Raw genomic sequence first — 55292 nt, forward strand, 5'->3', positions numbered from 1 at the left:
CCATCATCTAAGGCCCCCAAGTTCTGGCTAAGTGGGAAACGATGTGGGTTTGCTTTGACAACCAGGATGTTGGCTTAGAAGCAGCCATCATTTAAAGAAAGCGTAACAGCTCACTGGTCAAGCGAACCTGCGCGGAAAATGTAACGGGGCTCAAGCCAGACGCCGAAGGTATGGGTGTGCAGTTTACTGCACGCGGTAGCGGAGCGTTCCGTAAGCCGTTGAAGGTCAGGCGTGAGCCTGGCTGGAGGTATCGGAAGTGAGAATGCTGACATGAGTAGCGATAAAGAGTGTGAGAGACACTCTCGCCGAAAGCCCAAGGGTTCCTGCGTAAAGCTAATCTGCGCAGGGTTAGTCGGCCCCTAAGGCGAGGCCGAAAGGCGTAGTCGATGGGAATCAGGTGAATATTCCTGAACCAGTTGGAAGTGACGGATCTGGTAAATTGTCTAGGCTTATTGGATTGCTCTGGGCAGTGAACAGGTCCCTGGAAATAACTCCAACGGAGACCGTACCCGAAACCGACACAGGTGGGCAGGTAGAGTATACCAAGGCGCTTGAGAGAACCATGCTGAAGGAACTCGGCAAATTGCACGCGTAACTTCGGGATAAGCGTGACTCTGCTTTGGGCAACCAGAGTAGAGTGGCACAGGCCAGGGGGTAGCGACTGTTTATCAAAAACACAGGGCTCTGCGAAGCCGTAAGGCGACGTATAGGGTCTGACGCCTGCCCGGTGCCTGAAGGTTAAAGGGAGTTGTGCAAGCAGCGAACTGAAGCCCAGGTAAACGGCGGCCGTAACTATAACGGTCCTAAGGTAGCGAAATTCCTTGTCGGGTAAGTTCCGACCTGCACGAATGGCGTAACGACTTCCCCACTGTCTCCAGCATGGGCTCAGCGAAATTGAATTCCCCGTGAAGATGCGGGGTTCCCGCGGTCAGACGGAAAGACCCTATGAACCTTTACTGCAGCTTCGCCTTGGCGTTAGCAACAACATGTGTAGGATAGGTGGGAGGCTATGAAACTCGGGCGCCAGTTCGAGTGGAGCCATCCTTGAAATACCACCCTTATTGTTGTTGACGTCTAACCGCGGCCCGTTATCCGGGTCCGGGACATGGCGTGGCGGGCAGTTTGACTGGGGCGGTCGCCTCCCAAAGTGTAACGGAGGCGCGCGATGGTGGGCTCAGACCGGTCGGAAATCGGTCGTCGAGTGCAATGGCATAAGCCCGCCTGACTGCGAGACTGACAAGTCGAGCAGAGACGAAAGTCGGCCATAGTGATCCGGTGGTCCTGCGTGGAAGGGCCATCGCTCAACGAATAAAAGGTACTCTAGGGATAACAGGCTGATTTTGCCCAAGAGTCCATATCGACGGCAAAGTTTGGCACCTCGATGTCGGCTCATCACATCCTGGGGCTGGAGCAGGTCCCAAGGGTTCGGCTGTTCGCCGATTAAAGTGGTACGTGAGCTGGGTTCAGAACGTCGTGAGACAGTTTGGTCCCTATCTGCCGTGGGTGTACGAGACTTGAGAGGATCTGTCCCTAGTACGAGAGGACCGGGATGGACACACCTCTGGTGGACCTGTCATGGCGCCAGCTGTGCAGCAGGGTAGCTAAGTGTGGACTAGATAACCGCTGAAAGCATCTAAGCGGGAAACTAACCTCAAAACAAGGTCTCGCTGAGAGCCGTGGAAGACCACCACGTTGATAGGCCAGGTGTGGAAGCGCTGTGAGGCGTGTAGCTTACTGGTACTAATAGCTCGATAGGCTTGATCGTTCTTCAGCCAAACCTATGCAAATGCTCTTTGTAGCAATCAGACATACGATGTCTTCTTCGACTTGATAACCAGAACGCCTCAGAACGTTCTGCACGCATCCTTTTTGCTGACCTGGTGGCTATGCCGGGGGTTCCCCACCCGATCCCATTCCGAACTCGGTCGTTAAGTCCCCCTGGGCCAATGGTACTTCGTCTCAAGGCGCGGGAGAGTAGGTCGCCGCCAGGTCCGCTAAAAGGATACGTCTTCAAGTCCCTTCAAAGTCCAACCCTACCAACACAATCCTCACTCTGCCGCGGGGTGGAGCAGCCCGGTAGCTCGTCAGGCTCATAACCTGAAGGTCACAGGTTCAAATCCTGTCCCCGCACCCAAGATCTGAAACGGCCTCCTTCGGGAGGCCGTTTTTGTTTGTGCGCAGAGCCAGTAAAATCGGGCCAAACAGAAACGGCGCGCACCTTCCGATGCGCGCCGCTCCATGTCTTTCCAGGAGGTCTTTCCAGGTTTCAAAGCGTCTGAGCTACAGCGCCGCCTCGAAGGCCGCCTCGGTCTTGGCCGTGATCTCCTCGACCGTGACGCCTGGGGCCAGTTCGATCAGCCGGACCGGGGTCTTGCCGCGATTGATCTCGAAGACGCCCAGCTCGGTGATCAGCAGATCGACCACGCCGGCGCCGGTCAGCGGTAGCGAACAGGCCTTCAGCAGCTTGGGCGCGCCCGACTTCTCGCAATGGTCCATGACCACCACCACGCGCTTGACGCCGGCGACCAGATCCATCGCCCCGCCCATGCCCTTGACCATCTTGCCGGGCACCATCCAGTTGGCCAGGTCGCCGGTCTCCGACACCTGCATGCCGCCCAGGATCGACAGGGCGATATGGCCGCCGCGGATCATGGCGAAGCTGTCGGCGCTCGAGAAATAGGAACTGCTGTCCAGTTCGGTGATCGTCTGCTTGCCGGCATTGATCAGGTCGGCGTCCTCTTCGCCCGCGAACGGGAAGGGCCCCATGCCCAGCATGCCGTTCTCGCTTTGCAGCGTCACGCTGATGCCGTCGGGGATGTGGTTGGCCACCAGGGTCGGGATGCCGATGCCCAGGTTCACATAGAAGCCGTCCTTCAGCTCCCTGGCCGCGCGGGCGGCGACGTCGTCGCGGGTCCAGGCCATCAGACGCTCTCCTTCTGACGGGTCGTGACCCGCTCGATGCGCTTTTCGAACTTGGCGCCCTTCAGCACCCGGTCGACATAGATGCCCGGGGTGTGGATGCTGTCCTTGTCGAGGTCGCCGATCGCGACGATCTCCTCGACCTCGACGACGCAGGCCTTGCCGGCCGTGGCCATCATCGGATTGAAGTTCCGGGCGGTCTTGCGATAGATCAGATTGCCCTCGGCGTCGGCCTTCCAGGCCTTGACGATCGACAGGTCGGCGGTGAGGCCACGCTCCATCACATAGAGCTCGCCGTCGAAATCGCGGACTTCCTTGCCCTCGGCCACCAGGGTGCCGACCCCGGTCTTGGTGAAGAAGGCGGGAATGCCCGCGCCGCCGGCGCGGATACGTTCGGCCAGGGTGCCCTGCGGATTGAACTCCAGTTCCAGCTCACCGCTGAGGTAGAGCTGTTCGAACAGCTTGTTCTCCCCCACATAGGAGCTGACCATCTTCTTGATCTGGCGGTTCTCCAGCAGGATCCCCAGGCCGAAGCCATCGACGCCGCAATTGTTGGAGACGACCGTGAGGTCCTTGACGCCCGTCTCGCGGATCGCCGCGATCAGGTTTTCCGGAATGCCGCAGAGGCCAAAGCCTCCGGCCATGATGGTCATGCCGTCGAACAGCAGCCCCGACAGGGCTGAAGCGGCGTCCTTGCTTATCTTGTCGACCATGGGTCCTCCGCATCCGGTTATTGGCGATCCGGTGTTTGGCGAAGGATCTCGCCCGGTCGCTCAAGAAATTCAACCCTTGATGAATAAATTTCCGCCACTCGGAGACATCGCGTGACGACAGAGGCTAACACCGGCGCCCTGACGCCCGCCACCTCCGGCGTGCTGCTGGTCCTGGCGCACCCGGCGCTTGAACGCTCTCGCGCCAATCGGGCCCTGGCCAAGGCCGCCAAAGGCCTTTCCTGTGTCACGTTCCGCGACCTCTATGAGACCTATCCGGACTTCGCGATCGATATCGAGGCCGAGCAGGCGTCTCTGGTGGCGCACGACGTCATCGCCCTGCAGTTTCCGCTCTACTGGTATTCGACCCCGGCCCTGATGAAGGAGTGGCTGGACCTGGTCTGGCTGCACGGCTTCGCCTATGGCCATGACGGCGTCGCCCTGCAGGGCAAACGGCTGTTTGTCGCCTGCACCACCGGCGCCAGCGCCAAGGCCTATCACGCCCAGGGCTACAATCGCTTCACGATGGACGAGTTCCTGCGGCCCCTGGAACAGACCGCGCATCTGTGTGGCATGGTCTGGGAGACGCCCTTCGTCGTGCACGGCGCGGCGGTCAAGGACGACGAGGCGCTGAAGGCCGAGGCCGACCGTTACAAGGCGCGGGTCGCCTCACTGCTCCCCACGAAGACGGAGGCCTGACCGGTGCAATCCCTCCTCACCCAGACCCTGGTCTATCTGGGCGCCGCCGTGGTTTCCGTGCCGATCGCCAAGCGGCTCGGCCTGGGCTCGGTGCTGGGCTATCTGATCGCCGGCGTGTTGATCGGGCCCTACGCCCTGTCCCTGGTCGGCGCCCAGGCCGACGTCATGAAATTCGCCGAGTTCGGCGTGGTCATCCTGTTGTTCCTGATCGGTCTGGAGGTGCGACCCTCCGCCTTGTGGCAGATGCGCAAGGCGATCTTCGGGTTTGGCGGCGCCCAGGTGGTGGGCACATCCCTGGCCATCGCCGGCGTGTCGATGCTGTTGGGGCTTCCGTGGCAGACCGCGCTGGCGGTGGGCCTGGTGCTGGCCATGTCGTCGACCGCGATCGTGCTGCAGACCCTCGACGAAAAGGGCCTGCGCCAGGGGCCCGTCGGGCGCGCGGCTTTCGGCATCCTTCTGCTGCAGGACCTGGCGGTCATTCCGATGTTCGCCCTGCTGCCGCTGCTGGCCACGGTCGCCCCGACCGCAGTCGCCGACGCAGAGGGGCACGGCGCGAGCCTGGTGGCCCATCTGCCGATCTGGGCTCAGGGCCTGTCGGTGCTGGCCGCCGTCGCCGCCGTGGTCGGCGGAGGCCGCTATCTGGTGCGGCCGCTATTCCGGTTCATCGCCGAATCGCGGCTGCGCGAGATCTTCACCGCAGCGGCCCTGCTGATCGTGGTCGGGGTCGCCAGCCTGATGCAGACGGTGGGGCTGTCGCCGGCCCTGGGCGCCTTCCTGGCGGGGGTGGTGCTGGCCGAAAGCGAGTTTCGCCGGGAGCTGGAGACCGACATCGAGCCCTTCCGGGGTCTGTTGCTGGGCCTGTTTTTCATCACCGTCGGAGCCGGGGTTGATCTGCCGCTGATCGCCCAGCGGCCCCTGACCCTGATCGGCCTGGTTCTGGGTCTGATGAGTCTGAAGTTCCTGGTCATGCTGGGCCTGGCCCGGCTGTTCGGCGCGCCCATGCGCGGCGCCGCGGCGGTGGCCACGGCCCTGGCGCAGGGCGGAGAGTTCGCCTTCGTGCTGCTGACCTTCACGGTCGGGGCGGGCGTGATCGGCGCCACCCTGGCGGCCCTGCTGACCGCGGCGGTCGCGGTGTCGATGGCCCTGACGCCCCTGGCGATGATCCTCTATGAGCGGATCGCGGCGGCCGTGGACGCCGCCATTCCGGACGTGGTTCCCGCCACCGAAGATTTCGAGGACGGCGAGCCGGAGATCATCATCGCCGGGTTTGGCCGGTTTGGTCAGATCACCGGCCGCCTGCTGACCGCCAATGGTTTCCGCTCGACGGTCCTGGACAGCGACATCGAGCAGATCGACCTGCTGCGGCGCTTTGGTCGCCGGGTCCACTATGGCGACGCCACGCGGATGGACTTGCTGCGGGCGGCCGGCATCGAGCGGGCCCGGATGCTGATCGTCGCGCTGGATGACCGGGAAAAGACCGTGGAGCTGGTCGAGACGGCCCGCGAGGCCTTCCCCGACCTGGTGATCCTGGCCCGGGCCTGGGATCGCCGCCATGCCTATGATCTGCTGGCGCATGGCGCTGACGCTGTGGAGCGCGAGACGTTCGAGTCCGCCCTGGCTCTTGGCGCGACAGCCTTGCAGAAGCTGGGGTTCCGCGCCCATCGGGCGCACCGCGCCGCCGCCTTCTTCCGCCGTCACGACCGCCGAACCTTCGAGGACCTGCGGCCGGTGTGGGGGCAGGAGGAGGCCTATATCCTCGCCTCGCGCGACGCCGCCCAGACGATGGATCGCCTGCTAGCCGCCGACCTGTCGCGAATGCGTCCTGGCGAGGGCGGCGGCGCGTGGGACACCGCCAGCCTTGAGCAGGAACTGCGCGAACGGGCCGACAGGGAAGGGGCCGAGTAGACGCCAAGCGCCCTCCCCCATTCCCGGGGAAGGGCGCTCGTCAGGCTGGCTGAGACTACTGGGTCAGCGGGCGCAGGATGATTTCCACCCGGCGGTTCTGGCTGCGGCCTTCGGCCGTGCCGTTGTCGGCGATCGGCTGGCGCTCGCCCATGCCGGCGACATAGATGCGGTCGCCCAGCACGCGGCCGGGGCCGGTCAGATAGCCGGCCACCGAACTGGCGCGGCGCTCCGACAGGGTCTGATTGTAGGCGTCAGGGCCGCTGGAGTCGGCATGGCCGACGACGTCGATCGTGGTCTGGGGATAGGCGTTGAGGGTGCGGGCCACATCGTCGAGCACGCGGGTGAACTGCGGCTGCACGTCCGACTGATCGACGGCGAAGGTCACGTCGCTGGGCATCACCAGCACGATCTGGTCGCCGTTGCGGCGGATCATCACGCCGGAGCCTTCGAGGCTGCGGCGGAAGTCAGCCTGCTGACGGTCCATATAGTTGCCGACCGCGCCGCCGGCCAGGGCGCCGATGCCCGCGCCGATCAGGGCGTTCTTGCGGCCCTGCTCGCCCGAGCTGGTGTTGGTCAGATAGCCGAGCACCGCGCCGACGCCGGCGCCGCTCAGAACGCCGGTCCCGGTGTTGTTGCGCACGGGCATGCCGGTATAGGGATCGGTGGTGGTGCAGGCGGTGAGGGCGGCGGCGCCCATCAGCAGGGCTGCGACCGCGAGGGGCGCGCGCGTCCTGGCGGCTTTCGCAACAGTCTTGTTCATCATGGCCATCGTCTTCCGTGCTCTTGGGGCGTGTTGCCGGGGCGTGTCGCCACGCTTGATCATTGACAGGGCAAACGCCCGGCCCACGGTCAAGTTCCATCATCCAACCTGACCCGGCGATGAACGGCTCTTCGCTCGGCGTCCTTCCCAGTGTAGTAAGCTGTGACTTACTAATGTCCCGACTGACTCTTGAAGGCTCTGTTCCTGTGACCACGTCCGCGATCGAACCGGTTTCATTCACGCTCTACAGCAAGGATTTCGAGGGCTTCGCCCAAGCCTTGGGGGCTTCGTTCGAACGCTACGGTTTCGCGGTGTTGTCGGAATACGACCTGGATCAGGCCCGCATCGACGCGGCCATTTCCGACACCAAGGCCTTCTTCGCCCTGCCAGAGGACATGAAGAAGCACTATGCCGGGACCAAGGGCGGCGCGCGCGGCTACATCCCCTTCGGCGTCGAGACCGCCAAGGGCGCGACCCACTATGACCTGAAGGAATTCTGGCACATGGGCCGCGACCTGCCGCCCGGCCACCGCTTCCGCGCCACGATGGCCGACAATGTCTGGCCCGCCGAAATCCCGGCCTTCAAGCACGATGTCAGCTGGCTTTACAACGCGCTGGACAGCATGGGCGGCAAGGTGCTGGAGGCGATCGCCACCTATCTGAAGCTGGATCGCAACTTCTTCGAGCCCACCGTCGAGAACGGCAACAGCGTGCTGCGTCTGCTGCACTATCCGCCCATCCCGCAGGATGCGACCGGCGTGCGGGCCGGAGCCCATGGCGACATCAACACCATCACCCTGCTGCTGGGCGCCGAAGAGGGCGGGCTGGAGGTTCTGGACCGCGACGGGCAGTGGCTGCCGATCAACCCGCCGCCGGGCTGCTTGGTGATCAATATCGGCGACATGCTGGAGCGCCTGACCAACCACGTCCTGCCCTCGACCCAGCATCGCGTGGTCAATCCGCCGCCGGAACGTCGCGGCGTGCCCCGCTATTCAACGCCGTTCTTCCTGCATTTCGCGTCGGACTACGAGATCAAGACCCTGCCCAACTGCATCACGGCCGAGAATCCGGATCGCTATCCGGAGTCGATCACGGCGGATGAATTTCTTCAGCAGCGTCTGCGCGAGATCAAGCTGGTCTGAGCCCTACCGACGTCCGAACGATCACAGGCCCCGCCGGTCCAACCGGCGGGGCCTTGGCTATTTGGAGATCCGCAGGGACGAGATGTTTTGGGCGATCGCCTTGAAGGCGACCTTCAGCTCCGCCCCGGTGGTGGGGTAGTAGGCGTGATCAGAGTCGGTGGCGCAGTCGTCGAGGAAAGCCTTGGCCGTCGCGTCGCTGCCGACGGTGAAACCGACCGTATAGAGTATGGTTTCGTTGTTCTTGTTTTTGATCGCGTCGCAAATCTTCTTAGCCTGTGAGAAGGCGTCGCCATTGGTGGCGTTGCAATTGATGTGATCTGAGTTCGACCCACTGCCTGAGCCGGCATCCTTGGCGATCACGCCGGTGCAAAACGGCGTGTTGAACGCGCCATCGGTCATCAGGATGACGACCTTCATCAGGTCCTTGGTCTTGTAGGCCGCCGGCTTCTGGCTGGCGTTGGGCCACAGATAGGCGAAGTTTGGCGAAATCATGTACCAGCCCCAGGCAAGGCCGATCTGGCCCGCCGTGGAGCCGTCGGCCGCCAGCCCCGTGATCTTGGCCTTCAGCGCCGTGCGGTCGCTGGAAAGCGGCATGATGGTTGCGTCGGGACAGGGATTGCTGGAGGCGGGGTAGGACCGCCCGACCAGAGCGGTGCTCGGGGCCGCATCGGTATAGGCCTCGGTTCCGATCCGCTCGGTGGCGCAGGTGCTCAGACCGAAGGTCACCGTGCTGTAGCTTGCGGACGTGAAGGTGAAATTGTCGCAGCCGGAATTGGTGCTGGTGTCGCATCTTGCCGTGCCGCCCGACGTGTAGGTCGCCGATCCTGGCCCCGTATCGCCCGTGTCGAATGTGGCCGGCGTCAGATAGGTGATGGACCGTTTTTGACCATTCAGCGAGGTTAGGCCTTTCATTCCGGCGAACGCGATCAGGTCGCCCGTGATAAAGCCGTGCTCCTCCGAAGTTGAGATCACCAGCGTACAGTCGTTGGTTGTGCAGCGCGTTACGGTGCCACCTGTTCCTTTACTGTAGGAATTGCTGTTGAAGCCACTGAGCTTGAAGGTGTTTGTAGCTTTGTTTGCGACGGTGAATATCCGTCCGTTCACCTGGCTCATCCCCGAGACGCCGGAAATATAGACCCGGTCGCCATTGGAGAAGCCGTGATTGTTTGATGTGACCACGGCGGTGCTGGCTTTGGAGATGGAGCTGATGGACTTGGCCGAACTCGAGGCCCACCCAGCGTCGATGATGGTCCGGACCGGAACCGCGCCGCGCACTGCATCGGCATAGGTGTCGACATTGACGCCGGCCGCATACGGCACGATCGCGATCTTGGAATAATAGGGCGTCTGGTCGTCCTTGACGATGATGTCGACCAGATCCGCAGCCGCTGTCTTAAGGTCCGTAAGCCGACTTCCCTTCATCGATCCGGTGATGTCGAGCACCAGGGCGACTTCCAGATCCTTGGACGAGCGCACGACCTCGGACGTCGCGGTGATCACGATGTCATTCTTGGTCCACAGATTGGCGATGATGGGTTTGATCGTGGCGTTGGCCGTGCCGACGATCTGGTTCTGGGCGCCGAGCTTGAAGGTGGCGTTGCTGGCGGTGACCCCCAGGTTCAGGCCCGCGACCTCCGCGAGGAAGGCCGCGTCGCCGGTGGTGTCGAGGGCGGCGTCCGTGGTGGCGGTGGACCGGGCGGCGATCAGGGTGGCGGCGTCCAGGGCGTCCTGAAGTTGACGCCGCTGGACGCTGATCCGGTTCATGTCGAGCAGGCCAAAGGCCAGGATGGCGATCGGCAGGGCCAGGAAGGCGAACTGCACCGCCACCGCGCCGCGATCGTCGCCGCGCAGGCGTCCGATCGCGCCGGTCAGGCCGGCGAAAGGGCGTCGAAGACGGCGGCTCAAGGCGATCATGGTCCGTTCCTGGCGGGTTTTGCAGCGTCACCTTCGCTCAGGAGGGTGAACAAGCCGCCAACGGGGCGGGGTGAAACGACCTTGAGCGGCTTCGACAATCGCGCCTGCTGAGGCTAAACAGCGCTCATGCCGTTCACCGCCACTGTCATGACCATGTTTCCCGAGGCCTTCCCCGGCCCCCTGGGCGTCTCGATGATCGGGACCGCCTGGAAGGAAGAAGACCTGTGGCGATTGGAAACACTGGACATTCGGGCCTTTTCCAAGGATAAGCGCGGCTTCCTCGACGACACCCCTGCGGGTGGCGGCGCGGGAGCGGTACTCAAAGCGGACGTCATCGCCGCCGCGCTGGACAGCGTGGAGGTCGGTGGGCGGCCGCTTTTGTACATGAGCGCCCGGGGTCGGCCCCTGACCCAGGCGCGTGTTCGGCAGTGGAGCGCGACGCCCGGGATCATCGTCCTGTGCGGCCGTTTCGAGGGGGTGGACCAGCGGGTGCTCGACGCCCGGGGGTTCGAGGAGGTCTCGGTCGGAGACGCGGTGCTCGCCGGTGGCGAGGCGGCGGCGATGGTCGTGATCGAGGCGTGCGTTCGACTTGCCCCGGGGGTTCTGGGGAACATCGAGAGCACGCTGGAAGAAAGCTTCGAGGACGGTCTCCTCGAGCATCCGCAATATACGCGACCGCGGACGTTCGAAGGACTGGATATCCCCGAGGTGCTGCTGTCGGGCGACCACAAGCGGGTCGCGCAATGGCGGTCCAGTATGCGTGAAGAGACCACTCGCGAGCGGCGGCCCGATCTTTGGGACGCGCATCTCGCCAATCAACAGGCAAAAGGCGGCCCGAAAACGGGTAAGCCCAAAGGAGACTGAGACATGGCGATCAACATCATCAAGCAACTCGAGCAGGAAGAATCCGCGCGTCTGCTGGCCGTCCGGGCGATCCCCGACTTCCAGGCCGGCGACACCCTGCGCGTCAACGTGAAGATCAAGGAAGGCGAGCGCGAACGCGTTCAGGCCTACGAGGGCGTCTGCATCGCCCGCGCCGGCGCCGGCATCCATGAGAGCTTCACGGTCCGCAAGATCTCGTTCGGCGAAGGCGTGGAACGTCTGTTCCCGCTGCTGTCGCCGAACATCGAAAGCATCGAAGTCAAGCGTCGCGGCGTCGTCCGTCGCGCCAAGCTCTACTATCTGCGCGATCGTCGCGGTAAGTCGGCCCGGATCGCCGAACGCCAGACCGTCCGCAAGGAAAAGGGCCCGGCAGCCTAGGCTGCGGCTTCTTTCCAGATTGGATCAAGGCCCCGGTGGAAACGCCGGGGCCTTTTTCTTGGTCCAAAGGGGTTCGGGATCAGCGGAGCGTCAGGAAGCGTCGGCCGGGTTTGGCGGCGTTGGGCGCCCTGAGGGCGGCGATGATTTCCTGCAGCATAAGCACCCAGCCAAAGGGAACCTCCTTATGGGTCTTGAAGGCTTCGTCCATCATCTCGATCTCCCGTCTCTGGCCAATGGCCCGGAAAATCGAGCTTTTGGGGCCGGGTGACAAACGGGGTCTCCTTGGGTATGCATAAAGCTGCCTTATGTCAGACATCCTCGCCACCCTGCCGCTGACGGCCCTGCGCGTGTTCGAGGCGGCCGCGCGCCTGCGCAGCTTCACCCGCGCGGCCGATGAGCTGGGCGTCACCCAGGCGGCGGTCAGCTGGCAGGTGAAGGCGCTTGAGGCGCGCCTGGGCCAGCCCCTGTTTCTGCGCCTGCCCCGCGAGGTGGCCCCCACGCCGGCGGGCGAGCGGCTGTCGCGCGCCGCCACCGAGGCGATGTCGATCCTCCGCTCGGCCGTCTCCGATCTGGTCGAGACCGAAGAGGGTGTTCTCGCCATCACCACGGTCCAGAGTCTGGGCGGGCAGTGGCTGGCGCCGCGTCTGGGCGGCTTCCAGATCGCCCATCCCCAGACCGCCGTACGGTTGGACGCCTCCAGCCGGGTCTCAGACCTTATGCGCGAGCCGGTCGACCTGGCCCTACGCGGCGGGCTGGGCCAGTGGCCGGGTCTGACCGCGCATTTCCTGATCCCCGCCGTCCAGGCCCCGCTTTGCGCGCCCAGCCTTCTGGCCCGGCTGGGCGGCCTGAAATCGCCGCAAGACCTGATCGCGGCGCCGCGCATCGGCGTCGAGCACGAGTGGCGCGAATGGTTCGGGGCCGCGGGGGTCGAGGTGGGGGCGGCGCGCGCCGTTCCGCGTCTGGCCGCCGACGCCCAGGCGCTGGAGGTGGCCAGCGCCCTGGCCGGCGATGGCGTGGCGCTGGGCTCGCCGATCTTCTTCGCCCAGGAGATCGCCCAGGGGCGGCTGGTCATGCCGTTCGATATCGTCGCCCGCTATGCTGGAGGCTACTGGCTGGCCTATCCCACGGAGCGGGCTCGGGTGCGCAAGATCGTCGCCTTCCGTGACTGGGTGCTGGCTCAGGCCGCAAAGGATCCCCTGATCGCCCGCTATGCCGCCCTGGACCCGCGCCCCCAGGCCGATAGCGCCTCGCCGCTGGAGCGCGCCAAGACCTGAAGCGCTTCTGCAACGCATCCGGGTGCAGTTGCACGCATATTGACAGGCCGGGGGTTTGGGAGGAGCATCCTCCTGCCCCCGCCGCTTTGCGACGGGCTACCAGACCGCTCCCTCTCAGGGTGTGGCCCGCTTCAGCTGGCGTTCCGCGTCACTGAGCAAAAGCGATACCAGGGCGCGCCTCGTCATTCCTGCGGGAAGAGGCGCGCCCTTTATCGGCTGGGCTACGCGCCAAGCGGACACACCCGGCAAGAATTTGTCTCCGGCCCGGTCGAAGACTGGATTTCCACGCACGATCCGCCCTATATCCCCGCCATGTCCGGCCATACCTCCCCCCAAACCTCCCCCCCAGCCTCCAGCAGGACCTTGTACGACAAGATCTGGGACACCCATGTCGTCAGCGAAGCGGGCGGAGAGGCGATCCTCTATATCGACCTGCACCTGATCCATGAGGTCACCACGCCCCAGGCCTTCGCCGGCCTGCGCGCCGCGGGCCGCAAGGTGCGTCGTCCTGATCGCACCCTGGCGGTGGCTGACCACAACATCCCGACCGAGGGGCAGGCGCTGGGCGTCGACGCTGTCGCGGACGAGGAGGCCCGTCTGCAGCTGCAGACCCTGGCCCGCAACGTCAAGGACAACGGCATCGAGTTCTTCCCGATGGGCGATATCCGCAACGGCATCGTCCACGTCGTGGGTCCCGAGCAGGGCCGCACCCAGCCGGGCATGACCATTGTCTGCGGCGACAGCCACACCTCCACCCACGGCGCCTTCGGGGCCCTGGCCCACGGCATCGGCACCTCCGAGGTCGAGCACGTCCTGGCCACCCAGACCCTGCGTCAGGAAAAGGCCCGCAACATGCTGGTCCGCGTCGACGGCCAGCTGGGGCCCGGCGTCACCGCCAAGGACGTGGCCCTGGCCGTGATCGGCGCGATCGGCACCGCCGGTGGCACCGGCTATGTCATCGAGTTCGCCGGCGAGGTCATCTCGGCCCTGTCGATGGAAGGCCGCATGACCCTGTGCAACCTGACCATCGAGGGCGGGGCCAAGGCCGGCCTGATCGCGCCGGACGACAAGACCTTCGCCTATATCCAGGGCAAGCCCGCCGCCCCCAAGGGCGCGGCCTGGGAGATGGCGCAAAACCACTGGAAGAGCTTCTTCTCCGACGAGGGCGCGGTGTTCGACCGCACCGTGGTGATCGACGGCTCGGCCCTGGTCCCGATGGTCACCTGGGGCACCAGCCCCGAGGATGTCATTCCGGTGACCGGCAATGTCCCCGATCCGGAAAGCTTCTCAACCCCCGACAAGCGCGCCGCCGCGCACCGGGCCCTGGATTATATGGGTCTGAGCGCCGGCCAGCCGATCTCGGAGGCGCGCATCGATCGCGTCTTCATCGGCTCGTGCACCAACAGCCGGATCGAGGACATGCGCGCCGCCGCGGCCGTGGTGCAGGAAGCCTTCCTGCACGGCCGTCTGGTGGCCGACCACGTCAAGGCCATGGTCGTGCCGGGCTCGGGCCTCGTGAAGGAACAGGCCGAGGAAGAAGGTCTGGACGCCATCTTCAAGGCTTCCGGCTTTGACTGGCGCGAGCCGGGCTGCTCGATGTGCCTGGCCATGAACCCCGACAAGCTGGCGCCGCACGAGCGCTGCGCCTCGACCAGCAACCGCAATTTCGAAGGCCGGCAGGGCCGCGCCGGCCGCACCCACCTGGTCTCGCCGGCCATGGCCGCGGCGGCGGCGATCGCCGGCCATCTGGTCGATGTGCGGACCTTCCTTGAGGAGACTGTCTGATGCAGGCCTTCACCCGCCTCGACGGCCGCGCCGTCCCCCTGTCGCTGGCTAATATCGACACCGACCAGATCATCCCCAAGCAGTTCCTGAAAACCGTGGACCGCGAGGGGCTGGCCAAGGGCCTGTTCTACGATTTCCGCTTCGACGGCGAAGGGAACGAGATCAAGGACTTCGTGCTCAATCGGCCGGAGTACAAGGGCTCGTCGGTCCTGATCGCCGGCGACAATTTCGGCTGCGGTTCTTCGCGCGAGCACGCCCCGTGGGCCCTGATGGATTTCGGGATCCTGTGCGTGATCTCGACCGGCTTCGCCGACATCTTCAACAACAACTGCTTCAACAACGGCCTGCTGCCGGTGGTGCTGAAGCCCGAAGAAGTCGCCGTCCTGATGGACGAGGCCAAGGGCGGCAACCACATGGTCAGCATCGACCTTGAAGCCCAGACGGTGATCTCGCCGTCGGGCCAGAGCTTCCATTTCGACATCGACCCGGTGCGCAAGGACAAGATGCTGCGCGGCCTGGACTTCATCGGCGAAACCCTGATGCACGGCGCCGATATCGACCTGTTCGAAAGCAAGCGGGCTATCGGCCAGCCCTGGCTGGAGCTGTGATCGCCGTGCGCCCTTCGAGGCCCGCTGCGCGTGCGCCTCAGGATGAGGATATCCGCAAAACCTCCCTCATCCTGAGGTGCGAGGCGAAGCCGAGCCTCGAAGGACGCACGACCTCGCCACTTTGGGACGAACGCTCATGACTATCATCCTCGCCGGCACCGTCCGCCTGCCGCCCGAACGGCTGGCCGATCTGCGGCCCCACCTGCGCGCCCAGGTCGAGGGCAGCCGCGCCGAGCCCGGTTGCCTGGACTACGCCCTGACCGAGGATCCGCTCGATCCGGGCCTGATCCGGGTCTATGAGCATTTCGTCGACGAAGACGCCCTGGCCTTCCACCGCGCCAGCCCGCACATGGCCGCCTGGCGCGCCTGCTGGCCGGCGCTTGGCGTGGGCGAGCGCCGCATGTCGTCGTTCGACGTTTCTGATTACCGCGAAATCTAAGAGAGCTTCCCGATGTCCACGCTTCTGCTTCTGCCCGGCGACGGGATCGGTCCCGAGGTCTGCGCTCAGGTGCGTCGCGTGGCCGCCGCGCTGACGCCGGACCTGATCGTCGAGGACGCCATCTATGGCGGCGCCAGCTATGACGCCCACGGAACGCCGCTGACTGACGAGGTCCGTGACCGCGCCCTGGCCAGCGACGCCGTGCTGATGGGCGCTGTCGGTGGTCCGCAATGGGCCAGCGCCCCGCGCCACCTGCGACCGGAAGCGGGCCTGCTGGCCCTGCGCAAGGCGATGGACGTCTATGCCAACCTGCGTCCGGCCTATTGTTTCGAAGCCCTGGCCGACGCCTCCAGCCTCAAGCGCGAGCTGGTCTCGGGCCTGGACATCATGTTCGTGCGTGAGCTGACGGGCGGCGTCTATTTCGGCGAGCCGCGCGGCATCACCGATCTGGGCGACGGCCAAAAGCGCGGCGTCGACACCCAGGTCTATACGACCGCCGAGATCGAGCGCGTCGCCCGCGTCGCCTTCGAGCTGGCTCGCGGCCGCTCCAACCGCGTCGCCTCGGCCGAGAAGTCCAACGTGATGGAAAGCGGTCTGCTGTGGCGGCAGGTGGTCACCGACCTGCACGCCCGCGACTATGCCGATGTTGAGCTGGAGCACATCCTGGCCGACAACTGCGCCATGCAGCTGGTCCGCGCGCCCAAGCAGTTCGACGTCATCGTCACCGACAACCTGTTTGGCGACATCCTCTCTGACGCCGCCGCCATGCTGACCGGCTCGCTGGGCATGCTGCCCTCGGCGGCCCTGGGCGCGGCGGGCAAGCCGGGCCTGTATGAGCCCATCCACGGCTCGGCCCCCGACATCGCCGGCAAGGGCTTGGCCAATCCCCTGGCCGCCATCCTGTCGTTCGAGATGGCCCTGCGCTGGTCGTTGGGTCAGACCGAGGCGGCCGACACCCTGCTGGGCGCGGTCAAGGCGGCGCTGGACGGCGGCGCCCGCACCCGTGATCTGGGCGGGTCGCTGACGACCGTCGAGATGGGCGATGCGGTCCTGAAGGCGCTCTAGGTTTTTTTCGCATCGGTTTTGCGGAAAATCGGCGTCCACTTTTCCGCACGAAGCTTTAGACGCCCCAAGCGGCTGGAGACCGGAGGCTCAGGCCTTTGGCGGGCGGCGACGACGCGGAACCCGGACGGTGGCCTCGCCGCCCATGATCAGGTCGTCGCCGACAAAGGCCTCGCAGCTCAGAACCACGCGCGCGCTGGCTTCATCGATCGCCGCGACGGTGACGCGGGCCACCACCACGTCGCCGATCCGCACCGGCTTGTGGAAGGCCAGGGTCTGGCCCAGATAGATCGCGCCCGCGCCCGGCAGGATGGTGCCGACCACGGCGGAGCCGAACGAGGCCGACAGCAGGCCGTGGGCGATCCGGCCGCGATAGGCGGTGCGCGACGCGAAGGCCTCGTCCATGTGCACGGGGTTGAAGTCGTCAGAGGCCTCGGCAAATCGCTGGATGCGCTCTTCGGTGACGGTGACGCGCTTTTCCGCGACCATCCCGACGACAAGCTCTTCCAGAATATAGCCGCCCGAGAGATGTGGTTCGATCATAGGGGGCGGTTACCGGTCGGGCGGCGCGGTGGCTAGTGAAAATGCACGGACCGGGTGCGCGGAGGCCGGCTTTGATGTCAATGCGAGGCCTTCCAGCGGCGTTCGCATCGCCGTGAGATGTAAGGATGGCTCTCTCCGGTGCGGAGTTGCGCTTCCCCGACCGACGCCGCAGGCCCCCTCCTGACCTGCTTCGCAGGTCGTCCTCCCCCGGAGGGGGAAGATGAGATCCGCGCCCTTCATCTTCCCCCGCCGGGGGAAGACGGCTGCCCCCGGGTCGCGCGAAGCGCGCCCGAGGACAAGCTCCGCAGCCCGTAGGGGGCAAGTATGGGGATTGGGCGCAGTTTATCCCCGTCGAAGTCCGCGAAAACCTCAACCGAATCAACGCTCTAAAAATAAAGCGAGCGCGCCAATCCCCGGCGTTCAAACCGCCCGCATAATCAATCTCACCTGACAGCACGGGAAGGGCGCACGTACGGCGACCGTTGCGGCTGTCAGGGGTGGTCGAGCGGGTTGAGAGGGCGGGGGACGTAAATCCGCCTATCGGAGGAAAGCCAAAGCCTCCGCCCGTCCGAAGGTAAGTTCCGGGTCCTCCGGAATCGGCGCGGCCTGCAGCTTCAGGGCTGGGTCCGTCGCGAGGAGAGACAAGCCCGGATGGGGGTGAAGGGTTGAACGAGACCCGCGCGCCCCAGCCAGAGGGATAACGATCACGCGGAGCGTTCGTCTTCGTCGAAACGGTAACTAACAAACTCACATCCGGGCGAGGCCCGGACGCTCCGCAGCCCTTCCCATCCCTTCAGCGGGTTTCCGCGTGAGGCGGCGAAGCCGTGTGGTCTTCAGACCCGGAGCGTGCTCTTGACCCTAGTAGGGCAGTTGATCGGCCGGCGGCGGTCCGGCCTGGGCCGGGATTTCGGCCGCAGGACCTTCGGTCCCGGTCGAGGGATTGAGCAGGTCGCCGATCGGATCGATACCGGCGATGGGCGGGGGTTCGATGACGCCGCCGGGGATCGGGGTCGACTTCAGGCGCGGCAGGGCGGCGGTCATGAAGTTGCGCCAGATCTCGGCGGGCACCCCGCCGCCGGTCACCTTCTTCATCGGCGTGTTGTCGTCGCGACCGGTCCAGACGGCGGCGACGAAGCCGCCGCTGTAACCGACGAACCAGGCGTCGCGATAGTCCGACGTGGTGCCGGTCTTGCCGGCGATGTCGTAGCCGGCGACCTTGGCCCGGGCGCCGGTGCCCGAGGCCACGACCTGGCGCATCATCTGGTTCATGTACTGCAGGGCCGGCGAGCCGATCACGGCGGGCCGTTCAGCCTTTTCGACGCCGTGGTCATACAGCACCTTGCCGCTGGCGGTGCGGATCCGCTCGATGCCGTAACCCTTGGCCAGGAAGCCGCCGTTCGAGAAAGGCGCATAGGACTGGGCCATTTCCAGCGGGCTGACCTCGACGGCGCCCAGGGCCATGGACGGGTCCAGCTGGATCTTGCTGGCGATGCCCAGGCGGCGGGCGGTGGCGGCGACATTGGCGGTGCCGACCTCATTGGCCAGGCGCGCGGCCACGGTGTTGATGGACTGGGCCAGGGCGGTCTGCATCGTGATCGACCCCAGATATTTGTTGGTGTAGTTGCGCGGCTCCCAGTTCCCGATCTTCACCGGCTCGTCGACCACCATCACATTGGGCGCGCGACCCTGTTCCATGGCGGTCAGATAGACGAACGGCTTGAAGGCCGATCCCGCCTGGCGACGGGCGGTGGTGGCGCGGTCGAACTGGCTCTCGCCATAGTCGGCGCCGCCGACATAGGCGCGGATGCGGCCCTCGCCGTCGATCGCCACCAGGGCCGCCTGCTCGGCGCCCTGCTTGATATGGCCCTCGACGCCCAGCTTCACCGAGCGTTCGGCGGCGACCTGGATCGGCAGGTCCAGGGTGGTTTCGACCACCAGGTCTTCGGTCGGTTCGCCGACCAGGGCCCGCACCTGGGCGTCGACATAGTCGGTGAAATATTGCGCCCGCTGGTTGGCCAGGGTGGCCGAGACGCGGACGGGCTCCTTGATCGCCTCTTCCATCTCCTCGCGGGTGATGGCCTTGGTGCGCACCATCTCGTCCAGCACGACGGTGGCGCGGCGGGCGGCCCGCTCGCTGGCCGAGACCGGCGAATAGCGGGCGGGGGCCTTCATCAGGCCGGCCAGGAGCGCCGCTTCCCCGATGGTCAGTTGCGAGGCCGGCTTGTTGAAATAGCGCTGCGAGGCGGCTTCGATGCCATAGGCGCCGGCCCCGAAATAGACCCGGTTCATATAGAGGGCCAGGATCTGTTTCTTGGAGAACTTCATCTCCAGCCACATGGCCAGGATCAGCTCCTGGCCCTTGCGGCGATAGGTCTGGGCCGGGCTGAGGAACAGGTTCTTGGCCAGTTGCTGGGTGATGGTCGAGCCGCCGCGCTGCGGGCCGTCATGGCTCATGTTCCAGGCCACCGAGCGCATGATGCCCCAGGGATTGAAGCCGAAATGGTGATAGAACTGGCGGTCCTCGATGGCCACGAAGGCGGCCGGAACATATTTGGGCAGGGCGTCGATATCGACCGGCGGCGCATACTGGCTGCCGCGCACCGCCAGCAGGGCGCCCGAGCGATCCAGATAGTTGATCGAGGGCTGACGCTTGACGTCATAGAGCTTGGAGGTGTCGGGCAGGTCGGTGGCGAACACCGCGAAAAAGGCGACGATGAAGATCAGGCCCCACACGCCGACAACCGCGCCCCAATAGAGCGTGGCCTGCAGCGGCGTGCGTTGCGGCTGAGCCGGCCTGTTCCCGCCGAAGGGTCCGTTCGCCATGTTGTCCTTATCCCAGGCTGTCTATCAGGTCGCGCGCCGACGATCCGTTTAGCGGATGCCCACCAAACGCGCGACAAGATTGACGAGGGATGAACGTGGAACACGGCGCTCGTGTGACCCGCCGGCGTATTGTCCGGCATTGCTATTTTCAGTTGAGCGTTGTGAGATTGATCGCGCCGCCTTCGCCAGGAAGGCCTTGGCGGCGACCTCGCCCGCTGTCACAAGTCCGCCGTGCCCACGATCGTTGATTCCGCCCCCTCAGAGACCGCGCTCGACACCGCCCGCGACGTGCTGCGCCGGACGTTCGGCCATGCCGACTTCCGGGGGCTGCAGGCCGGGGTGATCGGCGAGCTGCTGGCCGGGCGCAGCGCCATGGCCGTGCTGCCCACGGGGGGCGGCAAGAGCCTGTGCTACCAGATCCCCGCCCTGATCCGCCCCGGCCTGGGCCTGGTGGTCTCGCCGCTGATCGCCCTGATGGCCGATCAGGTGGCCGGCTTGCAGCAGGCGGGGGTGGCGGCCGAGCGGCTGGACAGCAACACCCTGCCGGCCGAGCGCGCCGAGATCTGGCGGCGTATCGACGCCGGCGACCTGGATCTGCTGTATCTGTCGCCCGAGGGCCTGATGCAGCCGTCGATGCTGGATCGACTGTCGCGCCTGAACCTGGCCCTGGTCGCGGTCGATGAAGCCCACTGCGTCAGCCAGTGGGGCCACGATTTCCGACCTGAATACCGGATGCTGGGTCGCATCGCCGAGGTGTTCCCCAATGTCCCGCGCCTGGCCGTCACCGCCACCGCTGACGCCCGCACCCGGGACGACATCCGCGCCGAGCTGCGGCTGGAGGGCGCCGCCGAGTTCGTCGACAGCTTCGCCCGTCCTGAACTGGCCCTGAGCGCCGAGCGCAAGCGCGGCAAGGGCCATGACCGGGTGGTGGAACTGGTTCTGGAGCGCCCCAACCGGGCCGGCGTCGTCTATGCCGGCAGCCGGGATTCCACCGAAAAGCTGGCCGAAAAGCTGATCGCCCAGGGCATCCCGGCCCTGGCCTATCACGCGGGTCTCGACAAAAATGTCCGCGCCCGGCGGCTGGAAGAGTTCCTCGAGGCCGACGCCGCGGTGATGGTGGCGACGATCGCCTTTGGCATGGGCGTCGACAAGCCCGACGTCCGCTTCGTGATCCATGCCGACCCGCCGGCCGCCATTGAGGCCTATTGGCAGGAGATCGGCCGGGCCGGCCGTGACGGCCAGCCGGCCGAGGGCATCACCCTCTATGGTTCGGCCGACATGGCCTGGGCCAGCAAGCGCATCGAGAGCCGCGAGGCGCCCGACGAGGTGCTGCAGGTCCAGACCCGCAAACTGCGCCAGCTCTACGCCATGCTGGAGGGGACCACCTGCCGGGCCGCCGCCGTGCGGCGCTATTTCGGCGAGGAGGGCGTGGCCCGCTGCGGGGTCTGCGACATCTGCGTCTCGCCGCCCAAAGGCGTGGATGCGAGCGAGGCGGCCCAGAAGGCGCTGTCGGCGGCCCACCGCATGGGCGGGCGGTTCGGGCGCGGTCGCCTGATCGACCACCTGCTGGGCAAGACCAAGGACGTCACGCCGCAGGAGGCCCAGATGTCGACCTTCGGCATCGGCCGCGAGCTCAGCCCGGTCACCTGGCGCGATCTGCTCGACACGCTCGTTTTCGAGGGGTTGCTGCGCGAGGATCCCAATGACGGCCGGCCCCTGATCGGCCTGGGCGAGGTCGAGGGCGTCAAGGCGGTGTATCGCGGCGAGCGTCGGGTCAGCCTGCGCCAGCAGGTCGAGGCCGCCGACACCAGCACGCGGTCGGGCGCGCCGCGCAAGCGCCGCGAGGGCAAGGCCCTGACCGTGCCGATCGCCGACCAGGCCCTGTTCGAGGCCTTGCGATCCTGGCGCCGTGAACAGGCCCAAGCCCAGCATGTGCCGCCCTATGTGATCTTCCACGACGCCACCCTGGCCGAGATCGCCGCGGCCCGGCCCTCAAGCCTGCCCGCCCTGGCCAAGTCCGGCGGGGTGGGCCAGGGCAAGCTCGACCGTTATGGCGAGGCGGTGCTCAAGGTCGTGCGGGACAACTGAGGGTTTCCCGGCGTGCGAGCCGGCGATGGCGTTAGAGCTGATCGGCCTTGACGCCTGCGGCCCGCATGGCCCCCAGCCGCGCGAAGGCCAGGGTCAGGGCCTTGCGGCGAGCCGGGGCCAGCGGCGCGACCGGCGCCTCGCGGATCACCGCCCCGCCAAAGGCGTCGGCGACGATCATCCCCGGCTCCTCGGGCAGGATCCCGTCCGGGAAATGCGGCGCGACCGCGAAATAGAAGGCGTCGCAGTAGGGGGCGTATTCGGGCCATTTGCGGTCGATCCGGAAGTCCTCCAGCCCCGACTTGACCTCGACGATCAGGATGTCGCCCTTGGGGCCCAGCGCCATCAGGTCGGCCCGTCGGCCATTGGGCAGGGTGACCTCGGCCAGGGGCGCATAGCCCAGGCTCACCAGGAAGCGCGCGGCCCCTCGCGTGACCGCGTCGGTGGTCTCCGGCCGCGATGGGCGCAGGTCGATTACGACGTCCATGGCGCGATCCTGTTCCAGCTTTGTTCGCGGATCAAGGTTAAATAGCGTCCCGGCGGGCGAGGGCCTCTCGCCCTCGACGGGCGACGCTTTGACCACAACCTTTCGGCGCAATAACTCAAGCTTCAGCGTATGCGTTGGAGGGGAAGTGGTGAGAAATATTGGTTTGGCTTTTGCGGCCTTGGCTAGCCTGACGGCGGCCCCGGCGCTCGCCGCGCCCCAGGACGAGACGATCGCCTATTCGGCGCGCAAGCCGCAGCCTTTGGTCGCCGGATCGTCCTCCCGCAACTTCGCGTTCGGCGCCGTGGTCGGCTTCGTGGCCGACCGCGTCGACGGCGGCGGCATCGCCCGGGAATATGACGTCCGCGATCCGCAGGACGATATCGCCTTCGCCGTGGCCAGCGAGATCGCCGCCCGTCGCGGAGTCGATGTCGCCGAGGGGCCCATCGACCTTGCAGGCGTATCGCGCAGGGCCTTGGCCAAGAGCCCGCCGCCTGGCCGCTATCTGGTGGATGTCGAAAGCACCAAGCGCAAGTTCATGTGGTCGCTGATCCGCGGGCAATGGACCAAGTACACGGTGGGCTACCGCGCCGATCTCTCGGTGCTGGACATTCCCAACCAGGCTCTGGTCGTCAGAGATCATTGCGCCTGGTCGACGCCCAAGGCCGAGCGAGCAAGCCGCGCCTATCTGCTCGACAATCAGGCCGAGCACCTGAAGGTGCAGTTCCAGATGGCCGCCGACGTCTGCACCGCGCAGTTCGTGAACGCGACCCAGGCGCTGTGGCGGGCTGACGACCGGCAGGTCTCCTACGAGCAGGACGCCCCTCGACGAGCGTACGCCGCGCCGATCGCCGTCGCGTCGCGGCCGCTGCCGCTGCCGCTGCCGCTGCCGCTCGAAAGGCATGCGCCGGTGCGGTACGAGGCGCCAAGGCCGCCGCCGCCCGAATGGCGCGAGGATCGCGGCGATCGGCAAGCCGTCGTGGAATACAGCTATGCCCGACCCTACGAGGCGCCGCCCGCGCGGTCGCGGACGGCGGATGACCAGTACGCCGGCCGCGACGCCAACGGCTACCTGGTCTGGTCGGGTAAGCGCCCCTAGGGCGCGGGCTGCCGGGTCGGGCGGAGCATCGAGACGTCATAGCCCAGGGCCTTGGCCCTGGCGGTCAGGGCTTCGCGCTCCAGGTCGCTGGGGGGCTTGCGGGTGAGCAGCCACAGATACTTGCCCGAGCCCTCGCCGACGATCGACCAGCTGTAGTCCTCGGCATGGTCCATGACCCAGTAGTCGCCCCAGAACGGACCGAAGAACGAGACCTTCAGCTTGGCGTTGGTGGCCGTATCCACCACCTTGGCCTTGCCCTCGCTGACCTTGACCGGACCGTCGACCGCGCCCTGATGGCAGGTGTTGACCACGCGGATCAGGCCGTCGGGACGTTTGGAATAGTCGGCGGTGACGCCTTCGCAGCCCTTCTCGAAGCGCATGTCGTAGCGGGCGATCTCGTACCAGCGTCCCAGATAACGATCGAGATCGACCGCCTTGGCCGGCTGCGGCGGCGAGGGGTTGCCGCTGGGACCGGCGATGCAGGCGCTGAGCAGCACGCTGAGGACGGAGAGGGCGAGAACGGGTTTCATCGGGGATCTCACGTGGGCGGCTGCTGGGGAAACTCAAGCTTGGCGTAGCCCAGGGCCTTGACCCGCGCCAGAGCGCGGGCCTGGGCGGCTGGCTCCATGTTCGCCTGCCGCGACAGCAGCCAGACATAGTTGCCGCCCGGCGTGGCCATGATCGCCCAGGACTGGTCGGCGGCGCGGTCCAGCACCCAGTATTCCTGCTTTTTCAGCCCGCCCAGGAAGCTCATCGAGAACTTGGCGTTGGCGGGCGCGCCGTCGACGATCTTGCCTGTGGTGTTGAAGGTCTTGGCCGGGCCCGAGGCCGAGCCCTTGCGGCAGATCTGCAGCACCTTGAAGCCGTTTGAGTCGGTGGTCGTGAACTGGGTGGTCGCCGCCTCGCAGTCGCTTTGGCCGGCATTGGGGGTGCGGGCGATCTCGTACCATTTGCCGGTGTAGAAGGCGGCCGAGACCGGCTTGGCCGGCGGGTGGGCGGCGGCCAGGGCTGCGCCCGTCATCGAGACGCTCAGGGCCGCAGCGATCAGGATCGGGGTCGAATGGCGCATCTGAAAACCTTGCCTACAAGGGGACTCAAACGCAAACCGCCCGCCGGTGTTCCGGCGGGCGGCGTGTCGCAAGGTGATGGCAAGGCCTATTCGGCGGCGATGCTGACCGCATTGACCGGACGGTTCTTGAAGTTGATGGCCTGCAGGTGGCGGATGCCTTCCTCGGCGATGTCGTCGCCGACCATCCGGTCGCCTTCGCCGCGCAGCTCCTCGATATCCACATACATGGCGTAGAAGGCCTTGGTGCGGTCGGTGATGATGCCGGCGTTCAGCAGAGTCTTGACCAGTACGCGGAAGATGTTGGTCTGCTCCTTCATGGCCTCGCGACGCACGTCGTCGGTCATGATCTTCCCGTACTCCTCGACCACCTTGTCGGGATCCAGGCCGAACTCGGCATAGAGGTCCAGCTGCTGGTGCGGCGAGACGAGGTTGAACAGCAGGGTCTGGAAGCAGTGCGCCGCCCAGTCCTCGATGATCGCGTGCTCCTCGGGGCTCAGCTTGGGCACCGTTCGGTCGGCCCAGATCTTGCCGAACTTGTGGTGGAAGGCCTCGTCGGTCATCACCAGCTGCAGCATCTTCTTGCCGACCGGGTCGTTGATCTGGGTGTAGAAGGTGGCGAAGGCGCCCATGGCCAGGCCCTCGACCAGCATCTGCATGCCGATGATCTTTTTATAGACCTCGGGCGCGCCGATGATCTCGACCAGCAGGGTCTTCAGGGCCGGGCCGCACTCGACCGGGCGCCCCCAGCGGGCCTTGATATATTTGGCGAAGGCCGTGACGTGGCGGGCCTCTTCGCGGGTCTGGTTGGCGGCGTATTCCTGCGCGCCCTGGTCTTTCAGCACATGGCACAGGCTGGCCGACAGGTTCAGCGCCCCCTGCTCGCCATGCAGGATCGACGAGAAGCTGCGCAGCACCGACTGGTTGATGAAGCGGATGCGGGTCTTGGGATCGGACAGGTGATCGGACACATAGTCGGTCGACAGGGCGATCACGAGATCCTCGGGCACCAGGGCCTGGTTTTCCATGTCGAACGGCTCGTCGAAATCGATATAGGCCTTGTCCAGCGGGTCCCAGAAATGGTCATGGGTCGCGGAGATGATCTTGTCGAAGGCCGGGGAGCGATTGTTGTAGCGGTCCAGTTCGAGCATCGACTCGAAGTCGTCCGGCGCCACCGCGTCGTACATGGCGTCCTTGGTGATGTTGGTGTCCGTCATGGCGGTTCCTCTCCTGTCGTCCCGGGTCGAGGTCCGTCTTGCGCGGGCCTTCAACGCTCTAAACACTGTCCACTCAATCTCCCGGAGGGGTCAAATTAAAAATGACGGCCGCGTCAAGTTTGCAGGGCGACCCTGCCGTCGGGAGAGTCGCATGGCCGAACCGCTGAATCTGTTCGTGCTGACCGGGGCGGGGATCTCGGCCGAGAGCGGCCTGTCCACCTTCCGCGACGCCGAGGGCCTGTGGACCCAGAACGACCTGGCCCAGCTGGCCACGCCCGAAGGCTTCGCCCGCGACCCGGCCCGGGTGCGCGCGTTCTATTCGGCCCGGCGCAAGATCCTGCAGATCGCCGCCCCCAACGCCGCCCATATCGCCCTGGCCCGGCTGGAGCGCGAGATGACCGCCCTGGGCGGCTCGGTGTTCCTGTGCACCCAGAATGTCGACGACCTGCACGAAAAGGCCGGCGGCGCGCGGGTGGTTCACATGCATGGCGAGCTGAACGTCACCGCCTGCACCCTGTGCTCGGGTCACTGGCCCGACCCTGGCCCGCTGACCGCCGGCCAGGCCTGCGCCGAATGCGGCGCGGTCGGAACCTGCCGGCCCCATGTCGTGTGGTTTGGCGAACTGCCGATGCACATGGACGCGATCAACCAGGCCCTGGAGGAGGCCGACCTGTTCGTGGCCATCGGCACGTCTGGATCGGTCTATCCGGCCGCCGGCTTCGTCGCCGAGGCCAGGGCCCTGGGCATCGCCACCTGCGAGATCAACCTGAACCGCTCGGACAACGCCCACGCCTTTGATCGTCGGCTCTACGGCCCGGCCAGCGAGAAGGTGGCGGCGTGGGTGGAGGAGATGCTGGGCGATTGAGGGGCTCCGGATTTGGCGTCCGGGCGGCGCACACCGCTGCGCCGCCTCACGCGGATCACCGCTGAGGGGATGGGAAGGGCTGCGGAGCGTCCGGGCCTCGCCCGGATGAGTGAGAAAAATGCCGTTTCGACGAAGCCGTCCGCTCCGCGCAGCCGTTATCCAAAAGCGCGTCCGGCTCGGCGGTGTTCGCGCCTGGCCCTCCACGCCTCCGACGGGCAGGCCAGAGAGCGACTCTCGCCTGGACTGCGGACCTTTCAGCCCGCCTGCTGCTCGCCCGACCCTCGTGGCCACGTCGTTTTAGTGTTCCACGGCCGACCGCCGCCAGAGAACCACGAGGTTGGCGGCCCAGAGCACAAGGCGCTCTTCCCGCCATCGATTGAGCTTCCCGCTCGACCACACCCCGCCGCCGCAATGGTCGCTGGCCTTGCGCCCTTCCCGTGCGACGAGGTGGGATTAGAATACGGCAGGTTTGAACGCCGGGGATTGAGCGCCGTCTATCCCCCTTCTCCGCCGTCATTCCCGCCCTTGTGGCGGGAACCCCTCTATCGGCCGCAGGGGCGGGAGGGGCGAAGGGCGCGCGCCCTTCGCTGGCGTCTCACGCGTCAGCTGAACCAGGGGTTCCCGCCACAAGGGCGGGAATGACGATTGAAAGGTTGGGCCTGACCCTTACCCGTTCTCCCCGGCGAAGGCCGGGGCCCAGATCGAACCCCGAGAGCCTATTGCGCCTGGCCAGGTCAGAAGGCGCATCATCCCCAGACGCTCAGGCTGAATCTGGGCCCCGGCCTTCGCCGGGGAGACGGATGAAAAACGGGCGAGGGGGGGACTTTCTCAGCGTTTGCCCAGGCTTGTGAGCGGACCTCACAGCCCGACGGCAGACCTTCCCATCATCCAGGCACGATGCTTTAGCGCTCTTCGTCGAACCGGTTGGCCACCAGGTCGCAAAGCGCCGTCACGGCGGCTTCGGCTTCGGGGCCTTCGGCGGCGATGTCGATGGTGGAGCCGATGCCGGCGGCCAGCATCATCAGGCCCATGATCGAGCGGGCGTCGACGCTGGCGCCGTCGCGGCTGACCGTCACCTCGGCGTCGAAGCCGGCCGCCATCTTCACGAACTTGGCCGAAGCCCGGGCGTGCAAGCCCCGTTCGTTGACGATCTCGACCGTTCTCGCCGCCATGCGACTCATTTTTCTCCCGCGAGCACGTAGGAGGCCACGGAGATATATTTTCGTCCAGCCTCCTGGGCGTGGGCGACGCAGACCTGCAGGGTCTCGCGCTGGCGCACGCTGGCCAGCTTGATCAGCATGGGCAGGTTCAGGCCCGCGATAACCTCGGCCTTGGTCTGCTCCATCACCGAGATGGCCAGGTTGCTGGGTGTGCCGCCGAACATGTCGGTCAGCAGGATCACGCCCTGACCGCTGTCGACAGCGGCGCAGGCCTTCAGAATGTCCGTGCGGCGGCGTTCCATGTCGTCTTCCGGACCGATGCAGATCGCCACAACGGCGGTCTGTGGTCCGACCACATGTTCCATGGCGGAGACGAATTCGTCCGCCAGACGCCCGTGCGTTACGATCACGAGCCCGATCATGCCAGATGTCTCAACCGGGATCCCCACTGCCCGATGCGGCCGGGAGGAGCCGCACGGGCGGACTTGATACGCTCGTTAGAGAGGGACTCCAAGATGCTCCAGCATGTGTCTTATTTTCAACGGCGCGGCGGGTTCTGGCGGCCACAGGTCGAAAACGGGAACACGCACGTCGAGTAGGGCCTCGAATCGGGGCTCAGGCAGGCGTTCGACCGCCGCCGGCGTCCCGACGCAGCGGGCGATCATCGTCACCTCGCAAAAGTCCAGCGCCGGGCGGGGCATAACGCCCAGGCCCCGGATTTCCAGCAAACCCGCCAGGGCGGCGGGCGGCTTGCCATAGAGCCGGCCCCCTGAGACGAACACCAGAACGCGGTCGTCGGCGACCAGGTGAAAGCCGGCTGACAGGGCGCGCAGGGCCAGATCGCTCTTGCCCACGCCGGACGGGCCTTCGATCAGAACGCCGCGCCAGCGACCCGCCAGGCGCAGGGCGATCAGGCCGGCGTGGCGAATCACGCCCGCGATTCCGGCAGGTCGACCGTGAAGCGGGCCCCGATGACCCCGCCGCTCGCATCCCGCCGATTCTCCGCCGTCAGCCCGCCGCCGTGCGCCTCGACAATCTGGCGGGCGATGGACAGGCCCAGGCCCGAATTGCCGCCGAACGCGCGGCCCTTGGGGCGTGAGGTGTAGAAGCGCTCGAAGATGGTCTCGAGATTTTCGGGCGGGATGCCCGGGCCGTCATCGTCGATCGTGGTGATCAGTCGGCCGCGCGTCCGGGTCAGGACGACCCGCACCTCGCCCTCGGCGGGGCTGAACGAGCGGGCGTTGTCGATCAGGTTGCGGAACACCTGGCCGATCGGCGTCTCGCGGGCCATCAGCCGCGCCGCCGCATGGAGGTCGCCGGTGGAGACCGAAACCCGCACGCTGCCGGGCGCGTCGCCGGGGCGCAGTTGGGCCTCATAGAGGCTGGCGACCTCGGCCAGCAGCTTGGCCAGGTCCAGGGCCTTGGGCGATTCGCGCGACAGCTCGGCGTCCAGGCGCGAGGCGTTGGAGATGTCGGTGACCAGCCGGTCCAGCCGGTTGACGTCGTTTTGCAGGATCGACAGCAGCCGGGCCCGGGCCACGGGATCGGACACCAGGTCCAGGGTCTCGATGGCCGAGCGGATCGAGGTCAGGGGGTTCTTGATCTCGTGGGCGACGTCGGCGGCGAAGCGCTCGATGCCGTCCATGCGCTCGGAGAGCGAATGGGTCATTTCTTCCAGCGCCCGCGAGAGGTCGCCGATCTCGTCCTGGCGACGGGCGATGTCGGGCAGGGAGATGGCGCGCGCGCCCTCCAGCCGGACGCGGTCGGCGGCCCGCGCCAGGCGCTTGACCGGGTCGGCGATCAGGCGGTGCAGCAGCACCGAGGAGATCAGGGTGGCGGTGATCGCCACCAGGATGAAGGGCAACAGGGCCAGGCGCTGGGCGGCGATGATCGAATCGACGTCGCCCGCCTCCAGGGTCAGCACGCCCAGCACGGCCCGCACATGCTGAATGGGGATCGACACCGAGACGACGCGTTCGCCGCTTTCCGACATCCGCGTGCCGGCCACCATCGAGCCCTGCAGCGCCTTGGCCACTTCGTCAGACAGGGCCTTGTACGCGCGGTCGAGCTTGGCCTGGGTCGCCGGATCGGTGCGCTCGCCCGTGTCCTGCTGGCCGGGCTTTCGCGCCGGCGGCAGCACTTTCCATTCCACGCGATCAGCGACCACGAAGCTGTCGGCCAGCACCTTGCCTTGGGCGTCAAACAGACGCGCCCGCTGCGAGCGCGGGATGAACAGCACCTGCAGGAGGTTGCTCGCCACGGCGGGGTTGAGGGCGGGCTCGGGATCCCCCTCGGTGGCGCCTTCGTCGATCACCCGGGCGATCAGCTCGCCCTGGGTGGTCAGGCTGTCGATCTTGGCGTTGATCAGTCCGCTGCGCAGCTCATTGAGCACCAGCGCGCCGATCACCAGGATCGCCAGCGCCAGCACGTTGAGCCCAATGATCAGCCGCCCCAGTCGTGACCCACGCGGCCACGACCAGCGACGACGGGGCGCGCCGGCCTCAGACTTCGCGATAACGGTAGCCAACGCCGTACAGGGTCTCGATGGAATCGAATTCAGGATCGACCTGGCGGAACTTCTTGCGCATCCGCTTGATGTGGCTGTCGATCGTGCGGTCGTCGACATAGACCTGATCGTCGTAGGCGGCGTCCATCAGGTTGTCGCGGCTCTTCACGAAGCCGGGGCGCTGGGCCAGGGACTGCAGCAGCAGGAACTCGGTGACCGTCAGGCGCACCGGCTTGCCGTCCCACAGGCTGTCGTGACGGGCAGGGTCAAGCGTGAGCTTGCCGCGCTTCATCATCTTGGAGCCCGCCAGGCCGGCGGCGATCGAGGGCTCTTCGTCCTCGGGGCGGGCCCGGCGCAGGACGGCCTTCACCCGTTCCAGCAGCAGGCGCTGGCTGAACGGCTTGTGCATGTAGTCGTCGGCCCCGAGGTTGAAGCCGAGGATCTCGTCGATCTCGTCATCCTTCGAGGTCAGCATGATCACCGGGATCTCGGAGGTCTGGCGCAGGCGGCGCAGCACTTCCATGCCGTCCATGCGGGGCATCTTGACGTCCAGAATTACCAGATCGGGCGCCTGGCTCTCGACGGCCTCAAGGCCCGAGGCGCCGTCATAGTAGGCCTTGACCGTATGGCCGTGGCTTTCAAGGGCCAGCGAGACCGAGGCCACGATGTTCTCGTCGTCGTCTATCAGCGTAATAGCGGCCATGGAGCCCGTCTTGTCCTTCACCCTAGAGTCGGGCCTGTTCAAAGGGTTCGTCTGAACCGGAAAACAGGCGCGTCTTCAAACATCTTCGGCGGGGCGGCCGCCGAAGCCGCTCGCACCTTGGCTACAACGCTTCCGACGCTCGCGCGATCCTATCGTTCGCCCGCCCTTGCGACAACGCGTCGCGCTTGGCGGTCAAGCTCATGCTTTGCTCAAGCTTTGCGGCCCCAGCGTGGCGCGATTGCGGCCGAAGGTCTTCAAGCGGTCTGGTTGAGCAATCGGTTGACGCTTCAACCTCGTTTTAAGGTCTTGTATCCCATAACCGGATCTCGGGGAGTCCGTTGTCCATGAGCAGTCCTGTCCATTACGAGCTTTTCGTGCGCCGCAAGGTCGGCGCACCGTGGACGCTTGAGATGGCCTCCGAGGTCCGCGTGACCGCCCTGCAGAACGCCGAGGAGGCGCTGGTCTCCGGTCGCGCCGTCGCCGTACGGGTCAGCAAGGAGACCCTGGACGCGGCCAGTGGCGAATATCGTTCCATCGCCATCTTCACCAAGGGCATGGTCGACGGCGGCAAGCCGAAGAAGGAAGTCGAGAATCTGGACCCGCTGTGCGTCCAGCCGGCTGATCTCTACACCGCCCACGCCCGCGACCGCATCGGTCGGTTGCTCGAGGGCTGGTTGGCGCGACACAACGCGACGCCGTTCGAACTGCTTCACCGTCCTGATCTGGTTGAAAAGCTGGAAGCCTCCGGCACCGACCTGCAGCACGCCCTGCAAAAGATCGCCATTCCCGAGGCTGAAGCGCGCGGCGTTTCGGTCCACGAACTGATCCGCACGTTCCAGGGTCTGGTCGAGCGCTCGGTCGCCAATCTGATGAAGGCCTTCAAGAAGGGCCAACTGCCGGACCTCGACAAGGAAGGCTTCGCCAAGGCCGCGACGCGTCTGGCCACCGATCCGGATCGCGCCTTCCTGCTGGGGGCCGGCGTCGCCGCCTCGATCGCGCCCGCCGGCAGCTGGTCGGCCAAGATCGCCCGTTTGCTGGACCTCGCCGATGCGGCCCCCACCGAGCCGGGCCCCCGCGCCCTGGCCCTGCAGGCCATCGAACAACCCCTGGCCGAGATCATCGGCTCGCGGGCCGGCATGGCCGATCTGCTGGGCACGGCCGATGATCTGGGTTCGACCTTGGCGGCCATGACCCGCCTGACGGGCGGCGCCCAGGTCGAGGCCCTGATCAGCATGCAAGCCCAGGTTCGCAACTGCATGCCCGAGCTGTCCGGCACCGCCAAGCGTCTCAGCGACTGGCTGGGCGGCGATCACTTCGCCCCGGTGCGCCGATCGATCGCCAAGCGGGTTCTGACCGAACTGAACGGCGTGCGCCGGCTCAAGCCGACCGACGCCGAGGCCGAAATTGAATATCTGCGCGCCCTGGCCATGAGTCTGACGGCCGCCGCCGGCCGTATCCTGCCGCCGGAAGAGATCCAGGCCGCCTTCACCACCCGCTCCAAGACCCTGCTCAACGGCGAGTTCATCGAGGCCCTGCTGGGGCGCGACCGCTCGGCGCGCGAGGAGGTCGGAATCCTCATTCGCCTGACCGAGAACGTCATGGGCGCGGTCAACAAGCGCCACGCCGCCCGCTGGCTGAGCGCCAATGTCACCGCCCTGCGGTTCGAGAAGGAGCTGCGCCAGAGTCCTGACTCGCCGGCCTCAAAGCTGGCCGCCCTGGCGGCGCTGCAGCGCACCGTCAAGCGATCGGGTCTGGTCGTCGAAGACTACGAACCCCTGTGCGCCAAGCTCGGCGAGCTGGGCTCCCAGGTCGAGATCGACAGCCGTCTGCTGACCATGCTGGTCCGGGCCCCGGCGCCGCTGGTCCACCGGCTGGCGCTGCTGGCCAAGCTGGCCATGGGCGAGGCCGGGCCCACCGGTCCCGTGGCCGATCGGGCCCGCATGGAGGCTCTGAAGCTGGCGCGCCTGCCCGAGGCCCGCGAGGAAATCGCCGCGTCACCGGCGACCCTGGAACTGCTGAAAAGCCTGATGCAGCAAAAGGCGGCGGCCTAGCGGTTTCCCGCTCGGGCGCCTAGTTTCCTCCGGAAGGACGCCGCTGCGGCGCTCGAGGAGGCCCCATGATCATCTTCAGTGTGCTGTATCCCGCCGCCGAGGGCGCGCGGTTCGATCAGGCCTATTACGACGCCACCCATATCCCGCTGGTGAGGGAAGCGTTCAGCGCCACGGGCCTGACCGGTGTTCAGGTGTTCAAGGGGCTGACGGCCGGCGACGGCGGTCCCGCGCCCTATGTCGCCATGGCGCATCTGACGTTCCGCGACGCCGAGGCCTTGCAGGCGTCCATGGGCGGGCCCCATGCGCCGGCCGTGCTGGCCGACGTCGCCAACTTCACCGACATTCAGCCGGTCGTGCAGATCAGCGCTCTAGGTTAGAGGCCCAGCACCTGCGCCAGCGTGTCGACCACCCGGTCGACGTCGCTGTCGGCCAGGCCCGGATAGAGCGGCAGGGTCAGGCAGCGGTCATACCAGGCCTCCGCGCCCGGCAGGTCCAGAGCGCCATAGCGCGCCGCATAATAGGGCTGTCGATGCACCGGGATGTAGTGGACCTGGCTGCCGATCCCGGCCGCCTTCAGGGCTTCGACGGTCGCCCCGCGTGAGGTCCCGAGGGCCTCGAAGTCGATCAGCACGGTCAGCAGGTGCAGGGCGGGGTTCGACCCGTCAGGGCTCTGGGCCAGCTCAACATGCGGCGACAGGTCGGCGAGACGCGCCTCATAGCGCGCGGTCAGGACGCGGCGGCGGGCGACGAAGCGATCCAGCTTGGCCAGTTGAGACAGACCCAGGGCGCACAGCACGTCGGGAAGACGATAGTTGAAGCCCAGCTCGGGCATCTCGTACCACCAGGGATCCGACCCCGGCGGCCGCACCATGCCATGGCTGCGCAACGACCGGGCCCGCGCCGCCAACCCGGCGTCATTGGTGGTCAGCATGCCGCCCTCGCCGGTGGCCAGGGTCTTGACCGGATGGAACGAGAAGCTGGCGAAGGCCGAATAGGCGCCGTCGCCGACCGGATGGTCGACGCCGTCGAAGGTGGCGATCGAGCCCAGGGCGTGGGGCGCGTCCTCGACCAGCACCGCCCCGGCCGCATGGGCCATGGCGCCCAGGGCCGGCAGGTCGCAGACATCGCCGCGCAGATGCACCGGCAAAACCGCCTTCACTGGCCGGTCGCCCACCCGGGCCAGGGCCTGGGCCAGGGTCTCGGGCGTCATCAGACCGGAGCGGGGGTCGACATCGGCGAACACCACCTCGGCCCCGACATAGCGGGCGCAGTTGGCGGTCGCCAGAAAGGTCACTGACGGGGCGATACAGACATCGCCCTCGCCGACCCCCAGGGCCAGCATGGCCAGATGCAGGGTGGCCGTGCCGTTGGCGACGGCGATGGCGTGGTCGGCCCCGACCTTGCGCCTGAAGGCGGTTTCGAAGGCCTCGACGGTCGGGCCGGTGGTCAGGAAGTCGGCGCGCAGGGCTTCGGCCACCGCCGCCACGTCATCGTCCTCGATGGTCTGGCGGCCATAAGGCAGGAAGGGCGGCGCCGGCGCCATCAGCCCGCCTTTTCCCCCAGCATGGCCAGCAGCCCTTCGGCCGACAGCCAGTCGTCATTATTGTCGCTGCTGTAGCAGAAGCCCTCGGCCGCCGGCTTGGCGCCGTCTTCGGGACCAAAGCGCTTGCGCGGATATTCCACGAAGGTGGGTTCGATCACGTAGCGATCCGCGAGCTCGACCGTGGCCCGGGCGTCGTCGGCGCTGATCATCATCTCGTGCAGCTTTTCGCCGGGACGGATGCCGATGACCTTGATCGTCGCATCGGGGGCCATGGCCTTGACCAGGTCCGGCATGCTCATCGACGGGATCTTGGGCACGAAGATCTCGCCGCCGCGCATCAGGTTCAGGGACGACAGCACGAAATCGACGCCTTCGTTCAGGGTGATCCAGAACCGGGTCATGCGCGCGTCGGTAATCGGCAGTTCGGTGGCGCCGTTGGCCAGCAGGCGCTGATACAGCGGCGCGACGCTGCCGCGCGATCCCACGACATTGCCATAGCGAACCACGGCGAACCGGGTGCCGATGTCGCCCGACAGGTTGTTGGCCGCCACGAAGGTCTTGTCCGAGGCCAGCTTGGTCGCGCCGTACAGGTTGATCGGATTGCAGGCCTTGTCGGTCGACAGGGCCACCACCTGTTTGACGTGATTGGTCAGGCTGGCCCAGACCACGTTCTCGGCGCCCAGAACATTGGTGTGAATGCATTCGGAAGGATTGTATTCGGCGGCCGGCACCTGTTTCAGGGCGGCCGCGTGAATGACGATGTCCACGCCGCGCAGGGCCAGGGTCAGGCGTTCACGATCGCGCACGTCCCCGAGGAAGAACCGAAGCTTGGCGTAGGTCGCTTCGTCGAACTGCTCGCGCAGTTCCATCTGCATGTCGCTCTGCTTCAATTCGTCGCGCGAATAGATGATCACCTTGCGCGGCTTGGAGAGCTTCAGGACCGTCTCGATGAAGCGACGTCCGAACGATCCTGTGCCGCCGGTGACCAGAATCACCTTGCCGTCCAGATCGATGGATTTCGGGGAAAAACGACCCAAGTTCAGCCTCCTCACGCTTTCCGCCGCGAAGATCCGCGAGGGTGCGATTCATGGTTGACCTCCCTTTGTCGCGCGGAGGCGTAAAGAGGACGTCAACCATGGCGCTGTATTGAAGGTTCATGCGTCGTCTCCTGACCCTTCTTCCGTTTGTTCTGGCCTGCGCCGTCTCGGTCGCGCCCGCGTCCGCGCTGGCCGGCGCCCACGGCGCCAAGGAGGAGAAGGCCGCACCGGTCACCTATTTCGCCCTGCAGCCTCTTACCGCCGTGGCCATCCGCCGTGACGGCCGCCGCGGGGTGCTGACCCTGGAGGCCGGCATCGAGGCCAAGGACCCCAAGGTGATGGAGCGGGCCCAGCTGTCGCAACCGCGTCTGCGCGCCGCCTTCGCCCAGGTGCTGATGACCTATGCCGCGGGCATGCGTCGCGGCGACCCGCCGGATGTCGACTATCTGGCCCGGGAACTTCAGAAGACCGCCGACAAGGTTCTGGGCCGCCCCGGCAGCCGCGTTCTGCTCGGCTCGGCGCTCATGAACTAGGGCCTTGTCGAGCGAAGTGGGTTCCGGTTCGCGTGAAGACAAGGCGTTAAACCAAAGATCTGAATCTCCAGCCTGACGTCGTCAGGGTGGAGCGTCAGGCTTTTGGCCTGGCCCGTCGCGCGCGGAAAAAGCCGCGCAGCAGGTCGGCGCTCTCCTCCGCCAGCACCCCTCCGGTCACCTCTGGGCGCCAGTGGCAGGTGGGTTGCGCGAAAAAGCGCGGGCCATGGACGACGGCCCCGCCCTTGGGGTCTTCGGCCCCGAACACCACCCGGCCGATGCGGGCATGGCTGATGGCCCCGGCGCACATGGCGCAGGGCTCCAGGGTCACCACCAGGGTCAGGTCGGTCAGGCGATAGTTTTCCAGCCGGGCGGCGACCTGGCGCATCACCGCGATCTCGGCATGGGCGGTGGGGTCATGGGCCGCGATCGGACCATTGCCGGCCGCGCCGAGGATTTCGCCGGTCTTCGGGTCGAGGATCACGGCGCCCACCGGCGTCTCGCCGCGCGCGGCGGCGGCGCGGGCTTCGTCCAGCGCCAGGCCCATGGCGCGCTCGTCCCAGGCCTGCTGGTCTTGATCGTGCGGAAGATCGGTGCGCATTTGCCCAAAAGCCCATCGAGAGATGCGCCCCGCCCCTGGAAGGACCCCATGACCAGCACGCCCCACGACCCCCTATATGATCCCGGCCACGACGGCGACCTTGATGATCCGTCGACGGGCGAACGCGTCGCCAAGGCCCTGGCCCGCGCCGGCGTCGCCTCGCGCCGCGAGGTCGAACGGCTGATCGAGGCGGGCCGCGTGGCCATCAACGGCAAGGTGCTGACGATCCCGGCGGTCAAGGTCGGACCCGGCGACTTCCTCACCGTCGACGGCAAGCTGGTGGCCGAGCGCGAGCCGACGCGGATGTTCCGCTATCACAAGCCCACCGGCCTGATGACCACCCACAACGATCCCAAGCAGCGCCCGACGGTGTTCCAGGCCCTGCCGCGCGAGCTGCCGCGCCTGATCTCGGTGGGCCGGCTGGACCTGAACTCCGAAGGCCTGCTGCTGCTGACCAATGACGGCGAGCTGTCGCGCAAGCTGGAAGCGCCCAACAACGGCTGGGTGCGCCGCTATCGCGTTCGGGCCTTCGGCCATACCGACCAGGCCCGTCTGGACCGGCTGAAGGACGGCGTCACCATCGAGGGGGTCCGCTACGGCTCCATCGAGGCCAAGCTCGACAAGGCCCAGGACAAGGCCGGCGGCGGCAAGAACGTCTGGATCACCATCGCGCTGACCGAGGGCAAGAACCGCGAGATCCGCCGGGTGCTCGAGCACCTGGACCTGAAGGTCAATCGCCTGATCCGTCTGTCCTACGGCCCGTTCGCCCTGGCGACCCTGATGCCGGGCCAGGTCGAGGAGATCGGTCCCCGGGTGATCCGCGAACTGCTGGCCGACCTGATCGCGCCTGAAGACATGCCCGTCGGCGACAAGCCGCAGTTCATCGGCGTGGCCGATCCGCTGCACGCGCCGGGCACCGCCAAGGGCGGCGAGCTGCAGCGCCGGGCCATCAAGTCCGCGCCCCTGCCCAAGGTGATCGAGCCCGGCGGCCGCACCGAGGAAAAGCCGGTCTACAAGCCCGGCTGGGCCAAGCCGAAGAAGAAGGTGGTCATTGCCGGCGCCAAGCCGGTCAAGCGCGCCCCCAAGTCGATCGAGACCAAGATGATCGGCCCCAAGCCGGATCCCAAGGCGCGGGGCGGCGCCAAGCCGGCCGCCGGCGCCAGCTTCGGCGCCCGGGCGGCGGGTTCGGCCGGGGACGGCGCCAAGCCGTTCGCCAAGGCCAGTCCTTTCGCGAAGGCCAGCCCTTTCGCCAAGTCTCCGGGCAAGTCTCCGGGCAAGTCTGGGCCCAAGTCGGCGACGGGCAAGTTGGCGACGGGCAAGCCGGCCCCCGGCAAGCCCGCCCCCGGCAAGCCCGCCCGGTCGGCGCCGCCGGCCTTCGAGACCAAGTCGGCCGGACCGCGTCCCTATAAGGGTCCCAAGACGCCGCGCTAGATCGCGGCCGTATCGCGCCCGCCGAACCAGCGGGTGACGACCGGCCAGCGGACCACGGCCTCGGCTATGGCCGCATAGCCAAGGCCGATCGCCAGTCCGCTGACCAGCGAACTGGCCTGGAACCCGTGCGGCGTGTCGGGCTGCAGCGACAGCGGTCGCAGCAGCAGCAGGATGACGATGTTGTTGGCCGCATGCGCGCCGATGGCCAGTTCGATCCCGCCGGTGCGCAGGGTCATCCAGGTCAGTCCTGCCCCCATGGCCGCGCGCAGCAGGAACGCGTCGAGGTTGGGGTCGAAATGGATGGTCGCGAACAGCAGGCCGTTCACGGCCATCAGCACCGCCGGGTTGCGGGTGAAGGCGCCGGTGTGTTTCAGCAGCCAGCCGCGGAACACCAGTTCCTCTGCGCCGGCGGCGATCACCAGCAGGATGATGGCGAAACCGGCATAGATCACGCGCCCGACCAGGGTCGGGCTGAGGGCCAGAAGCGGCGGGGTCGGCGTCGCGACGCCCAGGCCGGCGAGCAGTCCGATCAGGCCCGCCATCACCGCGCCGACCAGAACCAGCCCGGCGACCACAGGGCCGATGCGAAACGGGGGCGTGATCGTGGCATAGCGCCGGATCGGCCGATGGGTCAGGCCCGCGCTCACGGCCACGAAGGCCAGGGCGGCGGCGCCGTTGACGCCGGCCACGATCGCCAGGATGAACAGCGAGGCCTGACCGTCGGTCGCCGCGCGGGCGGGCTGGTCCAGGGCCGCGAACAGGCCCGCGGCGGCCTCCACGCCGTCCAGACCGCTGATCACCACCATGACCAGCAGGCAGGCCGAGGCGCCGCCCAGCACGGCGGCGGCGGCGGCGGCCAGCACGCCCACGGGCGCGGCGACAGCCAGACGGCGGATGTCGCGATCATAGGCGGTGAGGTCGGAGAACACTCTCGACTCCCGCATCGCCCCGAAGATCGCCCCCATCGCCATCGCGCCTGTCGATGCCCCTGCTGTTCCAGAGGCGACTAAGCCCGGGGGACGGCCGGCTTGTAAAGCGCCCCGCTTGCCGATTGCCGCAGAGAGCGGCACACAGGGCCTTGAACTTTCGGGGATGATCATGAGCGCTACCGATCCGGGCGATACGCACCTTCACAGGCTGGTCCTGTTTTCGGACGCGGTGTTCGCCATCGCCATCACCTTGCTGGCCATCGAGATCCATCCGCCCGAGCACTGGAGCGGCATTGGCGAACTCTTCTATCTGATGCGGTTCAAGCTGCAGGCTTTCGCCGTCAGTTTCGCGGTGATCGGCATCTACTGGATGACGCACCGCCGGATCTTTGCGCGCCTGAAAGCCGCCAACGGCGTGCTCGACGTGCTCAACTTCGTGGTGCTGGGACTGGTCAGCCTGACGCCGCTGTGCGCCGAGCTGCTGTGGGAGCGCGGCAATCTCGACGTGATCATCATCTATGTCGGCCTGGTCTCGGCCATCGGCGCCGCGATGGGCGCCGTCTGGGCCTATGCGGCCTTCATCGGCAAACTGGCCCAGCCTTTCCGGACAGCCGAAGGGGTGTTCCTGGTCGCGCGGTTGGCGCTGTCGCCTGGCCTGTTCTGCGCTCTGACGATGGTCAGCATCGTTTCGCCGGTCATCGGCTTGCCGCTCTTGGGGCTTGCCGTGGCCAGCATGGTCCTGATCGGGCGGTGGATCGCACGCTTGCCGCCCGCCAAGGCCGCCGCCTGATGCGCATTGTTTCGGGACAGTACCGCGGCAAGGCCATCGCGGCCCCGCCCGGCGACGCCACGCGGCCCACGTCCGATCGCGCCCGGCAGGCGGTGTTCAACATCCTCGAGCACGCCGCCTGGGCGCCGGACCTGCATGGCGCGCGGGTCGTGGACCTGTTCGCCGGCTCGGGCGCCCTGGGACTGGAAGCCCTGTCGCGCGGCGCGGGCTTTTGCCTGTTCGTCGAGACGGCCGATCCGGCCCGCGGCGCGATCCGCGAGAACATCGACGCCATGGGGCTGTTTGGCGTCACCCGCGTGCATCGTCGCGACGCCACCGACCTGGGCGCGCCGCCCGCCAGCGTCGGCGCGCCGTTCGACATCGCCTTCCTGGATCCGCCCTACGCCAAGGGCCTGGGCGAGCAGGCCCTGGCGCAGATGGTCGCCCACGACTGGCTCAAGCCCGGCGCGGTCGTGATGTTCGAGCGCGGGCGCGGCGAGCCGGAGCCCGCCACGCCCGGCTTCACGCTGCTGGACGCCCGTGACTATGGCGCCGCGCGCGTCCTGTTCCTGAAGCGGGCCGCCTAATCACCAGGCGCGCATCGTCACCCGGTTGTCGGCCTGGGCCCGCAGACTGACCGCGCCCTCCCGTGTGATGCGATAGGGACCGCCGCCGCTGCTGGCGATCAGCCGCCGCTTCTTCAGCGCCTTGAAGACGCTCAGGGAGCAGTCGCTGAGCCGCCAGCCCTCCCGGGTGATGCAGTCGGCGCCGATGATGCGGCCATGGTCGTCGCGGACGAGTGCGATGCTGGCGCCCTGCGCCAGCGCGTGCAGCGTGCGTTGCTGCGCTTTGGAGATGTTCAAGAGATTGAATCCGAGGATCGAGGCGTAAGAACGCAAACCCCGACAGGCCCTTGCGAGGCCTGTTCCTTTCAGATGCCGGACGCGACAGGTCGCGCCCGCAGGGGCTGCGGACGGATCAGGGCCTGATCGACTGACGAACCAGAGGTTCGGAGCCTGTTAGGCCCGGGCCTCGCACACAATCTCGGACATAAAACCACCGTTAGAGGTTGGATAACGTCGTTATAGCGCAGCTCTCGCCGCGGCTTCAAGCCTCACTTCTTGGCCGGGGTCGCGGTGGTCTGCCCCACCTTGACGGCCACGCCCTGGCCCCGCGCCTCGGCGACCAGGCCCTCGCAATCGGCGTTCTTGGCCTCGCCCGTGGTGACGAACGGCAGCAGGGCGGCCAGCGGATTGACCAGGGTCGCCAGAGCCGCGGCGACGCCCCCCTGGCCGACCACCTTGCCGGGCTCGAACCCGACCTTGGGCGACAGGAACGGGCCGGAGACGGTGATCGGCACGAACAGCCGCAGCAGGCGCGGCTGCTTGCTGTCGCCGTCGATGCGGAAGCTCATGCGCTCGGTTGCAAGATTGATCTCGCCCTTGCCATGCACCAGCACCACGCCGGTGTCGGCCACGAGCGTGGTGCTGGTCGCCACGCCGTTCTTGACCGTGAAGTCGGCCACCGCGCAGCGGACGCTGGTCTCCTTCTTGTCCTTGGCCAAAAGCATCAGCACGGCCTTGGACAGATTGACGCCCAGCAGTTCGGCGAAGGCCTGGCGGACCTGGCCGCGCGGTGAAACCAGGGTCATGGTCCCGTTGGCGTTCGAGGCCGCGCGGTGGATGCTGTCGCCCACGCCCGAAAGCTTGATGCGCGCCATGACCGGACCCTCGATGATCGGCTTGCCGCCGCTCTGGACCGGAATGAAGTCTTCCAGCTTGGCCTTGCTGAGGCGCAGATCCAGGGTCGTGCGCGGCGTGTCGGGCCGTGCGTCCAGCACCACCTTGCCCGCCAGATCGCCGGCCGAGAAGGTGAAGGCGATCGGATCCATCGTCAGCACGCCCTTGTCGAGCGTCAGGTCCATGCGAACCTTTTTCAGCGGGAAGCCCGGGGCGTTCACCGCCAGGGCGCGGTACTGGACCTTGGCGTCCATGGCCCGGACCCGCTGGGTCTGCAGGGTGGCGTCGGGCAGCAGGCGTTCCCGCTGGCGGGCCTGGATTTTCTGGTCGGCCGAGGCGGTCTCGCCCTGGCTCGTGGCCGGCGCGGCGCCGACCAGGCTGCCCAGATCATCGAAGTCGAGGCGCCGCGACTGCAGCCTGGCCTCCAGATAGGGCCGCGCGCGGTCGGTCAGCACGAACAGGTCGCCCGAGATGTCGCTGTCGCCGATCTTGCCGCTCATGGCCTTGAAATCGAACCGTCCGCCCTTGCGGCTCAGCTTGCCGCTCACGTGATAGGGCGGGGTGTTGGGCAGGGTCAGGCCGGTCAGGGCATAGAGGCGGTTGAGATCGGAGCCCGACACCGTCAGGTCGGTGACAAAGCGGCTGAGGTCGAAGGGCCGGGTCACCGAGCCCTGCGCCGACACCCGGGTCGCGCCGGCCGAAATCTCGGCCTCGAACGGATAGGGGCGATCGGGGCTGATGTTCAGCAGCGGACCGCCGGTGACCCTGGCCGAGAAGGGCGCGCGGTTCAGCCGGCCCTCGCCCTGCAGGACGAACCGGCCGCGCCCGTCCTGGCTGGCGGTTTCATTGGACCGCACCGCCCCCTCGAACAGCACGTCGCGCTGGCGGTCGTCGATCCGCAGGTGGCCGTCATTGATGATGAAGTGCTGGATGGCCGGCAGTTTGAGGGGCTTGGACCCGGACGTCTTGGCCCCGAACGACCAGTTGGCCTGGCCCTGGCTGTCGCGCAGCAGGCGCACGTCCGGCCTGTCGACGGCCAACAGCGGCAGGATCACCTGCCCCCGGAACAGCGGCAGCAGCTTGAACTGCACGGCCAGGCGCTGGGCCGTGGCCATGGGCGGCAGTTTGGGGTCTGCTTTCAGGGCCCAGGCGGGCTGACCGATGCGAACGTCCAGCGCCTCGACCTTGGGCGAGAACGACCAGGGATGGACCCGCAGATCGCCGACGATCTCGACCTTGCGGCCCAGCTGGCTGGAGGCGAGGCCGCCGATCGGGCCCCGCATCCAGTTCCAGTCGAAGAGGAGCAGGACGCCGACAACCGCGATGAACAGCGTCACGGCCGCCAGTCCGCCCCGCTTGGCGGAGGGCGGAATCAGCGCCCAGCGCGCGCCGATGCGTTCGCCCAGCGGGCGCTTCGGCTTTGAATCAGCGAGTTCTGACAGGACCTGGATCTCCGGTTACCCGTGCACAACGCGCGAGCGGGGCGATCCTGTTCCATTCCGGCGCCGGAGGATCGTCTAGTAGACGAGGCCCAGGCTGCTGACGGCGATGGCGGCCACCACGAAGGCGGCGATGGCGATCAGTTCATAGCGTTTGAAGAAAGGCCTGGTTGGCGTGCGCATGGTGTTTGTTGTTCCCCCGTCCCAAATTGGTTCGTCGGGGAAATCCTCCCGCAAGGCTGGCGCCAGCCCGGAGCCGGTCAGGGCTGTTTTCCGGGCCAGACGAGATAGCCGCCCGCGTCGCGGCCGGCATAGCGATAGTCGGTCCATTGGGGGCGCGGCGGACCGTAGCGATCCTCGCGCGGCGCCCCTGCGCCGGGCCGCGTTTCGGCCAGCTGGGGATAGGTTTGCCGCTGCTGATCGTCCCAGCGCCATTCATGGCGGTCTTCGAAGACCGCTTCATGACGCTGCTCGGTGCGGTCGGCATAGACGGGCGGCGGGGGCGCGGTTTCGACGTTGAGCGGGCGGCGGCCATAGCCCCACTGGTCGAACTGGCTCCAGCCGCGTTCGGCGTCGCATTCGATCCGCTCCCAGCGATAGGCGCCGCCCGGTCCGGTGACCCGGCGCGTGACGCAGTCGCCCGGCGCGGTGTTGGGCGGCAGCAGCTCCGGATCCAGCGGCAGGCCCGGGCGCGACACGGGCGGACCGCCCATCAGGCCGCGATCGGAGCCGGCGACGGCGGCGCCGGCGATCAACGTGCTCGCCGCCGCGGCAAGGCAAAGAGATAGACGGGACAAAATCATGAAAGCTCCTGGCCCCAGCAAATCATTAACAAAGGTTAACCGCTTGCCCCTTCGCCCCTCAGGCGAGCCGGGCGGTGGCGCTTGCCTCCCGGGGGCGACGGCCCTAGCCTGAGTTCAAACATCTGTTTTAGGGGCGGCATGGCGATCGAGGCGGTGATCTGGGATTTCGGCGGGGTGTTCACCACCTCGCCCTTCGAGGCTTTCCGACGCTATGAGGCCGAGCGCGGCCTGCCGGCCGACTTCATCCGCCGGGTCAATTCCACCGATCCCGACGTCAACGCCTGGGCGCGCTTCGAGCGCTCGGAGATCGACGCGGCCACCTTCGATACGCTGTTCCTGGAGGAGGCGACGCGGTTGGGTCACGCGGTGCGCGGCGCCGATGTCTTGCCGCTGCTCTATGGCGACCTGCGGCCTCGTGTTCGCGCGGCGCTGCTGGCCTGTAAGGCGCGGTTCAAGGTGGGCTGCATCACCAACAATGTCACCACGGGCCACGGCGCGGGCATGGCCTCGACCGCGCAGAAGGCCGCCGCCGTCGCCGAGATCATGAGTCATTTCGCGGTGGTGCTGGAAAGCTCCAAGGCCGGGGTCCGCAAGCCCGATCCGCGCATCTATCTAATGATGTGCGAAGCGCTCGAGGTCGCGCCGGAAAACTGCGTCTATCTCGACGACCTGGGGATCAACTGCAAACCCGCCGCCGCCCTGGGCATGACGGCGATCAAGGTCTCCAGCGAAGATCAGGCCCTGGCGCAGCTTGCGGCGGCCACCGGATTGGCGTTCTGAAGGGCGGAGATCTCTTCGTTTCAGGAGCCGCCATGTCCCGCCCCAAGATCGGCGCCGCCGCCGCGATCGCCCAGCTCTCCGGCTGGAGCGCCGCGCCGGAGAAGGATGCGATCACCAAGACGTTCAGGTTCGCAGATTTCAATGCGGCCTTCGGCTTCATGACCCGCGTGGCCCTGATGGCCGACAAGCTGGATCACCATCCCGAATGGTTCAATGTCTACAACCGCGTCGAGGTGCTGCTGACTACCCATGACGCCGATGGGGTGACCGATCTGGATGTGACGCTGGCCAGGTTCATGGATGGGGCGGCGGGTTAGGCGGACAGCGATGGGCTGGAAAGGGCGGGGAGCGGGCCTTGGCGCCACTGATCCTCCCCCTCTGGGGGAGGTGGCCCGGAGGGCCGGAGGGGGCAGCGCGGCGCTGGCCCAGATAGAGCGCCACTCACCTCACCCCGGCGCTGCCCCTTCAGTCGCTCAGCGACAGCTCCCCCGGAGGGGGAGCATCTGACGGCCGCTCCCACAGCACCCACCGTTTCCCCCTTCCGCCCCCGGCCCATCCGGTTCAAACTAATGTTTGAATAATCTGGGAGGACGCCAAATGGCGCAGAACACGGGCCGGGTCGCCGGCAAGAAGGCCTTCATCACCGGCGGGGCCCAGGGTCTGGGCGCGGCGGCCGGCAGGATGCTAGCCAGCCAGGGCGCCAAGGTCAGTCTGGCCGACATCAACCTGGCCGGCGCCCAGGCCGTCGCCGACGAGATCAATGCGGCCCATGGGGCCGGCACGGCCTTCGCCTTCCAGCTGGACGTCACCCAGGAAGACGAGTGGATCGCGGTCCTCGAGCAAGCGACGGAGGCCATGGGCGGCCTGTCGGTGCTGGTCAACAACGCCGGCATCGGCGGCGACGGTCCCATCGAGAGCCTGGACTTCGCGCTCTGGAAGAAGGTGATGTCGGTCAATGTCGACTCGGTGTTCCTGGGCGCCAAGCACGCCCTGACCCACATGCGGGCCCATCAGCCCGGCTCGATCATCAATCTCTCGTCGATCGCCGGCCTGATCGCCAACGGCAATTCGCCGGCCTACAACGCCTCCAAGGCGGCGGTCTGGCTGCTGTCCAAGAACATCGCGCTCTATTGCGCCAAGATGAAGCTGGATATCCGCTCCAACTCGATCCACCCCACCTTCATCGATACGCCGATCCTGGATGGCTTCACCGCGCGGTTCGGCAAGGAAGAGGCCCACGCCAAGCTGGCGCGGCAGGTTCCGCTGGGCCGGATCGGCGAGCCCAACGACATCGCCAACGCCGTGCTTTACCTGGCCAGCGACGAGAGCAAGTTCATGACCGGCGCGGAGATCAAGGTCGACGGCGGCATCTCGGCGATGTGACCGCGAGAAAATCCTTCTCCCCTTGCGGGAGAAGGTGTCGCCACAGGCGACGGATGAGGGGTCGTAAGGCCTGTCCGGAAAGGTCCGCGAGACCCCTCACCCGGCCCGCTTTGCGGGCCACCCTCTCCCGCAAGGCCACCCTCTCCCGCAAGGGGAGAGGGAAGCTGCCGCCTATCGCGGCGCGCGCTTGGCCAGGATGCGCTGCAGGGTGCGCCGGTGCATGTTGAGGCGGCGCGCCGTCTCGGAGACATTGTGGCCGCACATTTCATAGACCCGCTGGATATGCTCCCACCGCACCCGGTCGGCGCTCATCGGATTTTCCGGCGGCGTCGGCGCGGCGTCCTTGGCGGCCAGCAGGGCGCGGGCCACGTCGTCGGCGTCGGCCGGCTTGGACAGATAGTCCACGACTCCGGCCTTCACCGCCGCCACGGCGGTGGCGATATTGCCGTAGCCGGTGAGCATGATGATCTTGGCCTCGGGCCGGGCGTCGCGCACGGCCTCGACCACCTTCAGGCCCGTGCCGTCGTCAAGCCGCATGTCCAGCACCGCATGGGCCGGGGCGTGGGCCCGCAGCAGCGCCAGGGCCTCGGCCACTGAGGCGGCCAGGGTCACCTCGAACCCCCTCTGCTCCAGGGCTCGACCCAGCCGTGTCCGCAGCGGCGCGTCGTCGTCGAGAAGCAGCAGAGTCTTGTCGGGCAGGGCCGCAACCAGCTCAGTTATGTCCGCCATGAATTCAGCGCCTCCCCGCGCTTGTATTCAAAAGAGTGTTTCTCTTGACCATTAGTGAGCCTTCCCAAGCCTTGTATCAAACCCCCGTATAGCCGGGGGCTTCAAGTGCTGATCGCGGCCAGCGCGCCGAGACAACGGCTCCGCCTCGCCGACCGTTCCGGAAATCGACCGTGGCGCCGGTACGTTCAAGCAGGGTCTTGGCGATGAAGAAGCCCAGCCCCATGCCGATATGGCCCGTGCGCGACCCTTCGGCGCCTGGCCGGGTCGTCACATAGGGCTCGCCCAGCTTGGCCAGCACCTCGGCGGTAAAGCCCGGACCGTCGTCGCGCACCTCGATCACCACCGATCGCGGGTCGAAGCGGGCGATGACCAGCACCTCGGCGCGGGCGAAATCGACGGCGTTCTCGACGATCGAGGTCATGGCGTGGATGATTTCCGGCCGACGCCAGATGTCGGGCGCGGTCTCGCCGGAGGGGCCGTTGACCACGGCCTCGACCCGCACGCCGTGCACCAGATGCGGCTCGATGACGTCCTGGACCAGTTGCACCAGGCTCATGCGCTCGTGGACGGCGTCCTTGGCCTCGGGCATTTCGGTCAGGCGCTGCAGGATTTCGCGACAGCGCACCGCCTGGCCGATCATCAGCTCGGCGTCTTCGCGGGTCTGATCGTCGGGGGCGTTGCGGGCCATCTCCCGGGCGACCACGGCGATGGTGGCCAGGGGCGTGCCCAGCTCGTGGGCGGCGGCGGCGGCCAGGGCGCCCAGGGCCGACAGTCTCTGCTCCCGGGCCAGGACGGTCTCGGTGACGTTGAGGGCCAGCTCCATGCGCGCGGATTCGCTGGCCGCCTGCCAGGCATAGGCGCCGGTGATGATGATGCCCAGGATCCGGGCCGCCACCATGGTGATCATCACCGCTGCGCCGGGCTCCGGCGAGATCGGGGCGCCCTGAAGCGTGGGCAGGGGCATATGGAAGAAGGCCAGGAAGATCTGGCTGGCTATGGCCAGCAGGCCCAGCCCCAAGGCGAAGCGGGCGGGCAGGGTGGCCGCCGCCAGGGTCACCGGCGCGATCAGGAGCAGGCAGAAGACGTTCTGCGCGCCGCCGGTGAGATAGAGCAGGCCTGACAGCTGCAGGATGTCAAAGGCGATCTGGGCGGTGGCTTCACCCTCGCGGGCCAGTCTCTGGCCTGTCGAGGCCAGGCCCAGCAACACGTTCAGCCAGGCCGAGAGCGCGATGAGCGAGAAGCAAAGGGCCCAGGGCACCTGAAGCTTGAGCACCATGCCGACAAACAACAGGGCGGTGGTCTGGCCGGCGACCGCCAGCCACCGCTGGGCCAGCAAGGAGCGCACTCGCAGACGTCCACGACGCAGTCCGGGCGCGGCCCAGGACCAGTCATCATCTTGCACCGGATCCTCACCCGGCTTATCGAGCCCCTTCGAACGCTGGTCGTCGGGCGCTCGCGCGAACGAAACGTCAGCCATGCCGCACGATCGTCCAGATTTACGCGTCTGGCGAGAGCGAAAGGTGAAATACACATGCCTCGACACCGCATCATCCTGATCGTGGCCTGCGTTCTGGCCGCGATCGTGGCGGCCGGCCTGGCCTTCCGCGCCGGCGTGTTCGACCCGCCTCCGGCGTCGGCGGCGGTGGGCGGACCGTTCCAGCTGGTGGATCAAAATGGCCGACCGACCACGGAAAAGGCCCTGAAAGGCAAGTGGAGCGCGGTCTTTTTCGGTTTCACCTATTGTCCCGACGTCTGCCCGGGCACCTTGCAGGGTCTGGCGGCGGCCACCGATCTCCTGGGCCCCAAGGCCAGGGATCTGCAGATCGTCTTCGTCTCGGTGGATCCGGGCCGCGACGATGTGAAGCAGATGAACGCCTATCTGTCGGCCGACTATGTGCCCCGATCCACCCTGGGCCTGACCGGAACCCCCGAGCAGGTGGCCGCGGCGGCCAAGGCCTATCGCGTTTACTACGCCAAGGTCGGCGACGGTCCCGGCTATACGATCGACCATTCGACGGCGATCTATCTGATGGATCCCAAGGGCCGCTTCCGCACCGTGATCCCCTACAACCTGCCGCCTGAGGATATCGCCCGCCGCATCAGCGACGCCCAGCGCGAAGGCTGACTTGAGGGCAATTGCGCCGGCCTCGGCGGGACAGGCGCAACATGGATGGACTTTCTTAGGCTTCGACATGTTATGCTGCGGCGCAACATATTGGATGCGCCATGCTGTACGCTCTTCATGAGGCGGCCTATTACGCCTCCTCGCCCCTGCGCGAAGCCGCCCGTATCGCCCGGGATTTCTGGGGCTCGCCCCTGAATCCGGCCGCCAATACCGATCTGGGCCGGCGCATGCACGCCGGCGCCGATCTGTTCTCCAACGTCACCCGCCGCTACGGCAAGCCGGCCTGGAACATCGACACCATCAAGGTCGGCCAGGTCGATGTGCGGGTGCGCCCGACCGTGGTCTGGGAAAGCCCCTGGGCGCGGGTGATCCAGTTCGACCGCGACATGGCCGACATGCGCCGGGCCGGCAAGTTCAGCCTCGATCCCGCCGTGCTGATCGTCGCGCCCCTCTCGGGTCACTACGCCACCCTGCTGCGCGGCACCGTCGAGGCCTTCCTGCCCGACCACGCGGTGTTCATCGTCGACTGGGTCAACGCCCGCGAGGTCTCGATGCTCGAGGGCCGCTTCGACTTCCACGACTATATCGACCACATCATCCAGATGCTGGCCGTGCTGGGCCCGCGTCCCAATGTGGTGGCCGTCTGTCAGCCCGGACCGCCGGTGCTGGCCGCCGCCGCCCTGATGGCGCAGGACAACCACCCCTCGCGGCCGGCCAGCATGACCTTCATGGGCTCGCCGATCGACGCGCGCCTGTCGCCGACCGTCACCAACGCCCTGGCCGAGGACAAGCCCTTCGCCTGGTTCCAGTCCAACATGATCTACACCGTGCCGCCGCCCTATGTGGGCGTGGGCCGGCGCGTCTATCCGGGCTTCGTGCAGCTGGCCAGCTTCATGAGCATGAACAAGGAAAAGCACCAGGAAGCCCATCAGCGCTACTTCCAGGACCTGGTGAAGGGCGACGGCGACAGCGCCGACAAGCATCTGGAATTCTACAACGAGTACCTGTCGGTGCTGGACCTGACGGAAGAATTCTATCTGCAGACCATCGACATCGTCTTCCAGCAGCACCTGCTGCCCAAGGGCGAACTGATGCATCGCGGCCGCCTCGTGCAGCCTGACCAGATCACCGACATCGGCCTGATGACGGTGGAAGGCGAGAACGACGACATCTCCGGCATCGGTCAGACCCAGGCCGCCCACGGCCTGTGCGCGAACCTGCCCGACGACATGAAGACCGACTACGTCCAGCCCGGGGTCGGCCACTACGGGGTGTTCAACGGCCGCCGGTTCCGCGAGGAGATCTATCCGCGCGTCCGGTCGTTCATCCGCAAGAGCGACCCCAACTTTCCCGACGAGGTCTAGCCGCTCGCGGCCGGCCTTGCGTCGCCTCGCGGCAGACGCGATGTAGGGGTCATGGGACTGCTTCGCGCACCGCGTTTCTCCGACGGCGACCGGCTGGACGTGGCCGGCTGTCCGGTGCGTCTGAAGGTGGACGGGCGGGCGCGGCGGATCTCGCTGCGGGTCGACCGCGCCAGGTCCGAGGTCGTCGCCCTGGCTCCCAGCCAGCGCCGGCTGTCCGAAGCCGCCGCCTTCGCGCACGAGAAATCAGCCTGGATCGCCGGGCAGCTGGCCGCCTTGCCCGGCCGCATGAGCATCGCCCCCGGCGGGACCCTGCGCCTCTATGGAGACGCCTATCGCCTCGAGGTCGGGCCTGGCCGGGCGCGCAAGGACGGCGATCGCCTGATCGCCCCCGACGACGCCAACTGGGGGCTGAAGATCCTTCGCCTGGCCAAACGCGACGCCCTGTCGGTGCTGACCGAGCGCACGGCGGTGCACGCCGCCGCCCTGGGCCGTCCGATGCCCAGCGTGGCCGTGGCTGACCCCAAGGCGCGATGGGGCTCATGTCGCCCGGCGCGGCCGGGCGTCCCGGCGGCGATCCGCTACAGCTGGCGGCTGATCCTGGCTCCGGCGGCGGTGGCCGACTATGTCGCCGCCCACGAATGCGCCCACCTGATCGAGGCCAATCACGGTCCGCGCTTCTGGGCCCTGTGCGATCAGCTGTCGGGCGATCCCGCCCCGCACCGCGCCTGGCTGCGGGCCCACGCGGCGGAGCTGCACGCGATCTCGGCCTGAGGGGGCTCGCGCAGGCGTCCCGTCAGCAGTCGAGAAACTTGACGTCCGTGGCCCCGTACAGCCGATCGCTGGCCGAAAACAGGCTGGAGAGTCCCAGCAGCACCGGCCGGCCGGGCATCTGCAGCACTGGAACGTCCAGCATGTAGTGGCTCATCAGGCCCTTGGCGCGGAACCGGCGGCGGAACGCCTCCAGGTCCAGAAGCTCGCCCATGTCCTGGACCAGGCCGCTGTTGAGATAGACGCCGCCGCGCGCCGCGAAGGTCAGGGCCATGTCGCCGGTGAAGGCGCCGAGCAGGGCGCTGAAGATCGATGTGGCCTCAACGGCGGCGGGATCGCCGGCGCGGGCGAGGGCGACGACCGTGTCGGCGTTTTCGGGACCCAGCGCGGCGGGCCCGCCCTTGAGCGCGGCATAGGTGTCGCTGAGACCGGCCCGCGAGAGCAGGCGTTCGGCCGCCGTATCGCCGCGCTGGGTCCGAATGGCGTCAAACACCGCAACCTCGCGGGGCTCGCCGGGGGAAAAGCCGATGTGACCCGCCTCGCTGGGTGTCGCGAAACAGGTGTCGCCCCGGGGCGCCGACAGGCCCGCCACCCCCAGGCCCAGGCCCAATCCGATGACCGCCTTGGCGCCGACCGGGTCGCCGCGCGCCGCATGCAGGGTGATCAGCGCGCTCTCGGACACCTTGGGCGCGCCGAGGGCGACGGCGGCCATGTCATTGATCAGAAAGACGCGCGGCGTTCGCAGGACGTGTCGCAACCAGGTCAGGGACAGGGAAAGGTCGGTGCGCGTGACCTGGATGCCGCCATTGATCAGGGGGCCGGCGGCGCTGATCGCGGCGCCGATCAGCTCTTCGCCCTCAAGGTCCTTGAGGCGGCGCCGGATCACGCTCTCCAGTTCCTGGGTCGAGCCGCAAACGAAGACGTCGTGATCCCCGGGCGGTTCGCCGGGACGGGCGAGCGCCAGCAGCAGCTCCTGGCCGTTCAGATCACCCAGCAAGACCATGCCGCGTGTCATGTTTCCACCCTTGTCCGCGCTGCTTCAGCGTCGTTATGCGCGCGGTTATAACCGCTTACCGCCAGGGAATGTTAGCGCTAACGCAAGGTGATGCAAGCCGCCGCGGCCTCCCGGACCACGGGGGGCTATCGCATAGGGGGTCGGCGCCAAAAGACTTAGCCTTCCTGGGCCTTGTGCCAAGGAAGGCGAGATGTCTTGGAGCCTCATCCAGGCTTGAACCGGTCAGTCTCCCATAGGCGATAGCCCTGCGGGCCACGGGGGCGGGATTTTGACGCGGTGTCGCACCCTATCCCCGTCAATGACGGGGATTGGCGATCGTCGCGCCGCACAAAAACAAGGGCTTGCGATTTTTTCGGTTTTCTTTGTCCCCGGTCCCCCGGGGCGGCCCGATAATGGTCTCACCCAAGAGCAAGGGAAGGGGCGTCGGCCGGCGACCTGACGGGCTTCTGGGGGTGGTCGAGCGGGAAGCGCCCGTCGGCCGTCGTCGAAGGCCCGGCGGGGTCTGGCGGAGCGTGGACACCCCTTGAGGACCGTCCCGTGTTGAGGCCAGGCCCAGACCGCCGGGAGCACCCTTCGGCGACGCCCGTACGGAACGCACCAGGCATGGGCTGAAATCGCCCATGCGGTCTGGACGGGGTCGCTATCCCCTCCACCCGTCGGGGGCCTAGCTACCGGAGCGGGCTAAAACCCCGCCAATCCCGGCGATGCTCCCGAATAACGGCTGCGCGGAGCGTCTGTCTTCGTCGAAACGGTATTTATCAAACTCACATCCGGGCGAGGCCCGGACGCTCCGCGACCCTTCCCATCCCTTCAGCGAGATTTCGCGTGAGGCTGAGAGCCCTTGCCCGCACAGCCTCTGACGTCCGAACGGCTACTCCGCCGCCGCCATCGCCGGTTCGACCGTCCGCCGCGACCCCATCGGGCGCAGGTCCAGGTCCTGGAACAGGGCGCTGTCCTCGTCCTGGCCGGGCAGGGGGGTGGTCAGCAGCTTGCCGCCGACGAAGATCGAATTGGCCCCGGCCAGGAAGCACAGGGCCTGCAGCTCGCGGCTCATCTCGTCGCGACCGGCCGACAGGCGGACCATGGACCGGGGGCAGACAATGCGGGCCACGGCGATGGTGCGGACGAACTCGATGGAGTCGATGGCCTTGTCGCCGTCCTTGAGAATCTTGTCGCCCAGCGGCGTGCCGCTGACCGGCACCAGGCCGTTGATCGGCAGGCTGTCGGGATGGCTGGGCAGGGTGGCCAGCTGATGCAGCAGGCTGGCGCGATCCCGGCGCGTCTCGCCCATGCCGACAATGCCGCCGCAGCAGGTGCTCATGCCGGCGTCGCGGACATGGGCCAGGGTGTCGAGACGCTCCTGATAGGTGCGGGTCGTCACCACGTCGGCATAGTATTCCGGGCCGGTGTCGAGGTTGTGATTGTAGTAGTCGAGGCCGGCGTCCTTCAGTTCCTTGGCCTGGTCGGCGGTCAGCATGCCCAGGGTGGCGCAGGTTTCCAGACCCAGGGCCTTCACGCCGCCGATCATGGCGGCCAGCTTGGGCAGGTCGCGATCCTTCAGCTCCCGCCAGGCCGCGCCCATGCAGAAGCGTTGCGCGCCGCCGTCCCGCGCCGCGCGGGCCTTGGCGATGACGACATCGGCGTCCATCAGCTTTTCGGCCTGCAGGCCGGTCTTGAAGTGGGCGCTCTGGCTGCAATAGCCGCAGTTCTCGGCGCAGCCGCCGGTCTTGACCGACAACAGCTGCGAGAGTTGCACCTCGGAGGGATCGAACCCGGCGCGGTGAACTTGGGCGGCCTGGAACACCAGCTCCATGAACGGTTGGGCGAACAGGGCCTCGACCTCCGCGAGGGTCCAGTCGTGGCGTGGCGTATTAACAGTCTGTGGTGCGTTGATCGGCGTCATGGCGCGCACGTTTGAACTCGAGGATGAGGCTTGGCAAGTCACCCGTGTGGCGTCATAGGCGTTTGCAGTCCAATGATGCGCGCGCCGACAGGATCAGATCATGGACCGTGAGATCGAGCTGAAATTCCTGATCGCGCCGGAAGCGGCGGGCCCCATCCTGGCCCTGCTGGACGGCGAAGGCGCGGTGCGCCAGCTGGACGCCACCTATTTCGACACCGCCGACCACGCCCTGCGCAAGGCGGGATATGGCCTGCGCGTCCGCGATGGCGAGGGCGGCCGCAAACAGACGCTGAAATCGGCTTCGGCGGGCGGGATCTTCGCGCGCGGCGAATGGGAGAGCCCGATTGCCGGCCCCGGCCCGGACGGCGCGACCCTGGCGGACACGCCGGCGGCGGCGATCGTCAACGGCGACGCCCTGCACCCGGTGTTCACGACCTGCGTCGAGCGCACGGTGCGCCTGATCCGTCGCGATGACGTGGTCATCGAGGCGGTGGTGGACCGGGGGGAATTGATCGCCGAGGGCCGGCGCGCCGTCGTCTGCGAGCTGGAGCTTGAGCTGAAGGCCGGCCAGCCGGCGGCGCTGTTTGATCTGGCGCGCGACCTGGCCAGACAGGTTCCGCTGCGCCTGTCGCTGATCAGCAAGGCCGAGCGCGGCTATGGGCTGAGCCACACGGCGGACCCCGCGCCCGTGATGCGCCGCTCACCCGCCGGCCTGAAGCCCGGCATGACCGTGGGCGAGGCCCTGCAGGCTGTCGGTCGCGCGGCGCTGTCCCAGCTGTGCGCCAGCGCAGAGGTCCTGCGCGAGCGACCCGGACCTGACGGCGTGCACCAGCTTCGGGTCGCCTGCCGTCGCATGCGGGCGATGCTGAAGGTCTTCAAGCCGCTGTCGGCCAGGGCTGAAGCCCGGGATCTCGATCGCGAGCTCAAATGGCTGGCCGACGAGCTGAGCGCCGCCCGCGAGCTGGACGTGTTTCTGGCCGAGGTCTGGCGGCCGGCGGTGAAGACCCGGCAGGCTGACGAGACCGCCGCCTTCGGACGGGCCCTGCTGGCCGCCCAGGCCAACGCCTATCTGCGGATGGAGGCGGCTCTGGAAAGCCCGCGTACGCGCATGCTGTTGCTGGAGGCCGCCGCCTGGCTGGAGGCCGGATCATGGGCTTTTGACGCCGAGCTCGCCGAGGTTCGCGACCAGCCGGCGTCGGGCTTCGCGGCGGCCGTTCTGGCGCATCGTCGCCACGCCATCGTCAAGGCGAGCGCCCATCTGGACCGGCTCGATCCCGAGACCCGCCATCAGCTGCGGCTGAAGGGCAAGACCGTGCGCTACGCCG

Annotated in this window: 54 protein-coding genes, 1 tRNA gene, 2 rRNA genes and 1 pseudogene (2 of these 58 only partly in view); 30 read left to right on the forward strand and 28 right to left on the reverse strand. The window is 67.1% G+C overall.

What is annotated here, in order from left to right; genetic code table 11:
- From ACW18B_RS04300 to ACW18B_RS04310, 3 genes are all read left to right on the forward strand, one after another.
- Positions 1–1765, forward strand: a 23S ribosomal RNA gene (locus ACW18B_RS04300) (it extends 1025 nt beyond the left edge of the window).
- Positions 1766–1876: 111 nt separating this feature from the next.
- Positions 1877–1991, forward strand: a 5S ribosomal RNA gene (gene rrf, locus ACW18B_RS04305).
- Positions 1992–2057: 66 nt separating this feature from the next.
- Positions 2058–2134: transfer RNA gene (locus ACW18B_RS04310), tRNA-Met, on the forward strand.
- Between the two features lie 146 nt (positions 2135–2280).
- Here the strand turns inward: ACW18B_RS04310 and ACW18B_RS04315 are convergent.
- Together ACW18B_RS04315 and ACW18B_RS04320 are read right to left on the reverse strand one after the other, a co-directional pair.
- The gene (locus ACW18B_RS04315) at positions 2281–2922 is read right to left on the reverse strand and encodes a 3-oxoacid CoA-transferase subunit B (protein ID WP_492049834.1); all 642 of its coding nucleotides are present in this window, start codon (positions 2920–2922) and stop codon (positions 2281–2283) included.
- Positions 2922–3632 carry a CoA transferase subunit A gene (locus ACW18B_RS04320; protein ID WP_492049836.1) on the reverse strand — a complete coding sequence of 237 codons (711 nt, stop codon included), beginning with the start codon at positions 3630–3632 and terminating at the stop codon, positions 2922–2924. The genes ACW18B_RS04315 and ACW18B_RS04320 overlap by 1 nt, the downstream gene beginning before the upstream one ends.
- 111 nt (positions 3633–3743) lie before the next feature.
- On the opposite strand from ACW18B_RS04320, the gene kefF reads away from it, so the two are divergent.
- Positions 3744–4328 carry a glutathione-regulated potassium-efflux system oxidoreductase KefF gene (kefF, locus tag ACW18B_RS04325; RefSeq protein WP_492049838.1) on the forward strand — a complete coding sequence of 195 codons (585 nt, stop codon included), beginning with the start codon at positions 3744–3746 and terminating at the stop codon, positions 4326–4328.
- Positions 4329–4331: 3 nt separating this feature from the next.
- Entirely contained in the window at positions 4332–6233 is a 1902-nt protein-coding gene (locus tag ACW18B_RS04330) for a monovalent cation:proton antiporter-2 (CPA2) family protein (protein WP_492049840.1), read from the forward strand.
- 55 nt (positions 6234–6288) lie between these two features.
- On the opposite strand, the gene ACW18B_RS04335 is transcribed toward ACW18B_RS04330, so the two are convergent.
- Positions 6289–6993 (reverse strand): YiaD family glycine zipper/OmpA-like lipoprotein, encoded by a 705-nt coding sequence (locus ACW18B_RS04335; RefSeq protein ID WP_492051596.1) that lies wholly within the window; start codon positions 6991–6993, stop codon positions 6289–6291.
- Positions 6994–7199: 206 nt separating this feature from the next.
- Between ACW18B_RS04335 and ACW18B_RS04340 the strand changes: the two genes are divergently transcribed.
- On the forward strand, positions 7200–8135 hold the full coding sequence (locus tag ACW18B_RS04340) for an isopenicillin N synthase family dioxygenase (protein ID WP_492049842.1): 936 nt from the start codon (positions 7200–7202) through the stop codon (positions 8133–8135).
- A gap of 57 nt (positions 8136–8192) precedes the next feature.
- Here the strand turns inward: ACW18B_RS04340 and ACW18B_RS04345 are convergent, their stop codons facing one another.
- Entirely contained in the window at positions 8193–10049 is a 1857-nt protein-coding gene (locus ACW18B_RS04345; protein WP_492049844.1) for a TadE/TadG family type IV pilus assembly protein, read from the reverse strand.
- Between the two features lie 126 nt (positions 10050–10175).
- On the opposite strand from ACW18B_RS04345, the gene trmD reads away from it, so the two are divergent.
- On the forward strand, positions 10176–10913 hold the full coding sequence (gene trmD, locus ACW18B_RS04350) for a tRNA (guanosine(37)-N1)-methyltransferase TrmD (protein ID WP_492049846.1): 738 nt from the start codon (positions 10176–10178) through the stop codon (positions 10911–10913).
- Between the two features lie 3 nt (positions 10914–10916).
- A complete protein-coding gene (rplS, locus tag ACW18B_RS04355; RefSeq protein ID WP_492049848.1) occupies positions 10917–11309 on the forward strand; it encodes a 50S ribosomal protein L19 in 393 nt (130 codons plus the stop codon).
- 79 nt (positions 11310–11388) lie between these two features.
- Here rplS and ACW18B_RS04360 read toward each other — a convergent pair whose 3' ends face one another.
- On the reverse strand, positions 11389–11520 hold the full coding sequence (locus tag ACW18B_RS04360; protein WP_492049850.1) for a hypothetical protein: 132 nt from the start codon (positions 11518–11520) through the stop codon (positions 11389–11391).
- A 94-nt stretch (positions 11521–11614) separates the two neighbouring features.
- Here ACW18B_RS04360 and ACW18B_RS04365 point away from each other — a divergent pair, with 94 nt between their 5' ends.
- The 5 genes from ACW18B_RS04365 (at position 11615) to leuB (ending at position 16480) form a co-directional block, all read left to right on the forward strand.
- Positions 11615–12583 carry a LysR substrate-binding domain-containing protein gene (locus tag ACW18B_RS04365; RefSeq protein WP_492049851.1) on the forward strand — a complete coding sequence of 323 codons (969 nt, stop codon included), beginning with the start codon at positions 11615–11617 and terminating at the stop codon, positions 12581–12583.
- Positions 12584–12895: 312 nt separating this feature from the next.
- The gene (leuC, locus tag ACW18B_RS04370) at positions 12896–14368 is read left to right on the forward strand and encodes a 3-isopropylmalate dehydratase large subunit (RefSeq protein WP_492049853.1); all 1473 of its coding nucleotides are present in this window, start codon (positions 12896–12898) and stop codon (positions 14366–14368) included.
- On the forward strand, positions 14368–14976 hold the full coding sequence (gene leuD / locus ACW18B_RS04375; protein ID WP_492049854.1) for a 3-isopropylmalate dehydratase small subunit: 609 nt from the start codon (positions 14368–14370) through the stop codon (positions 14974–14976). The genes leuC and leuD overlap by 1 nt, the downstream gene beginning before the upstream one ends.
- Before the next feature lie 136 nt (positions 14977–15112).
- Positions 15113–15415 carry a putative quinol monooxygenase gene (locus ACW18B_RS04380; protein ID WP_492049855.1) on the forward strand — a complete coding sequence of 101 codons (303 nt, stop codon included), beginning with the start codon at positions 15113–15115 and terminating at the stop codon, positions 15413–15415.
- 12 nt (positions 15416–15427) lie between these two features.
- Entirely contained in the window at positions 15428–16480 is a 1053-nt protein-coding gene (leuB, locus tag ACW18B_RS04385; RefSeq protein WP_492049857.1) for a 3-isopropylmalate dehydrogenase, read from the forward strand.
- Between the two features lie 87 nt (positions 16481–16567).
- Here the strand turns inward: leuB and ACW18B_RS04390 are convergent, their stop codons facing one another.
- Together ACW18B_RS04390 and ACW18B_RS04395 are read right to left on the reverse strand one after the other, a co-directional pair.
- Entirely contained in the window at positions 16568–17020 is a 453-nt protein-coding gene (locus ACW18B_RS04390) for a MaoC family dehydratase (protein WP_492049859.1), read from the reverse strand.
- 858 nt (positions 17021–17878) lie between these two features.
- Complete coding sequence (locus ACW18B_RS04395) at positions 17879–19843, reverse strand: transglycosylase domain-containing protein (RefSeq protein WP_492049861.1); 1965 nt, start codon at positions 19841–19843, stop codon at positions 17879–17881.
- 240 nt (positions 19844–20083) lie between these two features.
- On the opposite strand from ACW18B_RS04395, the gene recQ reads away from it, so the two are divergent.
- Positions 20084–21931, forward strand: coding sequence for a DNA helicase RecQ (recQ, locus tag ACW18B_RS04400; RefSeq protein ID WP_492051598.1), 1848 nt, complete (start codon positions 20084–20086; stop codon positions 21929–21931).
- Between the two features lie 31 nt (positions 21932–21962).
- On the opposite strand, the gene mmcB is transcribed toward recQ, so the two are convergent.
- Positions 21963–22415 (reverse strand): DNA repair putative endonuclease MmcB, encoded by a 453-nt coding sequence (mmcB, locus tag ACW18B_RS04405; RefSeq protein WP_492049863.1) that lies wholly within the window; start codon positions 22413–22415, stop codon positions 21963–21965.
- 178 nt (positions 22416–22593) lie between these two features.
- On the opposite strand from mmcB, the gene ACW18B_RS04410 reads away from it, so the two are divergent.
- Complete coding sequence (locus ACW18B_RS04410; RefSeq protein ID WP_492049864.1) at positions 22594–23511, forward strand: hypothetical protein; 918 nt, start codon at positions 22594–22596, stop codon at positions 23509–23511.
- Here the strand turns inward: ACW18B_RS04410 and ACW18B_RS04415 are convergent.
- From ACW18B_RS04415 to ACW18B_RS04425, 3 genes are all read right to left on the reverse strand, one after another.
- Entirely contained in the window at positions 23508–24041 is a 534-nt protein-coding gene (locus ACW18B_RS04415; RefSeq protein WP_492049866.1) for a lipocalin family protein, read from the reverse strand. The two genes, ACW18B_RS04410 and ACW18B_RS04415, sit on opposite strands and share 4 nt — an antisense overlap.
- Positions 24042–24049: 8 nt before the next feature.
- The gene (locus ACW18B_RS04420) at positions 24050–24580 is read right to left on the reverse strand and encodes a lipocalin family protein (RefSeq protein ID WP_492049868.1); all 531 of its coding nucleotides are present in this window, start codon (positions 24578–24580) and stop codon (positions 24050–24052) included.
- 86 nt (positions 24581–24666) lie between these two features.
- Positions 24667–25794 carry a ferritin-like domain-containing protein gene (locus ACW18B_RS04425; protein WP_492049870.1) on the reverse strand — a complete coding sequence of 376 codons (1128 nt, stop codon included), beginning with the start codon at positions 25792–25794 and terminating at the stop codon, positions 24667–24669.
- 151 nt (positions 25795–25945) lie between these two features.
- On the opposite strand from ACW18B_RS04425, the gene ACW18B_RS04430 reads away from it, so the two are divergent.
- Together ACW18B_RS04430 and ACW18B_RS04435 are read left to right on the forward strand one after the other, a co-directional pair.
- Positions 25946–26659 (forward strand): NAD-dependent deacylase, encoded by a 714-nt coding sequence (locus ACW18B_RS04430; RefSeq protein ID WP_492049871.1) that lies wholly within the window; start codon positions 25946–25948, stop codon positions 26657–26659.
- A gap of 69 nt (positions 26660–26728) precedes the next feature.
- Positions 26729–27132, forward strand: a pseudogene (locus tag ACW18B_RS04435) (hypothetical protein).
- 429 nt (positions 27133–27561) lie between these two features.
- On the opposite strand, the gene ACW18B_RS04440 reads toward ACW18B_RS04435, so the two are convergent.
- The 5 genes from ACW18B_RS04440 to chvI all read right to left on the reverse strand — a co-directional run bounded on the left by ACW18B_RS04440 (position 27562) and on the right by chvI (position 31028).
- On the reverse strand, positions 27562–27840 hold the full coding sequence (locus ACW18B_RS04440; RefSeq protein ID WP_492049872.1) for an HPr family phosphocarrier protein: 279 nt from the start codon (positions 27838–27840) through the stop codon (positions 27562–27564).
- Entirely contained in the window at positions 27837–28241 is a 405-nt protein-coding gene (locus ACW18B_RS04445; RefSeq protein WP_492049874.1) for a PTS sugar transporter subunit IIA, read from the reverse strand. Before ACW18B_RS04445 ends, ACW18B_RS04440 begins: the two co-directional genes overlap by 4 nt.
- Positions 28242–28316: 75 nt before the next feature.
- Positions 28317–28751, reverse strand: coding sequence for an HPr kinase/phosphorylase (locus tag ACW18B_RS04450; RefSeq protein ID WP_492049876.1), 435 nt, complete (start codon positions 28749–28751; stop codon positions 28317–28319).
- Positions 28748–30346, reverse strand: a complete 1599-nt coding sequence (gene chvG / locus ACW18B_RS04455) for a two-component sensor histidine kinase ChvG (protein ID WP_492049878.1) — start codon at positions 30344–30346, stop codon at positions 28748–28750. Before chvG ends, ACW18B_RS04450 begins: the two co-directional genes overlap by 4 nt.
- Positions 30321–31028 (reverse strand): two-component response regulator ChvI, encoded by a 708-nt coding sequence (gene chvI, locus ACW18B_RS04460; RefSeq protein WP_492049880.1) that lies wholly within the window; start codon positions 31026–31028, stop codon positions 30321–30323. The genes chvG and chvI overlap by 26 nt, the downstream gene beginning before the upstream one ends.
- Before the next feature lie 344 nt (positions 31029–31372).
- On the opposite strand from chvI, the gene ACW18B_RS04465 reads away from it, so the two are divergent.
- Both ACW18B_RS04465 and ACW18B_RS04470 read left to right on the forward strand, forming a co-directional pair.
- The gene (locus tag ACW18B_RS04465; protein ID WP_492049882.1) at positions 31373–33079 is read left to right on the forward strand and encodes a hypothetical protein; all 1707 of its coding nucleotides are present in this window, start codon (positions 31373–31375) and stop codon (positions 33077–33079) included.
- 65 nt (positions 33080–33144) lie between these two features.
- The gene (locus tag ACW18B_RS04470) at positions 33145–33456 is read left to right on the forward strand and encodes an EthD family reductase (protein ID WP_492049884.1); all 312 of its coding nucleotides are present in this window, start codon (positions 33145–33147) and stop codon (positions 33454–33456) included.
- Here the strand turns inward: ACW18B_RS04470 and pseC are convergent.
- Both pseC and pseB read right to left on the reverse strand, forming a co-directional pair.
- A complete protein-coding gene (pseC, locus tag ACW18B_RS04475) occupies positions 33453–34622 on the reverse strand; it encodes a UDP-4-amino-4,6-dideoxy-N-acetyl-beta-L-altrosamine transaminase (RefSeq protein WP_492049885.1) in 1170 nt (389 codons plus the stop codon). The two genes, ACW18B_RS04470 and pseC, sit on opposite strands and share 4 nt — an antisense overlap.
- Positions 34622–35659: a UDP-N-acetylglucosamine 4,6-dehydratase (inverting) gene (gene pseB / locus ACW18B_RS04480; RefSeq protein ID WP_492049887.1), complete on the reverse strand. Its 1038-nt coding sequence runs from the start codon at positions 35657–35659 to the stop codon at positions 34622–34624. Before pseB ends, pseC begins: the two co-directional genes overlap by 1 nt.
- Positions 35660–35778: 119 nt before the next feature.
- On the opposite strand from pseB, the gene ACW18B_RS04485 reads away from it, so the two are divergent.
- A complete protein-coding gene (locus tag ACW18B_RS04485; protein ID WP_492049889.1) occupies positions 35779–36192 on the forward strand; it encodes a hypothetical protein in 414 nt (137 codons plus the stop codon).
- Between the two features lie 94 nt (positions 36193–36286).
- Here ACW18B_RS04485 and tadA read toward each other — a convergent pair whose 3' ends face one another.
- A complete protein-coding gene (gene tadA / locus ACW18B_RS04490; RefSeq protein ID WP_492049891.1) occupies positions 36287–36790 on the reverse strand; it encodes a tRNA adenosine(34) deaminase TadA in 504 nt (167 codons plus the stop codon).
- 48 nt (positions 36791–36838) lie between these two features.
- On the opposite strand from tadA, the gene ACW18B_RS04495 reads away from it, so the two are divergent.
- Positions 36839–38221, forward strand: coding sequence for a pseudouridine synthase (locus ACW18B_RS04495; protein WP_492049893.1), 1383 nt, complete (start codon positions 36839–36841; stop codon positions 38219–38221).
- Here ACW18B_RS04495 and ACW18B_RS04500 read toward each other — a convergent pair.
- Positions 38218–39150: a CPBP family intramembrane glutamic endopeptidase gene (locus ACW18B_RS04500; protein WP_492049895.1), complete on the reverse strand. Its 933-nt coding sequence runs from the start codon at positions 39148–39150 to the stop codon at positions 38218–38220. The two genes, ACW18B_RS04495 and ACW18B_RS04500, sit on opposite strands and share 4 nt — an antisense overlap.
- Positions 39151–39319: 169 nt before the next feature.
- Between ACW18B_RS04500 and ACW18B_RS04505 the strand changes: the two genes are divergently transcribed.
- Both ACW18B_RS04505 and rsmD read left to right on the forward strand, forming a co-directional pair.
- A complete protein-coding gene (locus ACW18B_RS04505) occupies positions 39320–39940 on the forward strand; it encodes a TMEM175 family protein (RefSeq protein ID WP_492049897.1) in 621 nt (206 codons plus the stop codon).
- Positions 39940–40506, forward strand: a complete 567-nt coding sequence (gene rsmD, locus ACW18B_RS04510) for a 16S rRNA (guanine(966)-N(2))-methyltransferase RsmD (RefSeq protein ID WP_492049899.1) — start codon at positions 39940–39942, stop codon at positions 40504–40506. The genes ACW18B_RS04505 and rsmD overlap by 1 nt, the downstream gene beginning before the upstream one ends.
- Here rsmD and ACW18B_RS04515 read toward each other — a convergent pair whose 3' ends face one another.
- The 4 genes from ACW18B_RS04515 to ACW18B_RS04530 all read right to left on the reverse strand — a co-directional run bounded on the left by ACW18B_RS04515 (position 40507) and on the right by ACW18B_RS04530 (position 43852).
- Positions 40507–40782, reverse strand: a complete 276-nt coding sequence (locus tag ACW18B_RS04515) for a YjhX family toxin (RefSeq protein WP_492049901.1) — start codon at positions 40780–40782, stop codon at positions 40507–40509. It abuts the gene before it with no gap.
- A 251-nt stretch (positions 40783–41033) separates the two neighbouring features.
- On the reverse strand, positions 41034–42995 hold the full coding sequence (locus tag ACW18B_RS04520; RefSeq protein WP_492049903.1) for an AsmA family protein: 1962 nt from the start codon (positions 42993–42995) through the stop codon (positions 41034–41036).
- A 180-nt stretch (positions 42996–43175) separates the two neighbouring features.
- The gene (locus tag ACW18B_RS04525) at positions 43176–43280 is read right to left on the reverse strand and encodes a hypothetical protein (RefSeq protein WP_492049905.1); all 105 of its coding nucleotides are present in this window, start codon (positions 43278–43280) and stop codon (positions 43176–43178) included.
- Positions 43281–43357: 77 nt separating this feature from the next.
- Positions 43358–43852 carry a hypothetical protein gene (locus tag ACW18B_RS04530; protein WP_492049907.1) on the reverse strand — a complete coding sequence of 165 codons (495 nt, stop codon included), beginning with the start codon at positions 43850–43852 and terminating at the stop codon, positions 43358–43360.
- A gap of 186 nt (positions 43853–44038) precedes the next feature.
- Between ACW18B_RS04530 and ACW18B_RS04535 the strand changes: the two genes are divergently transcribed.
- The 3 genes from ACW18B_RS04535 to ACW18B_RS04545 all read left to right on the forward strand — a co-directional run bounded on the left by ACW18B_RS04535 (position 44039) and on the right by ACW18B_RS04545 (position 46063).
- A complete protein-coding gene (locus tag ACW18B_RS04535; RefSeq protein WP_492049908.1) occupies positions 44039–44680 on the forward strand; it encodes an HAD-IA family hydrolase in 642 nt (213 codons plus the stop codon).
- A gap of 32 nt (positions 44681–44712) precedes the next feature.
- Complete coding sequence (locus tag ACW18B_RS04540) at positions 44713–44997, forward strand: 4a-hydroxytetrahydrobiopterin dehydratase (protein WP_492049910.1); 285 nt, start codon at positions 44713–44715, stop codon at positions 44995–44997.
- A 280-nt stretch (positions 44998–45277) separates the two neighbouring features.
- Entirely contained in the window at positions 45278–46063 is a 786-nt protein-coding gene (locus ACW18B_RS04545; RefSeq protein ID WP_492049912.1) for an SDR family oxidoreductase, read from the forward strand.
- 171 nt (positions 46064–46234) lie between these two features.
- On the opposite strand, the gene ACW18B_RS04550 is transcribed toward ACW18B_RS04545, so the two are convergent.
- Both ACW18B_RS04550 and ACW18B_RS04555 read right to left on the reverse strand, forming a co-directional pair.
- Positions 46235–46792 carry an ActR/PrrA/RegA family redox response regulator transcription factor gene (locus ACW18B_RS04550; protein ID WP_492049914.1) on the reverse strand — a complete coding sequence of 186 codons (558 nt, stop codon included), beginning with the start codon at positions 46790–46792 and terminating at the stop codon, positions 46235–46237.
- 76 nt (positions 46793–46868) lie between these two features.
- Positions 46869–48269 (reverse strand): ActS/PrrB/RegB family redox-sensitive histidine kinase, encoded by a 1401-nt coding sequence (locus tag ACW18B_RS04555; protein ID WP_492049916.1) that lies wholly within the window; start codon positions 48267–48269, stop codon positions 46869–46871.
- A gap of 54 nt (positions 48270–48323) precedes the next feature.
- Between ACW18B_RS04555 and ACW18B_RS04560 the strand changes: the two genes are divergently transcribed.
- The 3 genes from ACW18B_RS04560 to ACW18B_RS04570 all read left to right on the forward strand — a co-directional run bounded on the left by ACW18B_RS04560 (position 48324) and on the right by ACW18B_RS04570 (position 51052).
- Complete coding sequence (locus ACW18B_RS04560; RefSeq protein WP_492049918.1) at positions 48324–48917, forward strand: SCO family protein; 594 nt, start codon at positions 48324–48326, stop codon at positions 48915–48917.
- 101 nt (positions 48918–49018) lie between these two features.
- Positions 49019–50281 carry a polyhydroxyalkanoate depolymerase gene (locus ACW18B_RS04565; RefSeq protein WP_492049920.1) on the forward strand — a complete coding sequence of 421 codons (1263 nt, stop codon included), beginning with the start codon at positions 49019–49021 and terminating at the stop codon, positions 50279–50281.
- Between the two features lie 51 nt (positions 50282–50332).
- Positions 50333–51052, forward strand: a complete 720-nt coding sequence (locus tag ACW18B_RS04570) for a M48 family metallopeptidase (RefSeq protein WP_492049922.1) — start codon at positions 50333–50335, stop codon at positions 51050–51052.
- A gap of 22 nt (positions 51053–51074) precedes the next feature.
- Here the strand turns inward: ACW18B_RS04570 and ACW18B_RS04575 are convergent, their stop codons facing one another.
- Complete coding sequence (locus ACW18B_RS04575; RefSeq protein WP_492049924.1) at positions 51075–52064, reverse strand: glucokinase; 990 nt, start codon at positions 52062–52064, stop codon at positions 51075–51077.
- A gap of 871 nt (positions 52065–52935) precedes the next feature.
- Positions 52936–53967: a biotin synthase BioB gene (gene bioB / locus ACW18B_RS04580; RefSeq protein ID WP_492051600.1), complete on the reverse strand. Its 1032-nt coding sequence runs from the start codon at positions 53965–53967 to the stop codon at positions 52936–52938.
- A gap of 100 nt (positions 53968–54067) precedes the next feature.
- Here bioB and ACW18B_RS04585 point away from each other — a divergent pair, with 100 nt between their 5' ends.
- On the forward strand, positions 54068–55292 hold the 5' portion of the coding sequence (locus ACW18B_RS04585; RefSeq protein WP_492049926.1) for a CYTH and CHAD domain-containing protein. The gene runs 272 nt beyond the window's last position; 1225 of the gene's 1497 nt are visible here — the first part of the coding sequence; it begins with the start codon at positions 54068–54070; its stop codon lies beyond the right edge, outside the window.

The sequence above is a fragment of the Caulobacter sp. FV2ps19 genome, assembly GCF_058681035.1.

Coding starts and splice junctions, on each gene's coding strand:
- ACW18B_RS04315 (WP_492049834.1), bottom strand. CDS start 2,922: ATGGCCTGGACCCGCGACGACGTCGCCGCCCGCGCGGCCAGGGAGCTG.
- ACW18B_RS04320 (WP_492049836.1), bottom strand. CDS start 3,632: ATGGTCGACAAGATAAGCAAGGACGCCGCTTCAGCCCTGTCGGGGCTG.
- ACW18B_RS04335 (WP_492051596.1), bottom strand. CDS start 6,993: ATGAACAAGACTGTTGCGAAAGCCGCCAGGACGCGCGCGCCCCTCGCG.
- ACW18B_RS04345 (WP_492049844.1), bottom strand. CDS start 10,049: ATGATCGCCTTGAGCCGCCGTCTTCGACGCCCTTTCGCCGGCCTGACC.
- trmD (WP_492049846.1), top strand. CDS start 10,176: ATGCCGTTCACCGCCACTGTCATGACCATGTTTCCCGAGGCCTTCCCC.
- rplS (WP_492049848.1), top strand. CDS start 10,917: ATGGCGATCAACATCATCAAGCAACTCGAGCAGGAAGAATCCGCGCGT.
- ACW18B_RS04360 (WP_492049850.1), bottom strand. CDS start 11,520: ATGATGGACGAAGCCTTCAAGACCCATAAGGAGGTTCCCTTTGGCTGG.
- ACW18B_RS04365 (WP_492049851.1), top strand. CDS start 11,615: ATGTCAGACATCCTCGCCACCCTGCCGCTGACGGCCCTGCGCGTGTTC.
- leuC (WP_492049853.1), top strand. CDS start 12,896: ATGTCCGGCCATACCTCCCCCCAAACCTCCCCCCCAGCCTCCAGCAGG.
- leuD (WP_492049854.1), top strand. CDS start 14,368: ATGCAGGCCTTCACCCGCCTCGACGGCCGCGCCGTCCCCCTGTCGCTG.
- ACW18B_RS04380 (WP_492049855.1), top strand. CDS start 15,113: ATGACTATCATCCTCGCCGGCACCGTCCGCCTGCCGCCCGAACGGCTG.
- leuB (WP_492049857.1), top strand. CDS start 15,428: ATGTCCACGCTTCTGCTTCTGCCCGGCGACGGGATCGGTCCCGAGGTC.
- ACW18B_RS04390 (WP_492049859.1), bottom strand. CDS start 17,020: ATGATCGAACCACATCTCTCGGGCGGCTATATTCTGGAAGAGCTTGTC.
- ACW18B_RS04395 (WP_492049861.1), bottom strand. CDS start 19,843: ATGGCGAACGGACCCTTCGGCGGGAACAGGCCGGCTCAGCCGCAACGC.
- mmcB (WP_492049863.1), bottom strand. CDS start 22,415: ATGGACGTCGTAATCGACCTGCGCCCATCGCGGCCGGAGACCACCGAC.
- ACW18B_RS04415 (WP_492049866.1), bottom strand. CDS start 24,041: ATGAAACCCGTTCTCGCCCTCTCCGTCCTCAGCGTGCTGCTCAGCGCC.
- ACW18B_RS04420 (WP_492049868.1), bottom strand. CDS start 24,580: ATGCGCCATTCGACCCCGATCCTGATCGCTGCGGCCCTGAGCGTCTCG.
- ACW18B_RS04425 (WP_492049870.1), bottom strand. CDS start 25,794: ATGACGGACACCAACATCACCAAGGACGCCATGTACGACGCGGTGGCG.
- ACW18B_RS04430 (WP_492049871.1), top strand. CDS start 25,946: ATGGCCGAACCGCTGAATCTGTTCGTGCTGACCGGGGCGGGGATCTCG.
- ACW18B_RS04440 (WP_492049872.1), bottom strand. CDS start 27,840: ATGAGTCGCATGGCGGCGAGAACGGTCGAGATCGTCAACGAACGGGGC.
- ACW18B_RS04445 (WP_492049874.1), bottom strand. CDS start 28,241: ATGATCGGGCTCGTGATCGTAACGCACGGGCGTCTGGCGGACGAATTC.
- chvI (WP_492049880.1), bottom strand. CDS start 31,028: ATGGCCGCTATTACGCTGATAGACGACGACGAGAACATCGTGGCCTCG.
- ACW18B_RS04465 (WP_492049882.1), top strand. CDS start 31,373: ATGAGCAGTCCTGTCCATTACGAGCTTTTCGTGCGCCGCAAGGTCGGC.
- ACW18B_RS04470 (WP_492049884.1), top strand. CDS start 33,145: ATGATCATCTTCAGTGTGCTGTATCCCGCCGCCGAGGGCGCGCGGTTC.
- pseC (WP_492049885.1), bottom strand. CDS start 34,622: ATGGCGCCGGCGCCGCCCTTCCTGCCTTATGGCCGCCAGACCATCGAG.
- ACW18B_RS04485 (WP_492049889.1), top strand. CDS start 35,779: ATGCGTCGTCTCCTGACCCTTCTTCCGTTTGTTCTGGCCTGCGCCGTC.
- tadA (WP_492049891.1), bottom strand. CDS start 36,790: ATGCGCACCGATCTTCCGCACGATCAAGACCAGCAGGCCTGGGACGAG.
- ACW18B_RS04495 (WP_492049893.1), top strand. CDS start 36,839: ATGACCAGCACGCCCCACGACCCCCTATATGATCCCGGCCACGACGGC.
- ACW18B_RS04505 (WP_492049897.1), top strand. CDS start 39,320: ATGAGCGCTACCGATCCGGGCGATACGCACCTTCACAGGCTGGTCCTG.
- rsmD (WP_492049899.1), top strand. CDS start 39,940: ATGCGCATTGTTTCGGGACAGTACCGCGGCAAGGCCATCGCGGCCCCG.
- ACW18B_RS04525 (WP_492049905.1), bottom strand. CDS start 43,280: ATGCGCACGCCAACCAGGCCTTTCTTCAAACGCTATGAACTGATCGCC.
- ACW18B_RS04535 (WP_492049908.1), top strand. CDS start 44,039: ATGGCGATCGAGGCGGTGATCTGGGATTTCGGCGGGGTGTTCACCACC.
- ACW18B_RS04540 (WP_492049910.1), top strand. CDS start 44,713: ATGTCCCGCCCCAAGATCGGCGCCGCCGCCGCGATCGCCCAGCTCTCC.
- ACW18B_RS04545 (WP_492049912.1), top strand. CDS start 45,278: ATGGCGCAGAACACGGGCCGGGTCGCCGGCAAGAAGGCCTTCATCACC.
- ACW18B_RS04550 (WP_492049914.1), bottom strand. CDS start 46,792: ATGGCGGACATAACTGAGCTGGTTGCGGCCCTGCCCGACAAGACTCTG.
- ACW18B_RS04555 (WP_492049916.1), bottom strand. CDS start 48,269: ATGGCTGACGTTTCGTTCGCGCGAGCGCCCGACGACCAGCGTTCGAAG.
- ACW18B_RS04560 (WP_492049918.1), top strand. CDS start 48,324: ATGCCTCGACACCGCATCATCCTGATCGTGGCCTGCGTTCTGGCCGCG.
- ACW18B_RS04565 (WP_492049920.1), top strand. CDS start 49,019: ATGCTGTACGCTCTTCATGAGGCGGCCTATTACGCCTCCTCGCCCCTG.
- ACW18B_RS04570 (WP_492049922.1), top strand. CDS start 50,333: ATGGGACTGCTTCGCGCACCGCGTTTCTCCGACGGCGACCGGCTGGAC.
- ACW18B_RS04575 (WP_492049924.1), bottom strand. CDS start 52,064: ATGACACGCGGCATGGTCTTGCTGGGTGATCTGAACGGCCAGGAGCTG.
- bioB (WP_492051600.1), bottom strand. CDS start 53,967: ATGACGCCGATCAACGCACCACAGACTGTTAATACGCCACGCCACGAC.